General features: G+C 71.3%; 47 protein-coding genes (1 of these 47 running past the window's edge). 31 read left to right on the top strand and 16 right to left on the bottom strand.

Going from position 1 to position 57,671, the window contains the following annotated elements; all coding sequences use genetic code 11:
* Nucleotides 1-582: the beginning of a ricin-type beta-trefoil lectin domain protein gene (locus AC069K_RS32800; RefSeq protein ID WP_478622231.1), read on the bottom strand. 3,030 nt of this gene lie to the left of the window's left edge; only the first 582 of its 3,612 coding nucleotides appear in the window; it begins with the start codon at nucleotides 580-582; the stop codon falls past the left edge of the window.
* A gap of 308 nt (nucleotides 583-890) precedes the next feature.
* On the opposite strand from AC069K_RS32800, the gene AC069K_RS32795 reads away from it, so the two are divergent.
* Both AC069K_RS32795 and AC069K_RS32790 read left to right on the top strand, forming a co-directional pair.
* Nucleotides 891-7,406 carry an RHS repeat domain-containing protein gene (locus AC069K_RS32795; protein WP_478622229.1) on the top strand — a complete coding sequence of 2,172 codons (6,516 nt, stop codon included), beginning with the start codon at nucleotides 891-893 and terminating at the stop codon, nucleotides 7,404-7,406.
* The gene (locus AC069K_RS32790; protein ID WP_358832705.1) at nucleotides 7,403-7,765 is read left to right on the top strand and encodes a hypothetical protein; all 363 of its coding nucleotides are present in this window, start codon (nucleotides 7,403-7,405) and stop codon (nucleotides 7,763-7,765) included. The genes AC069K_RS32795 and AC069K_RS32790 overlap by 4 nt, the downstream gene beginning before the upstream one ends.
* Nucleotides 7,766-7,842: 77 nt before the next feature.
* Here AC069K_RS32790 and AC069K_RS32785 read toward each other — a convergent pair whose 3' ends face one another.
* Nucleotides 7,843-8,070, bottom strand: a complete 228-nt coding sequence (locus AC069K_RS32785; RefSeq protein ID WP_478622227.1) for a DUF397 domain-containing protein — start codon at nucleotides 8,068-8,070, stop codon at nucleotides 7,843-7,845.
* Nucleotides 8,067-8,900 (bottom strand): helix-turn-helix domain-containing protein, encoded by an 834-nt coding sequence (locus AC069K_RS32780; protein WP_478622225.1) that lies wholly within the window; start codon nucleotides 8,898-8,900, stop codon nucleotides 8,067-8,069. The genes AC069K_RS32785 and AC069K_RS32780 overlap by 4 nt, the downstream gene beginning before the upstream one ends.
* A gap of 123 nt (nucleotides 8,901-9,023) precedes the next feature.
* Here AC069K_RS32780 and AC069K_RS32775 point away from each other — a divergent pair, with 123 nt between their 5' ends.
* On the top strand, nucleotides 9,024-9,434 hold the full coding sequence (locus tag AC069K_RS32775) for an ATP-binding protein (RefSeq protein ID WP_365107429.1): 411 nt from the start codon (nucleotides 9,024-9,026) through the stop codon (nucleotides 9,432-9,434).
* On the opposite strand, the gene AC069K_RS32770 is transcribed toward AC069K_RS32775, so the two are convergent.
* The 3 genes from AC069K_RS32770 to AC069K_RS32760 form a co-directional block, all read right to left on the bottom strand.
* A complete protein-coding gene (locus AC069K_RS32770; RefSeq protein WP_478622222.1) occupies nucleotides 9,431-10,594 on the bottom strand; it encodes a lipase family protein in 1,164 nt (387 codons plus the stop codon). The two genes, AC069K_RS32775 and AC069K_RS32770, sit on opposite strands and share 4 nt — an antisense overlap.
* 85 nt (nucleotides 10,595-10,679) lie before the next feature.
* On the bottom strand, nucleotides 10,680-11,693 hold the full coding sequence (locus AC069K_RS32765) for an AraC family transcriptional regulator (protein ID WP_478622221.1): 1,014 nt from the start codon (nucleotides 11,691-11,693) through the stop codon (nucleotides 10,680-10,682).
* 136 nt (nucleotides 11,694-11,829) lie between these two features.
* Entirely contained in the window at nucleotides 11,830-12,033 is a 204-nt protein-coding gene (locus tag AC069K_RS32760; protein WP_003967102.1) for a cold-shock protein, read from the bottom strand.
* A gap of 259 nt (nucleotides 12,034-12,292) precedes the next feature.
* Here AC069K_RS32760 and AC069K_RS32755 point away from each other — a divergent pair, with 259 nt between their 5' ends.
* A complete protein-coding gene (locus tag AC069K_RS32755; protein ID WP_365107438.1) occupies nucleotides 12,293-13,141 on the top strand; it encodes a menaquinone biosynthetic enzyme MqnA/MqnD family protein in 849 nt (282 codons plus the stop codon).
* Between the two features lie 76 nt (nucleotides 13,142-13,217).
* Here the strand turns inward: AC069K_RS32755 and AC069K_RS32750 are convergent, their stop codons facing one another.
* On the bottom strand, nucleotides 13,218-14,267 hold the full coding sequence (locus AC069K_RS32750; RefSeq protein ID WP_478622219.1) for an alpha/beta hydrolase: 1,050 nt from the start codon (nucleotides 14,265-14,267) through the stop codon (nucleotides 13,218-13,220).
* Between the two features lie 202 nt (nucleotides 14,268-14,469).
* On the opposite strand from AC069K_RS32750, the gene AC069K_RS32745 reads away from it, so the two are divergent.
* The 5 genes from AC069K_RS32745 (at nucleotide 14,470) to AC069K_RS32725 (ending at nucleotide 20,184) form a co-directional block, all read left to right on the top strand.
* Nucleotides 14,470-16,347, top strand: a complete 1,878-nt coding sequence (locus AC069K_RS32745) for a serine/threonine-protein kinase (RefSeq protein WP_478622217.1) — start codon at nucleotides 14,470-14,472, stop codon at nucleotides 16,345-16,347.
* Between the two features lie 154 nt (nucleotides 16,348-16,501).
* Nucleotides 16,502-17,701 carry a cyclic dehypoxanthinyl futalosine synthase gene (gene mqnC, locus AC069K_RS32740; protein ID WP_358832696.1) on the top strand — a complete coding sequence of 400 codons (1,200 nt, stop codon included), beginning with the start codon at nucleotides 16,502-16,504 and terminating at the stop codon, nucleotides 17,699-17,701.
* Nucleotides 17,702-17,708: 7 nt separating this feature from the next.
* Nucleotides 17,709-18,212, top strand: coding sequence for an imidazolonepropionase-like domain-containing protein (locus AC069K_RS32735; protein ID WP_478622214.1), 504 nt, complete (start codon nucleotides 17,709-17,711; stop codon nucleotides 18,210-18,212).
* A 331-nt stretch (nucleotides 18,213-18,543) separates the two neighbouring features.
* Complete coding sequence (locus AC069K_RS32730) at nucleotides 18,544-19,239, top strand: demethylmenaquinone methyltransferase (RefSeq protein ID WP_358832689.1); 696 nt, start codon at nucleotides 18,544-18,546, stop codon at nucleotides 19,237-19,239.
* A gap of 24 nt (nucleotides 19,240-19,263) precedes the next feature.
* A complete protein-coding gene (locus AC069K_RS32725) occupies nucleotides 19,264-20,184 on the top strand; it encodes a glutaminase (RefSeq protein WP_365107453.1) in 921 nt (306 codons plus the stop codon).
* Between the two features lie 307 nt (nucleotides 20,185-20,491).
* Here AC069K_RS32725 and AC069K_RS32720 read toward each other — a convergent pair whose 3' ends face one another.
* Nucleotides 20,492-21,019, bottom strand: a complete 528-nt coding sequence (locus AC069K_RS32720; protein WP_365112944.1) for a GNAT family N-acetyltransferase — start codon at nucleotides 21,017-21,019, stop codon at nucleotides 20,492-20,494.
* 101 nt (nucleotides 21,020-21,120) lie between these two features.
* On the opposite strand from AC069K_RS32720, the gene AC069K_RS32715 reads away from it, so the two are divergent.
* Nucleotides 21,121-22,407, top strand: coding sequence for a geranylgeranyl reductase family protein (locus AC069K_RS32715; protein ID WP_478622211.1), 1,287 nt, complete (start codon nucleotides 21,121-21,123; stop codon nucleotides 22,405-22,407).
* A gap of 91 nt (nucleotides 22,408-22,498) precedes the next feature.
* Here the strand turns inward: AC069K_RS32715 and AC069K_RS32710 are convergent, their stop codons facing one another.
* Nucleotides 22,499-23,323: a C40 family peptidase gene (locus AC069K_RS32710; RefSeq protein ID WP_478622209.1), complete on the bottom strand. Its 825-nt coding sequence runs from the start codon at nucleotides 23,321-23,323 to the stop codon at nucleotides 22,499-22,501.
* 806 nt (nucleotides 23,324-24,129) lie between these two features.
* On the opposite strand from AC069K_RS32710, the gene AC069K_RS32705 reads away from it, so the two are divergent.
* The 15 genes from AC069K_RS32705 (at nucleotide 24,130) to recQ (ending at nucleotide 42,415) form a co-directional block, all read left to right on the top strand.
* On the top strand, nucleotides 24,130-24,489 hold the full coding sequence (locus AC069K_RS32705) for an NADH-quinone oxidoreductase subunit A (RefSeq protein ID WP_007383963.1): 360 nt from the start codon (nucleotides 24,130-24,132) through the stop codon (nucleotides 24,487-24,489).
* Nucleotides 24,490-24,506: 17 nt separating this feature from the next.
* The gene (locus AC069K_RS32700; protein ID WP_067163033.1) at nucleotides 24,507-25,061 is read left to right on the top strand and encodes a NuoB/complex I 20 kDa subunit family protein; all 555 of its coding nucleotides are present in this window, start codon (nucleotides 24,507-24,509) and stop codon (nucleotides 25,059-25,061) included.
* 71 nt (nucleotides 25,062-25,132) lie between these two features.
* Nucleotides 25,133-25,816, top strand: a complete 684-nt coding sequence (locus tag AC069K_RS32695) for an NADH-quinone oxidoreductase subunit C (protein ID WP_358832694.1) — start codon at nucleotides 25,133-25,135, stop codon at nucleotides 25,814-25,816.
* A complete protein-coding gene (locus AC069K_RS32690; RefSeq protein ID WP_365112954.1) occupies nucleotides 25,816-27,150 on the top strand; it encodes an NADH-quinone oxidoreductase subunit D in 1,335 nt (444 codons plus the stop codon). Before AC069K_RS32695 ends, AC069K_RS32690 begins: the two co-directional genes overlap by 1 nt.
* A 26-nt stretch (nucleotides 27,151-27,176) precedes the next feature.
* A complete protein-coding gene (nuoE, locus tag AC069K_RS32685) occupies nucleotides 27,177-28,034 on the top strand; it encodes an NADH-quinone oxidoreductase subunit NuoE (protein WP_478622278.1) in 858 nt (285 codons plus the stop codon).
* Nucleotides 28,034-29,404, top strand: a complete 1,371-nt coding sequence (gene nuoF, locus AC069K_RS32680) for an NADH-quinone oxidoreductase subunit NuoF (RefSeq protein WP_478622206.1) — start codon at nucleotides 28,034-28,036, stop codon at nucleotides 29,402-29,404. The genes nuoE and nuoF overlap by 1 nt, the downstream gene beginning before the upstream one ends.
* Nucleotides 29,401-31,902 carry an NADH-quinone oxidoreductase subunit G gene (locus tag AC069K_RS32675; RefSeq protein ID WP_478622205.1) on the top strand — a complete coding sequence of 834 codons (2,502 nt, stop codon included), beginning with the start codon at nucleotides 29,401-29,403 and terminating at the stop codon, nucleotides 31,900-31,902. The genes nuoF and AC069K_RS32675 overlap by 4 nt, the downstream gene beginning before the upstream one ends.
* A gap of 61 nt (nucleotides 31,903-31,963) precedes the next feature.
* Complete coding sequence (nuoH, locus tag AC069K_RS32670; RefSeq protein WP_365112962.1) at nucleotides 31,964-33,322, top strand: NADH-quinone oxidoreductase subunit NuoH; 1,359 nt, start codon at nucleotides 31,964-31,966, stop codon at nucleotides 33,320-33,322.
* Between the two features lie 67 nt (nucleotides 33,323-33,389).
* Nucleotides 33,390-33,977, top strand: a complete 588-nt coding sequence (gene nuoI, locus AC069K_RS32665) for an NADH-quinone oxidoreductase subunit NuoI (protein ID WP_358832692.1) — start codon at nucleotides 33,390-33,392, stop codon at nucleotides 33,975-33,977.
* Nucleotides 33,977-34,789, top strand: a complete 813-nt coding sequence (locus AC069K_RS32660; RefSeq protein WP_365112986.1) for an NADH-quinone oxidoreductase subunit J — start codon at nucleotides 33,977-33,979, stop codon at nucleotides 34,787-34,789. The genes nuoI and AC069K_RS32660 overlap by 1 nt, the downstream gene beginning before the upstream one ends.
* Entirely contained in the window at nucleotides 34,786-35,085 is a 300-nt protein-coding gene (nuoK, locus tag AC069K_RS32655; RefSeq protein ID WP_067163047.1) for an NADH-quinone oxidoreductase subunit NuoK, read from the top strand. The genes AC069K_RS32660 and nuoK overlap by 4 nt, the downstream gene beginning before the upstream one ends.
* 15 nt (nucleotides 35,086-35,100) lie before the next feature.
* Nucleotides 35,101-37,056, top strand: a complete 1,956-nt coding sequence (gene nuoL / locus AC069K_RS32650) for an NADH-quinone oxidoreductase subunit L (RefSeq protein ID WP_478622202.1) — start codon at nucleotides 35,101-35,103, stop codon at nucleotides 37,054-37,056.
* 3 nt (nucleotides 37,057-37,059) lie between these two features.
* A complete protein-coding gene (locus tag AC069K_RS32645) occupies nucleotides 37,060-38,658 on the top strand; it encodes an NADH-quinone oxidoreductase subunit M (RefSeq protein WP_478622200.1) in 1,599 nt (532 codons plus the stop codon).
* A complete protein-coding gene (gene nuoN, locus AC069K_RS32640; protein ID WP_478622199.1) occupies nucleotides 38,655-40,310 on the top strand; it encodes an NADH-quinone oxidoreductase subunit NuoN in 1,656 nt (551 codons plus the stop codon). Before AC069K_RS32645 ends, nuoN begins: the two co-directional genes overlap by 4 nt.
* A 206-nt stretch (nucleotides 40,311-40,516) precedes the next feature.
* Nucleotides 40,517-42,415, top strand: a complete 1,899-nt coding sequence (gene recQ / locus AC069K_RS32635) for a DNA helicase RecQ (protein WP_478622198.1) — start codon at nucleotides 40,517-40,519, stop codon at nucleotides 42,413-42,415.
* Between the two features lie 81 nt (nucleotides 42,416-42,496).
* Here recQ and fahA read toward each other — a convergent pair whose 3' ends face one another.
* Together fahA and AC069K_RS32625 are read right to left on the bottom strand one after the other, a co-directional pair.
* Complete coding sequence (gene fahA, locus AC069K_RS32630) at nucleotides 42,497-43,720, bottom strand: fumarylacetoacetase (protein ID WP_478622196.1); 1,224 nt, start codon at nucleotides 43,718-43,720, stop codon at nucleotides 42,497-42,499.
* Between the two features lie 158 nt (nucleotides 43,721-43,878).
* Nucleotides 43,879-45,873, bottom strand: coding sequence for a CocE/NonD family hydrolase (locus AC069K_RS32625; protein WP_478622275.1), 1,995 nt, complete (start codon nucleotides 45,871-45,873; stop codon nucleotides 43,879-43,881).
* Between the two features lie 234 nt (nucleotides 45,874-46,107).
* Between AC069K_RS32625 and AC069K_RS32620 the strand changes: the two genes are divergently transcribed.
* On the top strand, nucleotides 46,108-47,118 hold the full coding sequence (locus AC069K_RS32620) for a polyprenyl synthetase family protein (RefSeq protein WP_358832674.1): 1,011 nt from the start codon (nucleotides 46,108-46,110) through the stop codon (nucleotides 47,116-47,118).
* Nucleotides 47,119-47,148: 30 nt separating this feature from the next.
* On the opposite strand, the gene AC069K_RS32615 is transcribed toward AC069K_RS32620, so the two are convergent.
* The gene (locus tag AC069K_RS32615; protein ID WP_478622194.1) at nucleotides 47,149-47,703 is read right to left on the bottom strand and encodes a hypothetical protein; all 555 of its coding nucleotides are present in this window, start codon (nucleotides 47,701-47,703) and stop codon (nucleotides 47,149-47,151) included.
* Nucleotides 47,704-48,293: 590 nt separating this feature from the next.
* Between AC069K_RS32615 and AC069K_RS32610 the strand changes: the two genes are divergently transcribed.
* From AC069K_RS32610 to AC069K_RS32595, 4 genes are all read left to right on the top strand, one after another.
* Entirely contained in the window at nucleotides 48,294-49,550 is a 1,257-nt protein-coding gene (locus AC069K_RS32610) for a LolA family protein (protein ID WP_478622192.1), read from the top strand.
* 155 nt (nucleotides 49,551-49,705) lie between these two features.
* Nucleotides 49,706-50,677: an ABC transporter ATP-binding protein gene (locus tag AC069K_RS32605; protein WP_478622190.1), complete on the top strand. Its 972-nt coding sequence runs from the start codon at nucleotides 49,706-49,708 to the stop codon at nucleotides 50,675-50,677.
* Nucleotides 50,664-51,689, top strand: coding sequence for an ABC transporter permease (locus tag AC069K_RS32600; RefSeq protein ID WP_478622188.1), 1,026 nt, complete (start codon nucleotides 50,664-50,666; stop codon nucleotides 51,687-51,689). Before AC069K_RS32605 ends, AC069K_RS32600 begins: the two co-directional genes overlap by 14 nt.
* A gap of 167 nt (nucleotides 51,690-51,856) precedes the next feature.
* Nucleotides 51,857-52,462 carry a TetR/AcrR family transcriptional regulator gene (locus AC069K_RS32595; protein ID WP_365114585.1) on the top strand — a complete coding sequence of 202 codons (606 nt, stop codon included), beginning with the start codon at nucleotides 51,857-51,859 and terminating at the stop codon, nucleotides 52,460-52,462.
* Here the strand turns inward: AC069K_RS32595 and AC069K_RS32590 are convergent.
* The 4 genes from AC069K_RS32590 to AC069K_RS32575 form a co-directional block, all read right to left on the bottom strand.
* Nucleotides 52,428-53,003, bottom strand: a complete 576-nt coding sequence (locus tag AC069K_RS32590; protein WP_478622273.1) for a flavodoxin family protein — start codon at nucleotides 53,001-53,003, stop codon at nucleotides 52,428-52,430. The genes AC069K_RS32595 and AC069K_RS32590 overlap by 35 nt on opposite strands.
* A gap of 137 nt (nucleotides 53,004-53,140) precedes the next feature.
* Nucleotides 53,141-54,469 (bottom strand): M28 family metallopeptidase, encoded by a 1,329-nt coding sequence (locus AC069K_RS32585; protein ID WP_478622186.1) that lies wholly within the window; start codon nucleotides 54,467-54,469, stop codon nucleotides 53,141-53,143.
* Nucleotides 54,470-54,941: 472 nt separating this feature from the next.
* A complete protein-coding gene (rarD, locus tag AC069K_RS32580) occupies nucleotides 54,942-55,955 on the bottom strand; it encodes an EamA family transporter RarD (protein WP_478622184.1) in 1,014 nt (337 codons plus the stop codon).
* Nucleotides 55,956-56,047: 92 nt separating this feature from the next.
* Nucleotides 56,048-56,917: an NAD(P)H-binding protein gene (locus tag AC069K_RS32575; protein ID WP_478622182.1), complete on the bottom strand. Its 870-nt coding sequence runs from the start codon at nucleotides 56,915-56,917 to the stop codon at nucleotides 56,048-56,050.
* A 106-nt stretch (nucleotides 56,918-57,023) separates the two neighbouring features.
* Between AC069K_RS32575 and AC069K_RS32570 the strand changes: the two genes are divergently transcribed.
* Nucleotides 57,024-57,425: a winged helix-turn-helix transcriptional regulator gene (locus tag AC069K_RS32570; protein WP_478622180.1), complete on the top strand. Its 402-nt coding sequence runs from the start codon at nucleotides 57,024-57,026 to the stop codon at nucleotides 57,423-57,425.
* The last annotated feature ends 246 nt before the right edge of the window (nucleotides 57,426-57,671 follow it).

Here is a 57,671-nt window from a genome sequence, read left to right as displayed (position 1 = left end):
CGTGTCGCCCTCGACGCGGGGCTGCGGCAGCGCGTCCGGCCAGGAGACCGAGAGGGCCCTGCCGTCCTTGGTCATCGTGGCGAGCGGGCCGGTGCCGCCGCCGGAGAAGGAGATGCCGAAGGTGGCGGCGGCCGGGGCGTACCGGCCGTCGGCGCCCTGCTTCAGCGTGGCGTCGGCCGCGCGCCAGGCGCCGCCGACCCGGGCGAAGGCGGGGCGGACGTACTGGCGCATGGTGAGCGACCCGTCCGGGTTGGCCAGCACCTGTGACATCTCGTCGCGGCGGTCCAGGATCTCGACCTGGCGGCCGGTCCGCTTCGCCTGGGCGCGGGCCTCGGCCTCGGCGGCGGACGCCCGGTTGCCGGAATTACCGGCTCCGGAAGTGGAGCTTCCGGAGCCGGTAATTCCGGAAGTGTTGATTTCAGCCGCGGAATCATTGATTCCATGTGCACTTGTCCGGCTCTGCGTACCGCTGCCGGTGATCTCGTCCGCAAATGCCGCGTGTGCCGCGGCCAGTTGAGCAAGGCCCCCCGCGCCGAGCGCGGCTGCCATCAGCGCGGCCGGCAGCCGTCTGCCGCGGCGCATGTGATGTCCCCTCACCAAACCCCACCCTCGTATCAGTTAATGCTGCTTGCAGAGCGGGAGCGTAACGCCGGAATAACGTCCGAACTGGCCTGTTCGCACCCTTGGCAGGGCCTTTGCGTGCGTATGTTTCGGGGATCGTTCTCCTCTCGTTACCTCCCCCCTCAACTGCGGTGTTCACCGTGCGAATTGTTCTTCCGCCCGGAAATTCCATGGTGTTAAGTTCCCCGAGGCGCCCCTGACTTGGGGCGCCTTTTGAGCTGAATACGGAGAGTTGGAGACTTCCAGTGAGTCGTTCACGGGCGGGGACTTTGAGATACGACGAGGACTCGGGAGGAGCCAGACGCCGGCGCGCCACGGCGGCGCTCGGCGCGCTCACGGCGAGCGCGGTGCTGGTCACGCTGCTGCCGAGCGTCGCGGCGGCGGCGGGAAAGGTCGACTTCTCCCTGCGTTCGGTGCAGAAGACGGCCTCCGTTCCCGGCTCCGAGCTGGGCAAGGGCGGTTCGGCCGCCACGAGCGAGACCGCGAAGCGGCCCTGGCGGGCGCCGAAGGTGACCTGGCCCGCGGCCGGGGACAGCGAGGTCGACCTGAGCCGGGTCGCACCCGATGCGTTGGCAAAGAGCGCGGCGGGCCGCAGCGTGGCCGGATCGCGTCACGCGGCCGCGCCGGGCAGCCCGGTCGGGATCGCGCCGCTCGCGCCGAAGACGGCCAAGGGCGCCGCCTCCGCCGCGGGTCCGGCCGCGGCCGGGGCGCCCGCCAAGGTGCGGGTACGGATGGGGGACCGCAAGGCGGCGGACCGTCTGGGCCTGGACGGGGTCGTGCTCGGCGTCGCCCGTGACGACCGCGGGACCACGGCGGGCCGCGCCTCCGTACAGCTCGACTACACCGCCTTCCGGGGGGCCTACGGGGCGGACTGGGCGACCCGGCTGCGGCTCGTGCGGCTGCCCGCGTGTGCGCTGACGACGCCCGAGAGGGCCGAGTGCCGGGGGGTGACGCCGCTGGCTTCGCACAACGACGCGATGACGGGCAAGCTGACGGCCGAGATCGATGTGGCGCCGGACGCCGCTGTGGCTGGTGCGGGTGGAGCGGCTGCACGCCGTGGGTCCGCTGTGCCCACCCGTTCCGCCCTTGCGGAACGTATGCCCACAGCGGGGGCCGCCTTCACCGTCCTGGCCGCCACCGCCACCCCCGACGGGGCCAACGGCGACTTCAAGGCGACCTCGCTCGCCCCGTCCGGGAGCTGGAGCGCGGGCGGCAACGAGGGCGGCTTCTCCTGGGAGTACCCGCTCCAGATGCCGCCCGTTCCCGGGGACCTGAGCCCCAAGCTCGCCCTCGGCTACTCCTCCTCGGGCATCGACGGCCGCACCGCCTCCAGCAACAATCAGCCCTCCGCGCTCGGCGAGGGCTGGCGGATGGAGATGGGCTTCATCGAGCGGCAGTACATGGCCTGCAAGGACGACAACGGCACGGGCACCAACGCCCCGGCCAAGTCCGGTGACCTGTGCTGGCGCTCGGACAACGCCATGATGTCCCTGAACGGCTCCTCGACCGCGCTGGTCAGGACGGGCACCGGGGACGTGTGGCGGCCGGCCGAGGACGACGGCTCGCGCATCCAGCGGATCAAGGGCACCGCCACCGACACCAACAACGGTGACGACGACAACGAGTACTGGAAGGTGACCACGCTCGACGGCACCCAGTACTGGTTCGGCAAGAACCGCCTCCCCGGCTGGGCCTCCGGCAAGACCGAGACCGGCTCCGCCTACACCGTCCCGGTCTACGGCAACCACACCAACGAGCCGGGCCACGCCACCGCCTTCACGGACTCGGTCCGCAACCAGGGCTGGCGCTGGAACCTCGACTACGTGGTCGACCCGCACGGCAACGCGATGGCACTCTTCTACACCCAGGAGAAGAACGCCTACGCCAAGAACTCCGGCGGCTCCACGACCACCAAGCCCAAGGCGGACGCGTCCTACACGCGCGGCGGTTACCTGGACCACATCGAGTACGGCCACCGCGCCGGATCGGTGTACACGGCCCAGCCCTCGGCCAAGGTGAACTTCGCCATGGGCGACCGCTGCCTGGGCACCGCCACCGACTGCGCCTTCGACAAGGCGCACGCCTCCAACTGGCCGGACACCCCGGTCGACGAGGTCTGCGTGTTCGGCGCGGACTGCCTCAACGGCTCGCCGTCGTTCTGGTCGAAGAAGCGGCTGACCTCGGTCACCACCCAGGTGCTCAAGGGCACCACCTACGCCGACATCGACACCTGGGCGTTCGGGCAGAGCTTCCCCGGCACCGGTGACACCGGCGGCAACGGGCTGTGGCTCGACTCGATCACCCACACCGGCAAGGCGGGCGGCACCCCGCTGTCCAAGCCGTCGGTGACCTTCGGCGGCACCCTGATGCCCAACCGCGTGGACGCCTCCGAGGGCCGTCCGCCGCTGAACAAGTACCGCATCACGCGCATCAGCTCGGAGTACGGCGGCGACACCCTCGTCTCGTACTCGCCGACCGAGTGCGCCTACGCGAGCCCGCCGGACGAGGCGACCAACACCAAGCGCTGCTACCCGAACTGGTGGACGCCCGAGGGCGGCAGCACGCCGGTGAAGGACTGGTTCCACAAGTACGTGGTGACCAAGGTGACCGAGGACGACAAGGTCGCGGGAACCGACTCGGAGGTGACCGAGTACGAGTACCTGGGCGGGATCGCCTGGGCCAAGGACACCAGCGAGTTCACCCTCGACAAGCACCGCACGTACAGCGACTACCGCGGCTACGGCAAGGTGCGCACCCGGACCGGGACGACCAACAAGACGCTGTCGGAGGCGACGTACCTGCGGGGCATCGACGGCGCCCAGGTGGCCGACTCCTTCGGCACCCTGTACACCGACGCCGAGCAGTACAGCGGCCAGGAGCTGGAGAGCGTCGGCTACGACAAGGACGGCGGCAGAATCGTCGAGTCGTCGGTGGAGAAGCCGTGGTCGAAGCTGACCGCGACCCAGACCCGTCCGGGCACCACCGACCTGCACGCCTACCAGACGGACACCGAGACCACCACCGGCCGGTCCCTGATGGACGACGGGAGCTGGCAGACCACGCGTTCGACGGACACCTTCGACGCCTACGGCCAGACCCTGACCTCCTCGGACGAGGGCGACATCGCTGTCAGCGGTGACGAGCAGTGCACCCGCACCACCTACGTCACCCCCGACACCACCAACTATCTGATCTCCTACATCGCCTCCGAGCAGAAGAGCTCCACCGGCTGCGGCACGGCCCCCTCGGCGGCCACGGTCACCGGCGAGACCCGCACCACGTACGACACCAGCGCGTACGGCGCCGCCCCCGTCGCGGGCAAGGCGATGGCGTCCAGGATCGAGGAGCTGGACCACTACAGCGCCGGTCTGCCGGTGTACGTCACCACCTCCACCGCGCTCTACGACGCGTACGGGCGGATGACGCAGACCACCGACGCGGCCGGGGCCAAGACCCTGACCGCGTACACCCCGGCCACCGGTGTCCAGCCCACCCAGGTGGTGACCACCGACAACAAGGGGTACACCACCAGCGTCGAGCTCGACGGGCTGCGCGGCCTCACGCTGAAGGCGACCGACGCCAACGGCCGGGTCACCAGCCAGGAGTACGACGCGCTCGGGCAGCTCTCCGCCGCCTGGAAGCCGGGACGGACCAAGCCCGCCGCGGCCGACGTCACCTTCTCCTACCAGGTGCGGGGCGAGAGCGGTCCGAGCACCGTCACCTCCAACACGCTGCTCGAGAGCGGCAAGTACCGCAAGGCGGTGACGCTCTACGACGGTCTGCTGCGCAAGCGCCAGACGCAGACCGACGCGTACGGCGGCACGGGCCGGCTGATCACGGACAGCTTCTACGACAGCCAGGGCCGCACCTACAAGGACAACGCCGAGTACTACAACGACCAGCCGGTCGCGACGGCCGTCTTCGCGGTCCCCGACAGCCAGGTCCCGGCGCAGACCGTGACCGAGTTCGACGGCATGGGCCGCGCCACCGCCGCCATCGCGCTCACCAAGGGCACCGAGCGGTGGCGCACGACCACCACCTACGGCGGCAACTGGACGGCGACCCTCCCGCCGAGCGGCGCGGCCGCCACGCTGGTGGTCAGCAACGCCCACGACAAGCCGGTCGAGCTGCGCCAGTACAAGGACCGCAACCCGGTCATCGGCGCGAGCGATGACAAGTACGAGGCGCTGAAGTACACCTACGACACCGCCGACCGGCTCACGAAGCTGGTCGACGCGGCGGGCAACACCTGGTCGGCCACCTTCGACCTGCGCGGCCGCCAGGTCACCTCCTCCGACCCGGACAAGGGCGCCGTCTCCACGACGTTCACGCCCGACGGCAAGACGGAGACGACCAAGGACGCCCGGGGCACGGTTCTCGCGTACACCTACGACGAGCTCGGCCGCCCCACCAGCCTGCGCAAGGACAGCGTCACCGGCCCCAAGCTCGCCGAGTGGACGTACGACACGCTGGCCGGCGGCAAGAAGATGCTCAGCTCCTCGACCCGCTGGGACAACGGCAACGCCTACACCACGGCCGTCAAGGGCTATGACGCCTCGGGCCGGGCCACCGGCTCGGTGATCACGGTTCCGGCCGCCGAGGGCAAGCTCCAGGGCACCTACGAGTTCGGCTCGACCTACACGCCGACCACGGGCCTGGCCAACACCACCACCTTCCCGGCCGGCGGCGGGCTCCCCGCGGAGACCGTCCGCCAGGGGTACACCGACTACGGCCTGCCGACCACGGTCGGCAACGGCACGGACGTGTACTCGCTGGGCACCCAGTACGCGCCCTCCGGGGAGCTCCTGCAGACCGTGCTCGGCGCGGTCGGCGGACGCACGGTCCAGACGTACACCTACGAGGAGGACACGCACCGGCTCAGCAGCGTGGTCAACGACCGCGAGTCGCAGGCCCCGCAGACCATCGACAGCAAGGTCTACAGCTACGACCCGGCCGGCAACATCACCCGTATCCGCGACGACCGCGACGACAAGTCCGTCACCGACACGCAGTGCTTCACGTACGACTTCGCGGCGCGGCTCTCGCACGCGTGGACCGGCACCGACGACTGCGCGCTGAAGCCGTCGACGGACGTGCGCCCCAAGGTGGGCGGCGTCGACCCGTACTGGTACTCGTACACCTACGACACGGTCGGCAACCGGGCCGCCGAGGTCCAGCACGACGTCACCGGCGACACCGCCAAGGACGTCCGGCGCGGCTACTCCTACCCGCAGCCGGGCGAGACCCGTCCGCACGGCATGGACAAGGTCGACATCACCGGACCCGGGGCGCGCACCGACGCGTTCGAGTACGACGCCTCCGGCAACACCACCCGCCGGGTCACCTCGGCCGGTGACCAGCAGCTGATCTGGGACGCCGAGGGCAACCTCGCCTCCTCCACGATCGACGGCCGGACCTCCACGTTCCTCTACGACGCGGACGGCTCCCGCCTGCTGCGCCGGGAACCGGGCTCGGTGACCCTGTACCTGGGCGCCGAGGAGCTGACGCTGAACAAGGCCGACAACACGGTCAGCGGTGTCCGCTACTACTCGGCGGGCAACACGACCGTGGCACGGGGTTCGGACGGCTCGGTCACCTACCTGCTCAGCGACGCCCAGGGCACCGACGAGGTGGCGGTCGACTCGGTGACCCTGTCGGTCACCCGGCGCGCCTCCGGCCCGTTCGGCACCCCGCGCGGCACCCAGCCGCAGAAGGGCTGGCCGGGCGACCACGGCTTCGTGGGCGGCGTCACCGACAAGTCCACGGGCCTCACGCACATGGGCGCCCGTGAGTACGACGCGGCCAACGGCCGGTTCGCCTCGGTGGACCCGGTCATGGACCTCACCGACCCGCAGCAGATCAACGGGTACGCCTACGCCAACAACTCGCCGGTCACCGACAGCGACCCGAGCGGCGAGTTCCACATCGGCCACATCATCAAGAAGATCAAGCACGCGGTGAAGCGGGTCATCCACCGGATCAAGAAGGTCATCCGCCGCATCGTGCACAAGGTCGCGCACCGGGCCAAGGCATCCGCCTACGCACGGGTCCTGCGGGCGATGTGGTCGCACGGAGAGAAGGGCACCCAGTTCGGCCACTTCAACGTCGGCAAGGGTCCCGACCGGGGCATCATCATGATGCGGTTCTTCATCCACACCAAGGACGCGATGAAGATCCCGGGCCTGGGCTACCAGCTGCTCGGCGACAACCGCGAGTACTCGACCGACCCGGACGCGGCCTACCGCATGGTCCTGTTCTGGGACACGGCCACGGGTGACGTGACCTTCAAGATCTCGCCGTCCCACACCAAGCCGTCGACCAAGCACGTCTCGTCGTACCTGCTCGGCCAGGCGGGCCAGAGCGGTCCCGGCTACGACATCGAGTCCCCGTCGAGGATGATCCCGGCGTTCCCCATGTCGTTCAACGACTATCCCTCGGAGAGCGTGACCGGCCGGAACATCGTGAACTACAACTTCCTCGGCAAGTACCACTCGAACTCGTCCAAGCTCGACCTAGGCATAGCGGGGGTGAACAGTCTGATGTCGCTGTTCTCCGTCGACACGCATGTGACGATCGCCGCCAACAAGGGCTCGGTGACCGTGACCAGGAAGGGAGACCATTACCCGGACATGGAGGTCGTCCAGTACCGTCGGGCGCAGAAGCCGCTGGTCGTGGCCCACGACCGGATGGACAACGTGTCCGGTCTGGACTCGATGCCCTGGTACGGCAACAAGGACATGCGGTACTGGAACTCCGCCCAATGCCTGAAGGATCCGCCGAAGTGACCCACGCACCCTGGTTCCCGCGCTGCGCGGCGAGGTACGTACCGGTCTGCGCGATCGGCTGGTTCCTGGCCATGGCGCTGACCCCGCGCGGCACGCTCTCCTTCCCGGAGCAGCTGGCCGACGGCATCGGTCTGATGCTGTTCGTCGCGGCGGTCTCGCTGTTCCTGCTGCTCCTCCTGGGCCTGCTCAAGAGGTACGGAACGCCGGGCGGCTTCCGCACGGCGGCCGTGTTCCTGCTGCTCATGCCGGTGCTGCCACTGGCACTGGGCGGCGGGGGAGCGCTGTTCGGGATCATGCTCCTCACCCAGGTGGTCTTCGCGACGGCACTGATGCCGAAGCCGGAGCTGCTGGCGGTGTGAGGCAGTACGTGTGAGGCAGTACGTGTGAGGGGGGCCCGGCACCGGTCACGGTGCCGGGCCCTTCGCCGTGCCGGTGGTTACCGCGCGGCGTACGAGACGAACGCGGCCCAGGCGTGGGGCACGACGGTGATCTCCGGGCCCGGGGTGACCTTGGAGTCCCGGATGTGGACGGCGGAGGGGTGTGCGGCGACCTCGACGCATTCGCCGCCTTCGGCGCCGCTGTGACTCGACTTGCGCCAGTCGTAGGCGACTTCTATGCAGTCCCCGCCCTCGGCGCCGCTGTAGCTGCTCTTGAACCAGTTCATGCGTCTCCCAGCATCTTCTCGATCAGGGCCAGCGACTCCCGGGGCGTGAGAGCCTGCGCCCGGATGATCCCATAGCGGGTGATGATGACGCGGACCTCTTCCGGATCCGTGATCAACCGAGGGTGCCCCTGGATCTCGGTGTACGCAACCGGCTGCCCCTTCTTGGTGGTGAGCAGCGTGAACGGGCCGTCGATGCCGGGGCAGTCCTCGCGATCGGTGGGCATGATCTGAAGCTCGACAGTTCGCATCTGGGCGATGCGCAGGAGCTGCTGAAGCTGCTCCCTCCATACGGTGCGTCCACCGATGGGGTGTTGCAGGACAACCTCCTGGAACACGAAGCTGAACGTCGGTGACGGCCAGGCGTGGAGCACTTCCTGGCGGGCGAGGCGGTCGGCGACGCGCTTCTCGATGGTCTCGTCGCTCAGCAGGGGGCGTCGCTGCGTGAACAGTGCCCGCGCGTAGGCCTCGGTCTGAAGCAGGCCGTGCACCGCCTGGGTGCCGTAGTGGTGCAGCTCGATGGCCTCGGCCTCCACCATGGCGTAGTTCCGGTACCAACCCGGATGGCGCACCCGGCCGCGCGCCTGAACGCTCTCGATCGCCTTCCGCGCAGCCCGCAGCACACCCCCCGCGTTCAGGACGTCGTCCGCCTTGTCGAGGAAGTCCGGCTGGGTGATCCGTACGCCCCGCTCCATCGCGGAGATCTGGCTCTCCGTGTAGCCGACGATCCGGCCGAACTCCTTCTGGGTCAGCCCGGCCCGGACCCGCAGCACCTTCAGTTGCTCACCCACGGCGATGAACAGCTCCGAGGTGAGGCCGTCGTCGTCCTCCATGCACGCCTCCAGAGGGTCACGGGCGACGACTCGTACAGGGCTCTCGCCGTACCCGTACAGAAAGGCCGGGGTCGGGGCGACACCCCTTGTTCAGCGTACGCACATCTCGTCACGCTCGGTGACATGAATCCCCAAATCACCACCCCCACGGTCGAGTTCGCGCGGAGCTTCAGCAGTACGCGGCGGGGCGCCAGCAGTGCGCGGAAACTGGCGCTCGGGCAGTTGGACGCGTGGGGCATCCCGCACGGGAGCGAGCGCTCCGACCGGGCCGCCCTGATCGTCGCCGAGCTGGCCGCGAACGCGGTGCTGCACGGGCACGTACCGGGGCACGCGTGCGAACTCCGGCTCGTACTCGGCACGGTACTCCGCATCGAGGTGACCGACACCAGGGCCGTGCGCCGGCCACTGCGCCCGGAACCGGCCGGTGAGGCCGAGTCCGGGCGCGGGCTGCTGCTGGTCGAGGCGCTGGCGAGGGCGTGGGGCGTGGAGGAGCGCCCGCCGGGCAAGACGGTGTGGGCGGAGGTGGGGTGCTAGCAGTTGCCCACCGGCGCGCGCCCGGCGAAGCGGTCGGCCAGCCAGTCGGCGGCGGGCAGCGCGCCGACCGTCACTCCGCCGATGTGGCCGAGGAGCGGGAGCGTGTGCCAGGAGACGTTCGCGCCCCGCTCGCACCAGTCGGCCCGCAGCCCCTTCCCCACCTCGTACGGGATGAGCTCGTCCACCGAGCCGTGGTAGAGGTACACCGGCGCGTCCGGGGCGTGGGTTCCGAGGCGGGACTCGCCCAGGCGGGCCTGCCAGTCCGGCTGTTCCAGCGGGTTCCTGACCGTCAGGTCGGTGATCTTCTTGAAGGAGCCGACGACGGTGTCGACGGCGACGCAGTTCGTCCGGAAGTAGTCGACGAGCTTCTGCCCGGCGGGGTTCAGGTACGCGTCGAGCCCCAGCTCGGGGAAGGCCGCGTCCTGGCCCGCCGCCGCCATGAAGATCAGGCCGGAGCCGAGGCCGCCGTCGTTGGAGCGGGCGACCTTCATGAGGTCGGCCGGGACCCCGCCGGTGGCGGTGCCCTTGACCTTGAGGTCGGGGGCGTAGGAGTCGTGCAGCTCGGCCGCCCAGCTGCTCGCCTGGCCGCCCTGGGAGTAGCCCATGATCCCGACGGGGGAGTCGGCGGAGACGCCGGGGATGCCCAGGCGCTGGGCGGCGCGGGCCGCGTCGAGCATGGCCGTGCCCTCGGCCCGGCCGACCGTGTACGTGTGGTCCCCCGGCGTGCCCAGGCCCTCGTAGTCGGTCACCGCGACCGCCCAGCCGCGCTGCACGATCTGGTTGATCAGCGTGGCCTCGACGGCCGTCCCGTACGGGAAGTTCGCGCTGGGGGCGCACGAGTCGCCCAGGCCGACCGTGCCGACGGCGTACGTGACGAGCGGGCGCTGCCCGGTGCGGCCGTCGTTGGGCACGATCACCGTGCCGGACACGACGTTGGGGCCGCCGGTGGCGGTGGTGGAGCGGTAGGTGATGTGCCACGCCCTGGTGTTGGTCCACTGGCCCGGCAGCGGGTGGAACGCGGTGGGCGCGGAGCTGACGACATCGCCCGGACGGGCGGCGGGGGCGGCCGTGTCGTCGGCCGCCGCGAACGCGGTCGGGGCGGCTGCGGAGAGGAGGAGTCCGGCGGCGAGCGCACCGGCGACTCTCGTGCGGAGGGACATTGCGGCACTCCCAACGGTCGTGGGGGGCGGTGCGGTTGGGGAGACCGTAGTGACTGACCGGTAGGTACGGGGCTGACCGTACCGCTCAGCTTCCCTGGCCCAGCCGATACGCACCCGGCGTCGTCCCCGTCCAGCGGCGGAACGCCCGGTGGAAGGCGGTGTCCTCGGAGAACCCGAGCCGGGCCGCGAGCTCCGCGATGGGCTCGCGCCCCCCGGCGAGACCCGCGATCGCCGCGTCCCGCCGCACCGCGTCCTTGAGCCGCTGGAAGGAGGTGCCCTCCCGCTGGAGGCGGCGCCGCAGGGTGGCGGGGGAGAGGGCGAGCCGGGCCGCCGTCTCGTCCAGCGTCGGCAGCCGGGGCGAGGTGTGCAGCGCGCGGGCGAGGTCGCGGTGGACCTGCTCGGCCACCGTCGTCCCGTACGCCCGGCGGCTCAGCAGCTCGAAGGGGGAGCGCCGCAGCATCCGCTCAAGGGCCGCCTCGTCCCGGACGAGCGGCGCGGTCAGCCAGCGCGCGTCGAACACCGCCTCCGTCCGCGCCCGGCCGAACCGGACGGGGCAGCCGAAGAGCGACGGGTACTCGTCCCGGTGCGGGGGTGGCGGATAGGCGAACACCGCCCGCAGGAGCGGGATGCGGCGGCCGATCAGCCAGCTGCACAGCCGGTGCGTGATGATCAGCAGGCACTCGGTGAGGAAGTGGTCGTCGTCCCGCCCGCCGAGGTCGCCGTGGACGGCCAGGACGGCGTCTTCGGCGTCCGTGGTGAGGGCGAGCCGGGGCCCGCCGGGGAACAGCCCGTAGAACGTGATCCCGCGCCGCATCGCCCCGCCCAGATCGCGGCAGCCCAGCGCCGCGCAGCACATCATGGCGAACGTGCCGGGGCGGCTCGGGGCCGTGCCGAGCCCCAGGAACTCGTCCTCGGTCGCCCGGTACAGCGCCCGGAACAGCAGCGCGAACTGGTCGGGCGTGACCCGCGCCCGGTCGTCGCCGAGCAGCAGCGGCGGGATGCCGGCGGCCTGGAGCAGCGGCACGGTGTCGATGCCCCGCCGCTCGGCGCCGCGCAGCACGGCGCGCACATGGTGCACGGTGACCGTCCCCTTGCCCATGGCCGAGACCGTAGCGGGATCGGGCGGCGCGGTCAGCGGGCCGTACGGGAAAGGCAGGAGCCCTTCCCCGTACGTCGCCGTACGGGGAAGGGCTCCTTGGGTACTGCTGCTAGTCAGCGATCGCCGACCCGGGCAACTAGGCCGGGGTGACGTTCTCCGCCTGCGGGCCCTTCGGGCCCTGCGTGACGTCGAAGTTCACGACCTGGTTCTCCTCGAGGGAGCGGAAGCCAGACGCGTTGATCGCGGAGTAGTGGACGAAGACATCCGGGCCGCCGCCGTCCTGGGCGATGAAGCCGAAGCCCTTTTCAGCGTTGAACCACTTGACGGTTCCGGTAGCCATAAGCCCTCCTTGGGCCAAAGGGTTGCCCTGCTCCAGAACCTGCAAAGAAGTCTGAAAACTACAAAAGCCTGCGGGTTACATGCTCCGCAGGCTCTGTACTGCAAGGGAAACCAAACTGCAACTTGCGCTGAGCGTAGCACGCAGGATCGGGGCTGCGGTAGAGGGAAAGATCACGTCACCCGGACGTTTGACGTGCCCGTGACGCGCTGACGAACGACCCGCCGTAGCTGGACAAACAGGACAGGTCTAGTCTCGCGATGTGGACCAAACAACCACCCGGCCACGGGTCGGGCACATCCAGTTCCTCAACTGTCTGCCGCTCTACTGGGGCCTCGCCCGCACGGGCACCCTGCTCGATCTGGAGCTGACCAAGGACAGCCCCGAGAAGCTGAGCGAGCAGCTCGTCCGGGGAGACCTCGACATAGCGCCGGTGACCCTCGTGGAGTTCCTGCGCAACGCGGACGACCTGGTGGCCTTCCCCGACCTCGCGGTCGGCTGCGACGGGCCGGTCATGTCCTGCGTGATCGTCTCGCAGCGCCCGCTGGAGGAGCTCGACGGCGCCCGGGTGGCGCTCGGTTCCACCTCGCGCACCTCCGTACGCCTGGCCCAGCTGCTGCTCGCCGAGCGCTTCGGCGTCACGCCCGACTACTACACGTGCCCGCCCGACCTCGGCCTGATGATGCAGGAGGCGGACGCGGCGGTCCTGATCGGGGACGCCGCCCTGCGCGCCTCGCTCCACGACGCCCCGCGCCTGGGGCTCCAGGTCCACGACCTGGGCGCCATGTGGAAGGAGTGGACGGGCCTGCCGTTCGTCTTCGCCGTGTGGGCGACCCGCAAGGACTACCTGGCCCGTGAGCCCGGGGTCGTGCGCGAGGTCCACCAGGCGTTCCTGGCGTCGCGCGACCTCTCCCTGGAGGAGGTCACCAAGGTCGCCGAGCAGGCCGCCCGCTGGGAGGTCTTCGACGCGGAGCTGCTGGAGCGCTACTTCACGACGCTGGACTTCCGCTTCGGCGCCGACCAGCTCGCGGGCGTACGGGAGTTCGCCCGCCGCACCGGGCCGACCACCGGGTTCCCGGCGGACGTGGCGGTCGAGCTGCTCGGGGCGTAGGGGGAGCCTTCCGGGGCCTCCCCGGGCCCGCTGTCCCGGGCTTCCCCGGGCTTGCTTCCCCCGGCCTACCGGTCGGTCAGGGCGACGGGATCGGCGCCTGGAGCTTGCTGCTGATCCACTGCATGGTCCCGTCGGCCATCCCCTTGATGTAGGTGTGGGCGTTGTGCCTGCCGCCCTGGATCACCTGGAGACGGGTCTTGACCGGGCCCTTGCCGTACTTGGCGATGAAGCCGTTCAGGTTCGCCATGCCGCCCTCCTTGGTGCCAATCTGGAAGGCGAGGTCGACCTCGGGGCCGTTGCCGTCGATCAGGGCCTGGGCGAGCTTCTCGGGGTTGTTCGCCTGCTTCTCGGCCTCGTGGCCCGCCCACAGCGGGGAGTCCGGCACGGTGTCCGGGCCGGAGGCGATCACGGCCTTGAACCGGTCGGGCCGCTTGAGCACCGACTTCAGGCCGACGAAGCCGCCGGAGGAGGAGCCCATGAACGCCCAGCCGTCGCGGGACTTGAAGGTGCGGAAGTTCGCCTTCACGAAGTCCGGCACGTCCTCGGTCATCCAGGTGCCCATCCGGGGCTGCCCCGGTATGTCACTGCCGTCGTAGTAGTACTTCGCGTCCGGGTTGAGGACCGGCATCACCACCACGAAGGGGACGCTCCTGCCCTCCTCGGACCACCGGGTGATGCTGCTCTGGAGCTTGAGGTCGGTGCCCATCCAGTAGTTCTTCGGGTAGCCGTTGCCGCCCGGCAGGGCTATGAGCACCGGGAAACCGCTCTGCGCGTACTTGGGGTCGAAGTACTGCTTCGGCGCCCAGACCCACACCTTGCCCGTGAACCCCGACTTCTTGCCGTGCAGCGTGGTCACCCCGATCCTGGTGCCGTCCTCCAGCGTGTTCTCCGTGGTGAACCGCGCCTTCGGGCCGGTCGGCAGCAGGGTCTTCGCCACCGCCTCGGAGACCGCGCCCCCACCCGCCCTGTTCTGCCCGCCGGTCCCGCCGGCCTTGGGCGCGGGCGCCTTCGTGGAGGCCGCCGGGCTGTCGAAGCTCACCGGCTCGCCCTCGTCGGAGCAGCCCGAGACCAGCGCGGCCGAGCCGAGGACGGCGGCGGCTATGAGTGCGGTGGTACGGCGATGCATACGAGACTCCGAGACGGTTTGATGCGTTTCATGGCGGGTCGTGAGGTTTTCGGGCGTGAACTCCGCAGAGAGAGACGACCGGGCGTTCGTATCGGTTCGTCGCCGTACGGTCCCGATCGGGCCCGGCCCGGTGATCCGGCACACGCCACGCTCTACCCTGCTGTGCGACCGTACGTGACGGCATGGGGGAAGGCAGATCGCGATGCAGCCGCTCGAAGCCGGCGAACCGCGCACCATCGGCGCCTACCGACTGCTCGGCAGACTCGGCGCGGGCGGCATGGGCCGGGTCTACCTGGGCCGCAGCGCGGGCGGGCGCACGGTCGCCGTGAAGGTGGTCCACCCGCACTTCGCCCTCGACGAACAGTTCCGCGCCCGGTTCCGCCAGGAGGTGGAGGCGGCCCGCCGGGTGGGCGGCGCCTGGACCGCGCCGGTCCTGGACGCCGACCCCGAGGCGGCGGTGCCCTGGGTCGCCACCGGCTATGTGGCGGGCCCCTCGCTGGCCCAGGCGGTCGCCGCGCACGGCCCGCTGCCCGAGCGCTCGGTGCGGGCCCTGGGCGCGGGGCTCGCGGAGGCGCTGGCGGCGGTGCACGCGCTCGGACTCGTCCACCGCGATGTGAAGCCGTCCAACGTGCTGCTCACCCTCGACGGCCCCCGCCTGATCGACTTCGGCATCGCCCGCGCCGTGGACGGCACGGCCTCGCTCACCGCAACCGGGGTCTCGATCGGCTCGCCGGGCTACATGTCGCCCGAGCAGATCCTCGGCAAGGGCGTCACCGGCGCCGCCGACGTCTTCTCCCTCGGCGCGGTCCTGGCGTACGCGGCGACGGGCGCGCCCCCCTTCCCGGGCGACTCCTCGGCCGCCCTGCTCTACAAGGTGGTGCACGAGGAGCCCGAGCTGGGCGGACCGCTCGCCGGGGAGGTGCGGGCGGCGGTGGAGACGTGCCTGGCCAAGACCGCCGGGACCCGCCCCGCCCCCGCCGAACTCGCCCGCCGGCTCGCCCCACGGGGTGCCTCGGCCCTGGTCGCGGAGGGCTGGCTGCCGGGGGCGCTGGTGGAGGAGGTCAGCCGGTCGGCGGTACGGCTGCTGGACCTGGAACCGGAGGCGGCGGACGAGCGGGTGCCGGACGAGCGGGGGTCGGGGCCGGTGGCGTTCACCAGCCCGGCGGTGGGGGTGTTCGGACCCCCGGACGCGTCCTATGGGTCGGGAGGGGCGGAGGGGGCGTACGGGTCGGTCGGGACGGATGGGGCATACGGGTCCACCGGGACCGATGGGGCGTACGGGTCCGGGGCGCCGGGGTCGTACGCGCACAGCCGCACCGACGCGGACACGGGCAGCGGCGGTGGCGGCAGCGGTGACGGCCGCGGTGGCGGCTTCGGGGACGGCTTCGGTGGCGGATCCGTGGCGGACGCCGTTCCGGGACAGCGCACCCCCGAACCGCCCACCACCCCGCCCTCGCGCTTCTCGCTCTCCGTGGGCACCGCCGTCGAGCCCGGCGAGCGGGGCCGGGGGCGGCGGATGAGCTGCACGGTCGCGCTGGCGGTCGCGGGGGCGGTGGCCGCCGCGTCCGTCGGTGCCGCGTTCCTCTTCGACCTGATGCCGGGCGACCGCGACCGCAGCCACGACGCGGCGTCGAGCGGCCCGAGCAGCACGGCCACCGCGCCGCCGGGCGCGACCCCCGGCGGGACGGACGGCCCGGCCGTGGCGCGGGTGCCGGGGGAGTTCGTCGGGACCTGGAAGGGCCCGATGACGGAGTCCACGACCGGGCAGCCGCACGGCGACCTGACGGCCGTGTTCACGGCGGGCGTCACCGGGAAGGACGTCGTCACCACGTCCTCCAGGATCAGCGTGCTGGGCACGACCGTGGAGTGCTTCGGGGTGGGCAGGCTCGTCTCCGGCACCGACCGGAGCCTGACGATCGAGGAGCGCACCGACCCGGCGCGCCGGGGCACGGCGGGCCTGTGCACCGGCGGCCGGGCGATCCTGGTCTTCACCCGCGACGCGGACGGCACGCTCAAGTACGAGTCCCAGGAGGCGGGCGCGGGCAAGCCGTACGCGACGCTGGTCAAGCAGACGGGCTGAGCGGCACACACCCGTACGGGCGGCGGCGCCGGCATCCCGGGCGGAAGCGCCACACACCCGTACGGGCGGCCCCGGCACCCGGGCCGAAGCGGGCCGGGCCCGCTGGCGTAGGCTGGCTCGGTCCGTCCGCAACCCTGCCGAAAGGGACACTCCGGTGACTGAGAAGGCCGACCTCCAGTCCGTCCTCGACCGTGCCGCCGCGGGTGGACGCATCACCCCCGAAGAGGCGCTCGACCTCTACCGCTCGGCGCCGCTGCACGCGCTGGGCGCCGCCGCCGACGCGGCGCGCCGCCGCCGGTACGCCGGGACCGAGCACATCGCCACGTACATCATCGAGCGCAACATCAACTACACGAACGTGTGTGTCACGGCGTGCAAGTTCTGCGCTTTCTACGCGGCCCCCAAGGACACCAAGAAGGGCTGGACCCGCGACCTCGACGACATCCTGCGCCGCTGCGCGGAGACCGTCGAGCTGGGCGGCACCCAGATCATGTTCCAGGGCGGCCACCACCCGGACTACGGCGTCGAGTACTACGAGAAGCACTTCAGCGCCATCAAGCAGAACTTCCCGCAGCTGGTCATCCACTCCCTCGGCGCCTCCGAGGTCGACCACATGGCCCGGATCTCCGGCGTCTCGGTGGAGGAGGCGATCGAGCGCATCCACGCCGCCGGTCTCGACTCCTTCGCGGGCGCCGGCGCGGAGCTGCTGCCGGAGCGGCCGCGCAAGGCGATCGCCCCGCTCAAGGAGAGCGGCGAGCGCTGGCTGGAGATCATGGAGACGGCGCACCGGCTGGGCGTGGAGTCCACCTCCACGATGCTGATGGGCACCGGCGAGACCAACGCCGAGCGCATCGAGCACATCCGGATGATCCGGGACGTACAGGACCGCACGGGCGGCTTCCGCGCGTTCATCCCGTACACCTACCAGCCCGAGAACAACCATCTGAAGGGCCGGACGCAGGCGAGCGTCTTCGAGTACCTGCGGATGCTGGCGGTCGCGCGCCTCTTCCTCGACAACGTCGCGCACATCCAGGGCTCCTGGCTCACCGTCGGCAAGGAGGCGGGCCAGCTGTCGCTGCACTACGGCGCGGACGACCTGGGCTCGGTGATGCTGGAGGAGAACGTCGTGTCCTCGGCCGGCGCCAGGCACCGCTCCAACCGCATGGAGCTCATCGACCTGATCCGCAAGGCCGGGCGGGTGCCGGCGCAGCGCGCCACGACGTACGAGCACCTGCTCGTCCACGACGACCCGGCGAACGACCCGGTCGACGAGCGGGTCATGTCGCACATCTCCTCGACGGCGATCGAGGGCGGCACGGCGCACCCCGAGCTGAAGCTGCTGGCGTCCAACTGACGTCCTGGTGCTGACCATCCACGCCCCCTCGCGGGGCGACGCGGTCCTGGTCGAGGGCGACCGGCTGGCGGCGATCGGGCCGTACGAGTCGCTGGCCGCGGCGTATCCCGCGGCGCGGGTGCGGCGGTGGCCGGGCCGGCTGTCGCCGGGCCTGGTGGACCCCGGCGGGGCCGAGTTGCTGGAGCGGGCCTACCACCCGGACCCGCGCGAGGCGGACACGCTCGGCACGGAGCCTCTCGACCCGCCGCCGTTCGCCCTGGACGACGTGCGTCGGGGCGGGTCCGCTCGGCGGGGGGTGCAGCGGATGCTGGCGCGGGGGGTGGTGGCGGTGGTGGGTTCGCCGCGGTCGCGCGTGGTGGGGGAGGCGGTACGGCGCTCGGGCCTGGCCGTGGTGCCCTCGCCCGTCCTGCCCCCGCTGGCCGTGGGCGGCCCGGCCCGTTTCGCGGTCTTCGACGGGGAGGTATGCGTGGCAACGGTGCTGGCGGGCCGCCTGGTATACCGCGCGAAATAGCCCCCACCCCACCCCTTCCCGAAAGCCTCCGGCGGATCCCGTCCGTCTGCGGGCCGGTGGCCGGCTGAGCGCGCAGTTCCCCGCGCCCCTAGGCAGTTAGGGGCGCGGGGAACGGCGCGAGCAACCGAGCACGGCCCGCAGACGAACGAGCCTTCAGGGGCGCGGGGAACTGCGCGACCAGCCACCCACCGGCCCGCAGACGCGACGCGCACCCTCGGAGAGTTTCGGGAAGGGGCGGGGTGGGGGAGAACCGCGCGAAGCGCGAAGGGGGCCCGGGCGCGCCCGAGGGGGGCGCGGGCGGCGGGGGCGAAGCCCCAGGCACAATGAAGGCGTGACCCGCGCATCCCTGGACAAGCAGCCACACGACGTCGCCTCGATGTTCGACGACGTCGCCGCGAAGTACGACCTCACCAACGACGTGCTCTCCCTCGGCCAGTCCCGCCTCTGGCGCAAGGAGGTCGCCAAGGCGGTCGACGCCCGCCCCGCCCAGAAGGTCCTGGACCTCGCCGCCGGCACCGCCACCTCCTCCCTCCCGTTCGCCGCCACCGGCGCGTACGTCGTCCCGTGCGACTTCTCCCTCGGGATGCTGAAGGTCGGCAAGGGCCGCCACCCCCACCTGCCGTTCACCGCGGGCGACGCCACGAAGCTCCCGTTCAAGGACGACACCTTCGACGCCGTCACCATCTCCTTCGGCCTGCGCAACGTCCAGGACACCGACACCGCCCTGCGCGAGCTGCTGCGCGTGACCCGCCCCGGTGGCCGCGTGGTCATCTGCGAGTTCTCGCAGCCGACCTGGAAGCCGTTCCGTACGGTCTACAGCGAGTACCTGATGCGCGCCCTGCCCCCGGTCGCCACCGCCGTGTCGTCCAACCCCGACGCGTACGTCTACCTCGCCGAGTCCATCCGCGCCTGGCCCGACCAGCCCGCGCTGGCGGCCCGGCTCCAGCGGGCCGGCTGGTCCAAGGTGGCCTGGCGCAACCTCACCGGCGGTGTGGTCGCGCTGCACCGCGGCTACAAGCCCCAGTAACCCGGCACCCGGCACCGGCACCCCGTGGACCAGCAGGACTACCAGGCCGTTCTCCAGCAGATCGCGGACGACGTCGCGCCCCTCGTGGGCGGCGGCACCCCCGCCGCGTACATCCCCGCCCTCGCCGGCGTGGACCCGTCCCGTTTCGGCATGGCCGTCGCGGACCTCGACGGCAAGGTCTACGGGGTCGGGGACTGGCAGCGCCCCTTCTCCGCGCAGTCGATCACCAAGGTGTTCACGCTCGCCCTGGCCCTCGCGCGCGGCGGCGACAGCCTGTGGGAGCACGTCGGCCGCGAGCCCTCGGGCAACCCGTTCAACTCCCTCGTCCAGCTGGAGTACGAGAACGGCATCCCGCGCAATCCGTTCATCAACGCGGGCGCGCTGGTCGTGACGGACCGGCTCCAGACCCTCACCGGGGACGCCAGCAGCGAACTCCTGGAGTTCCTGCGGGAGGAGACCGGCAACCCCGCGCTCGCCTTCGACGCGGTGGTGGCCGAGTCCGAGGCGGCCCACGGCGACCGGAACGCGGCCCTGGCCCACTTCATGGCCTCGTACGGCAACATCGCCAACGACGTACCGACGCTGCTCGACCACTACTTCTGGCAGTGCGCCATCGAGATGAGCTGCGCGGACCTGGCCCTGGCGGCCCGCTTCCTGGCCCGTCACGGCCTGCGCGCGGACGGCTCGCGGCTGCTGTCGCGCAGCGAGGCGAAGCAGGTCAACGCGGTGATGCTGACGTGCGGGACGTACGACGCGGCGGGCGACTTCGCGTACCGCGTCGGACTGCCCGGCAAGAGCGGTGTGGGCGGCGGGATCATGGCGGTCGTCCCCGGCCGGTGCACGCTGTGCGTGTGGAGCCCGGGGCTGGACGCCCGGGGCAACTCGGTGGCGGGGGTGGCGGCGCTGGACCGCTTCACGACACTCACGGGCCTGTCGGTGTTCTAGCCCCCACCCCGCCCCTTCCCGAAAGCCCTGGGCGGGCGGCCGGGTGAGGGTTGGGCGGGCTGCCGGGGCGGTGCCCCCGGACCCCCTGTTTTCGTCCGCGGACCGTGCTGGGTCGCCCGCGCAGTTCCCCGCGCCCCCAGCCACCTGGGGCGCGGGGAACTGCGCGGGAGGCGGCCACGGTCCGCAGACGAACGAGCCTTTAGGGGCGCCGGGAACTGCGCGACCAGCCACCCACCGTGCCGCAGCCGAACCGCACCACGACTTGGCCGAAAGTCGCCCGCTCGTCGGCGTTTAGGGGCGCGGGCCCTCACAGCGCGAGCCGAAAGCAGTACCCCTCCCGTTCGGACAACGGCGTCCGGAACGTCTCGGCGAGCCGCATCCCCAGCCGCCGGGTCACGGCGACGGACCGCTCGTTGCGGGCATCGACCATGGCCACCACCCCGTCGACCCCCGCGGCCCGCACCCGGTCGACGGCGACCCGGGCCGCCGCCGTGGCGTACCCCCGCCCCCACGCCCGCCGGGCGAGCCGCCAGCCGATCTCCACCTCGCCGACCGGGCCCCACCCGTGGGGCCACGGCTGCGCGCCCGTGAAGCCGATCACCGCGTCGTCCTCGTCCAGGAGCGTCCAGAGACAGAACCCCCGCTCCGCGTCGTGCCGGCGCTGGCGCGCGGTCAGCTCCTCGTACACCGACAGCTCCGCCGCCCTGCCCCCGTGGAACTCCATGACCTCCGGATCGGCGAACACCTCGTGCCAGGCGTACGCGTCCTCCTCGGTCGGCACACGCAGCCGTACGACCGGTACGGCGGGCAGGGACTTCTCCTCGGTGGAGCTCATGGCGTGGGCAACCCTTCGCGATAACGATCAACACCCACCCATAGACTGCACATGTCCCGTGCGTTCCGGCACACGAAAACGAGTCTTCGGGAGAACCCGCTGTGACCGAGCCCCTCTCCGAACACACCGCGGACGTGATCGTCGTCGGGGCCGGCCCCGCCGGGTCGACCACCGCGTACTACCTGGCCAAGGCCGGACTCGACGTACTGCTGCTGGAGAAGACCGCCTTCCCCCGCGAGAAGGTCTGCGGCGACGGGCTGACCCCGCGCGCCACCAAGCAGCTGGTCGCCATGGGCATCGACGTCTCCGAAGAGGCCGGCTGGCTGCGGAACAAGGGCCTGCGCATCATCGGCGGCGGCGTCCGCCTCCAGCTCGACTGGCCGGACCTCGCCAGCTACCCCGACTACGGACTCGTCCGCAAGCGCGACGACTTCGACGAGCAGCTGGCCCGCCAGGCCCAGAAGGCCGGCGCCCGCCTCCACGAGCGCTGCAACGTGGGCGCGCCGGTCATCGACGACCGTACGGGCCGGATCACCGGCGTGCACGCCAAGCTCGGCGAGGACAAGCGCGAGGTCACCTTCCACGCGCCGCTCGTCGTCGCCGCCGACGGCAACTCCACCCGCCTCTCCCTCGCCATGGGCCTGCACCGCCGCGAGGACCGCCCGATGGGCGTGGCCGTCCGGACGTACTTCCACTCGCCCCGCCACGACGACGACTACCTGGAGTCCTGGCTGGAGCTGTGGGACCGGCGCGGCCCGGGCGAGGACCGCCTCCTGCCCGGCTACGGCTGGATCTTCGGCATGGGGGACGGCACCTCCAACGTCGGCCTCGGCGTCCTCAACACCTCCGCCTCCTTCAAGGAACTCGACTGGCGCGAGGTCCTGAAGGCCTGGTGCGCCTCCATGCCCGCCGACTGGGGCTACACGGAGGAGAACATGACGGGCCCCATCCGCGGCGCGGCCCTGCCCATGGCCTTCAACCGCCAGCCGCACTACACCAAGGGCCTGCTCCTGGTGGGCGACGCGGGCGGCCTGGTCAACCCGTTCAACGGCGAGGGCATCGCGTACGCCATGGAGTCCGGCCAGATCGCGGCCGACGTCATCGTCCAGGCGCACGCCCGCGCGACCCCCGCCCAGCGCGAACTGGCCCTGCACAACTACCCGAAGGTCCTCAAGGACACCTACGGCGGCTACTACACGCTGGGCCGCGCCTTCGTGAAGCTCATCGGCAACCCGAAGGTCATGAAGATCGCCACCCAGCGCGGCCTGACGCACCCGGTGCTGATGAAGTTCACCCTGAAGATGCTGGCGAACCTGACCGACCCCACGGGCGGCGACGCGATGGACCGCATCATCAACGGCCTGTCGAAGGTGGCCCCCAAGGCCTGAGCGGCCTCCTCGCGCCCGCGCGCACGCGAAAGGGCCGGTGCTCCCCCCGAGAGGAGCACCGGCCCTTCGCCGTATCCCTGAAGCGCCGCGACTAGAGGACGCGGACCGCGCCGGTCGGCCGGTCCCAGTCCATGCTGCGCTCGACCACACCGGTCGAGGAGTTCTGCGCGCCGACGAACTTGCCGCCGCCGACGTAGATGGCCACGTGGTACGCGGAGCCCGCACCGCCCCAGTACAGGATGTCGCCCGCCTGGAGGTTCGAGAGCGAGACCTGGCGGCCCGCCGTCGACTGGTCCTGCGAGACGCGCGGCAGGTCGATGCCCACCTGGCGGTAGGCGGCCTGCACCAGGCCCGAGCAGTCGTACGCGCTGGAGCCGGTGGCCCCGGACACGTACGCCTTGCCGACCTGGGCCAGCGCGAAGTTCACGATGGTGGCGGCGGAACCCGTGGCCGTGGAGGACGGCGTGGTGACGGAGCTGCTGCCGCCACCGGTCGAGGCCAGGGTGGTGCGCGCGGAGGAGCGGGAGGCGCGCGCGGCGGCCTCCTCCTTCGCCTTGGCCTCGGCCTCCGCCTTGGCCTTCTTCTCCGCCTCTGCCTTGGCGTCCGCGTCGGCCTTCGCCTTCTTGGCGAGCTTGGCGGCGCTGGAGGCGGCGGCGTTCTGCTGGGCCTTCAGCTGGAGGTCGGCGGCGACCTGCTGGGTGGCCTCGGAGGCGGCGGCGGCGGTGCTCGCGAGACCGGTCGTGAGCGTGGGCATCTCGATGGTCTCGGTCACCGGCTCGGCGGCGATGGCCGGGGCGGCGGCGCCTGCCACCGCGATGGTGCTGAGGACGCCACCGGCAACTCCGGCACGGAGCGCGAGCTTGGAGGCGCTGCGGCGGGGCTTCCGGTGGCTGGGTATGTGAGCGGTGTGGGACATGAGGACAACCGCTATCAGGGGTTCAGGGTTCCCTTCAAGAAACGTGTGCTGCGCCACAGTTGTGCTCGGAACGGGCGAATCCGCTTCCCGCGCGCCCTTATTGACGCCGTAACGGGCAATACGGGCAGGGGCAATCACGGCTGTGATCATGTGGTTTTTATAAATAGTCCGAATTGCCCGTCGCCTACCATCCGTTCACACCGTTGGCCAAGCCCGGTTTAATCCGTGACGGTTCCGTGTGACGCAGGTCACTTCGTATCCCGGCGTCATCCGTCCCGTGACCGGCTCGTGATCATGAGAGCGCGGAGGGCGGCGGCGAGGTGTCGCTTCTAGATCATTTAAGGCCGGTCCGGATCGGTCTGCGTCGTTCGGTGCGACGGTGCGGAGTTCGTGAACGCGTGCACAGGTCCACCGGCGGGCCACGCCCTCACCCGCACGAGTGAGCCGCGCTCCTTTATCACTCGGACGAGTCCATCGCCAATTTGCTTGTAGGGCCCATGTCTTGATAGAGCCGCACCCCCTGCGACCAGCGGTAACAGGAGCAGATGCTACGCCTTGTGATCACTCGGCCGCTTCGGGTGTGAAGATCACCGCTCATCCGACTTCATGATCCTTCGTCAGGTGGTGGAGATCACAAAGCCGTTGGCGCACCCCGTGTCGCAGATCACAGACCACCGGGCATAGGATGCGGTGCAGTCGGGCTTGTGAACTGCCTCACATGTGCGCGATCTTCGCGCGGCGGGAGGGGCGGCAGCGGCGCCCGTGTGCGGTCCAACGGTCAAGGACGACTGGAAGGAGCGAGGAGCGTGAATGCCTACGCGCCCATCCTCGTGCTCGGCGCCCTCGGGGCTGGGTTTGCGATCTTCTCCGTGGTCATGGCCACGCTTATCGGCCCAAAAAGGTACAACCGGGCGAAACTTGAGGCGTACGAGTGCGGGATCGAACCGACTCCCACGCCGGCCGGCGGCGGCCGCTTCCCCATCAAGTACTACCTGACGGCGATGCTCTTCATCGTCTTCGACATCGAGATCGTCTTCCTCTACCCCTGGGCCGTCACCTTCGACGCCCTGGGGGTCTTCGGGCTCGTGGAGATGCTGCTCTTCGTGCTCACCGTGTTCGTCGCCTACGCGTACGTATGGCGGCGCGGCGGCCTGGAATGGGACTGAGGGGCTGAGGGGCACCTATGGGACTCGAAGAGAAACTGCCGAGCGGCTTTCTGCTGACCACCGTCGAACAGGCCGCGGGCTGGGTGCGCAAGGCGTCCGTCTTCCCCGCCACCTTCGGTCTGGCCTGCTGCGCCATCGAGATGATGACGACCGGCGCCGGCCGCTACGACCTGGCCCGCTTCGGTATGGAGGTCTTCCGCGGCTCGCCGCGCCAGGCGGACCTGATGATCGTGGCGGGCCGCGTCAGCCAGAAGATGGCGCCGGTCCTGCGGCAGGTCTACGACCAGATGCCCAACCCCAAGTGGGTCATCTCCATGGGGGTGTGCGCATCCTCGGGCGGAATGTTCAACAATTACGCGATTGTGCAGGGTGTTGACCACATTGTCCCGGTCGACATCTATCTGCCCGGCTGCCCGCCCCGGCCCGAGATGCTCATCGACGCGATCCTCAAGCTCCACCAGAAGATCCAGGGCTCCAAGCTCGGCGTGAACGCGGAGGAGGCCGCCCGCGAGGCGGAGGAGGCCGCCCTCAAGGCGCTGCCCACCATCGAGATGAAGGGGCTGCTGCGGTGAGCGACGACCGTACTCCCAAGGGGCCGGGCGACGGCGCCCCCGGGACGCCCGAGGCGCCCGAGAGCGGCGGCCTGCCCGCCCAGCGCGACGACACCGGCGACGTCATCGGCGTCCGCCGGGGCATGTTCGGCGCCGAGAAGGGCGGCGACACCAGCGGCTACGGCGGCCTGGTGCGCACCGTCACCCTGCCCGGCGCCTCCTCCCGCCCCTACGGCGGCTGGTTCGACGAGGTGGCCGACGAACTCGAAGGCGCCCTGGAGGAGCAGGACCTGCTCCCCGAGAACGCCATCGAGAAGACGGTCGTGGACCGCGGCGAGCTCACCTTCCACATCGCGCGCGAGCACCTCGTCCGGGTGGCCCGGACCCTGCGCGACGACCCGGCCCTGCGCTTCGAGCTCTGCACGGGCGTCAGCGGCGTCCACTTCCCCGGCGACAAGGGCCGCGAGCTCCACGCCGTCTACCACTTGCGCTCGCTCACCCACGGCCGGCTGATCCGCCTGGAGGTCACCGCCCCGGACAGCGATCCGCACCTGCCGTCCCTGGTCGCCGTCTACCCGACCAACGACTGGCACGAGCGCGAGGCCTACGACTTCTTCGGCCTGGTCTTCGACGGCCACCCCGCCCTCACCCGGATCATGATGCCGGACGACTGGCAGGGCTTCCCGCAGCGCAAGGACTACCCCCTCGGCGGCATTCCCGTCGAGTACAAGGGCGCCCAGATCCCGGCTCCGGACCAGCGGAGGTCGTACACCTGATGAGCACTTCCAGTGACGCTTCCCGCGCCTTCGCGCGGGAGACGACCGAGGGGACCGTCTACACGGTCACCGGCGGCGACTGGGACGAGGTCGCCCGCACCGCCGCCCGCGCCGACGACGAGCGCATCGTCGTCAACATGGGCCCCCAGCACCCCTCCACGCACGGTGTGCTCCGGCTGATCCTGGAGATCGACGGCGAGACCGTCACCGAGGCCCGCTGCGGCATCGGCTATCTGCACACCGGCATCGAGAAGAACCTCGAATTCCGCACCTGGACGCAGGGCACCACCTTCGTCACGCGCATGGACTACCTGACGCCGTTCTTCAACGAGACGGCGTACTGCCTGGGCGTGGAGAAGCTGCTCGGCATCACCGACCGGATCCCCGACCGCGCCTCGGTGATCCGGGTGCTCCTGATGGAGCTGAACCGGCTCTCCTCGCACCTGGTCTGCATCGCCACCGGCGGCATGGAGCTCGGCGCCACCACGATCATGATCTACGGCTTCCGGGACCGCGAACTCATCCTCGACATCTTCGAGCTGATCACCGGTCTGCGGATGAACCACGCGTTCGTCCGCCCCGGCGGCCTCGCCCAGGACCTCCCGCCGGGCGCGGTGGACCAGCTCCGCGAGTTCGTGAAGACGATGAAGAAGAACCTGCCGGAGTACGACAAGCTCGCCACCGGCAACCCGATCTTCAAGGCCCGGATGCAGGACGTCGGCTACCTCGACCTGACCGGCTGCATGGCGCTCGGGGCCACCGGCCCCATCCTGCGCTCCGCGGGCCTGCCGCACGACCTGCGCAAGACCGACCCGTACTGCGGCTACGAGACCTACGACTTCGAGGTCCCCACCGCCGACAGCTGCGACGCCTACGGCCGCTTCCTGGTGCGGCTGGAGGAGATGCGCCAGTCGCTGAGGGTCGTCGAGCAGTGCCTGGACCGGCTGGAGCCCGGCCCGGTCATGGTCGCCGACAAGAAGATCGCCTGGCCCGCCCAGCTCGCGCTCGGCCCGGACGGACTCGGCAACTCCCTCGATCACATCAAGAAGATCATGGGCACCTCCATGGAGTCCCTGATCCACCACTTCAAGCTGGTGACCGAGGGCTTCCGGGTGCCCGTCGGACAGGCGTACGCGGCCGTCGAGTCGCCCAAGGGCGAGCTCGGGGTGCACGTCGTGAGCGACGGAGGCACCCGCCCCTACCGGGTCCACTTCCGCGATCCGTCCTTCACCAATCTCCAGGCCATGGCGGCGATGTGCGAGGGCGGCCAGGTCGCCGACGTCATCGTGGCCGTGGCGTCCATCGACCCCGTGATGGGAGGCGTCGACCGGTGACCGAGACCACGCCGACGAGCCTGGGCATGCCCCAGTTGCCCGCGCCCGACTACCCGGCCGACGTCCGCGCCCGGCTGGAGGCGGACGCCAAGGAGGTCATCGCCCGCTATCCGGGCAGCCGCTCCGCGCTGCTGCCGCTGCTGCACCTCGTGCAGTCGGAGGAGGGCCACGTCTCCCGCACCGGCATGCGCTTCTGCGCGGAGATGCTGGACCTCACGACCGCCGAGGTGACCGCGGTGGCCACCTTCTACACCATGTACCGGCGCAAGCCCTCGGGCGACTACCAGGTGGGTGTCTGCACCAACACCCTCTGCGCGGTGATGGGCGGGGACGCCATCTTCGACGAGCTCAAGCGCCACCTCGGGGTGGGCAACGACGAGACCACCCCCGACGGCAAGGTGACGCTCGAACACATCGAGTGCAACGCCGCCTGCGACTTCGCGCCCGTGGTGATGGTCAACTGGGAGTTCTTCGACAACCAGACCCCCGAGTCGGCCAAGCGCCTCGTCGACGACCTGCGCGCGGGCCGGCCGGTGGAGCCCACCCGCGGGGCCCCGCTCTGCACTTACAAGGAGACCGCCCGCATCCTGGCCGGCTTCCCCGACGAGCGCCCCGGCGCCGTCGCGGCGAGCGGGGGCGCGGGCCCGGCCTCCCTGGTCGGCCTGCGCCTGGCCAAGGGCGAGGCACCGCAGCCGCGCGTGGTCCACCCGCGCGGCGAGGGCCCGGGCGACGACGGTCCGCGCGACCAGGGTCCGCGCGGCGCGGGCCCCCACGACGAGGCCCAGCCCGGCTCCGGGCACCTCAGCTCGCACGACGCACCGCAGCAGACCTCTGCGTCCGACCCCGCGCACCCGGCGGGCCCGGTCGACGAGGAGGGGGAGTGATGACCTTGGCAGCCGAAATCGGCGGCAACGGGAACGGAAGCAGCCCGGAGAAACTGCTGGCGCCCGTTCTCTCCGCCTTCTGGGACCAGCCCGACTCCTGGACCCTGGAGACCTACCGCCGGCACAACGGCTACGAAGGGCTGCGCAAGGCCCTGGCCATGTCCCCGGACGACCTCATCGCGTACGTGAAGGACTCCGGGCTGCGCGGCCGGGGCGGCGCGGGCTTCCCCACGGGCATGAAGTGGCAGTTCATCCCGCAAGGTGATGGCAAACCGCACTATCTAGTTGTCAACGCCGACGAGTCGGAGCCCGGGACCTGCAAGGACATCCCGCTCCTCTTCGCCAACCCGCACAGCCTCATCGAGGGCATCGTGATCGCCTGTTACGCGATCAGGTCGTCGCACGCGTTCATCTATCTGCGCGGGGAGGTCGTCCCCGTACTGCGGCGGCTGCACGAGGCCGTACGGGAGGCCTACGCGGCGGGCTTCCTCGGCAAGGACATCCTCGGCAGCGGCCTCGACCTCGAACTCACCGTCCACGCGGGCGCCGGCGCCTACATCTGCGGTGAGGAGACCGCCCTGCTGGACTCCCTGGAAGGCCGTCGCGGCCAGCCCCGGCTTCGTCCCCCCTTTCCCGCGGTCGCCGGTCTCTACGCGTGCCCCACTGTTGTCAATAACGTCGAGTCCATCGCCAGCGTTCCCGCGATCCTCACTCGCGGAAAAGACTGGTTCAAGTCGATGGGGAGCGAGAAGTCCCCGGGCTTCACGCTCTACTCGCTCAGCGGGCACGTCGCCAGCCCCGGCCAGTTCGAGGCGCCCCTGGGCATCACGCTGCGCCAGCTGCTCGACATGAGCGGCGGGATGCGGCCGGGCCACCGGCTCAAGTTCTGGACGCCCGGCGGCTCCTCGACCCCGATGTTCACCGACGAGCACCTCGACGTCCCCCTGGACTACGAGGGTGTCGGCGCCGCGGGCTCCATGCTCGGCACCAAGGCGCTCCAGTGCTTCGACGAGACCACCTGCGTGGTGCGGGCGGTCACCCGCTGGACCGAGTTCTACGCCCACGAGTCCTGCGGCAAGTGCACCCCCTGCCGCGAAGGGACGTACTGGCTGGTCCAGTTGCTCCGCGACATCGAGGCGGGCAAGGGCGCCATGGACGACCTCGACAAGCTCTCCGACATCGCCGACAACATCAACGGCAAGTCGTTCTGCGCGCTCGGCGACGGCGCCGCCGCGCCCATCTTCTCCTCGCTCAAGTACTTCCGCGCGGAGTACGAGCAGCACATCACGGGCCGGGGCTGTCCCTTCGACCCGGCCAAGTCGACCCTGTGGGCCGACAGCCCGCACCGCACCACGGAGGTGAACGCATGACGGTGACGACTGGCGCTCCCTCCGGCGGCGGAGAGGCGGCGGTGCCGCCCGAGGACCTGGTCTCGCTGACCATCGACGGCGTGGAGATCAGCGTCCCCAAGGGCACGCTGGTGATCCGGGCCGCCGAGCAGATCGGCATCGAGATCCCCCGGTTCTGCGACCACCCGCTGCTCGACCCGGTCGGCGCCTGCCGCCAGTGCATCGTGGAGGTGGAGGGCCAGCGCAAGCCGATGGCGTCCTGCACCATCACCTGCACCGACGGCATGGTGGTCAAGTCGCAGCTGACGTCGCCCGTGGCCGAGAAGTCCCAGCGCGGGGTGATGGAGCTGCTGCTCATCAACCACCCGCTGGACTGCCCGGTCTGCGACAAGGGCGGCGAGTGCCCGCTCCAGAACCAGGCCATGCTGGTGGGCGACCCCGACACCCGCTTCGAGGGCAGCAAGCGCACCTACGAGAAGCCGGTGCCGATCTCGGCGCAGGTACTGCTGGACCGGGAGCGGTGCGTGCTGTGCGCGCGCTGCACCCGCTTCTCCGAGCAGATCGCCGGCGACCCGATGATCGAGCTCCTGGAACGCGGCGCCCTCCAGCAGGTCGGCACCGGCGAGGGCGACCCGTTCGAGTCGTACTTCTCCGGCAACACCATCCAGATCTGCCCGGTCGGCGCGCTGACCTCGGCGGCGTACCGGTTCCGCTCCCGCCCCTTCGACCTGGTCTCCTCGCCGTCGGTGTGCGAGCACTGCGCGGGCGGCTGCGCCACCCGCACCGACCACCGGCGCGGCAAGGTCATGCGGCGCCTCGCCGCCAACGACCCCGAGGTCAACGAGGAGTGGCTGTGCGACAAGGGCCGGTTCGGCTTCCGGTACGCCCAGAAGCCCGACCGGCTGACCCATCCGCTGGTGCGCAACGCGGCCGGTGAGCTGGAGCCCGCCTCCTGGCCCGAGGCGCTGGAGGCGGCCGCGGCCGGACTCCACGCGGCCCGCGGCCGGGCCGGGGTGCTCACCGGCGGCCGGCTGACCGTCGAGGACGCCTACGCGTACGCCAAGTTCGCCCGGATCGCCCTCGACACCAACGACGTCGACTTCCGCGCGCGCGTGCACTCGGCCGAGGAGGCCGACTTCCTGGCGGCGCGCGTCGCCGGGCGCGGCCACCTCACCGGGGAGGGCGTCACGTACTCCTCCCTGGAGAAGGCGCCCGCGGTGCTGCTCGCCGGGTTCGAGGCGGAGGAGGAGGCCCCCGGCGTCTTCCTGCGGCTGCGCAAGGCCTGGCGCAAGCACGGCCAGCGCACCTTCTCACTGGCCACCCATATGACCCCGGGCCTGGAGAAGGCGGGCGGCACGCTGCTGCCCGCCGCCCCCGGGACCGAGACCGAGTGGCTGGACGCGCTGGCGGGCGGGGTGGGCCTCGACTCGGACGGCTCGGCCGCCGCCGAGGCGCTGCGCGCCCCCGGCTCCGTCATCGTGGTCGGCGAGCGCCTCGCGGCGGTCCCGGGCGCGCTGACCGCGGCCGTACGGGCCGCCGCCGCGACCGGGGCCGAACTGGTGTGGATCCCGCGCCGGGCCGGCGAGCGGGGCGCGATCGAGGCGGGCGCCCTGGCGGCGCTGCTGCCCGGCGGCCGCCCGGCCACCGATCCACGCGCGCGTGAGGAGGTCGCCGCCGTCTGGGGGGTGCGCCAACTGCCGCACCGCTTCGGACGGGACACCGGCCAGATCGTCGAGGCCGCGGCCACCGGCGAGCTGGGCGCGCTGCTGGTCGCGGGCGTCGACCCGGCCGACCTGCCGGATCCGGCACGCGCGCGTGAGGCGCTGGCGGGGGCCTTCGTGGTCTCCCTGGAGCTGCGGCCGAGCGAGGTCACCGAGCGGGCGGACGTGGTCTTCCCGGTCGCGGCCGTCGCCGAGAAGTCCGGCTTCTTCCTCAACTGGGAGGGCCGCGCCCGGATGTTCGAGGCCGCCCTGAAGCCCGAGCAGATGACCCGGCGCCTGGCGCCCGCCGACGCGCGCGTGCTGCACATGCTCGCGGACGCCATGGACGTCCACCTGGCGCTCCCCGACAACCGCGCCGCGCGCGCGGAGCTCCAGCGCCTGGGCCACTGGGACGGCCCGCGCGCCACCGAGCCCCTGGAGACCTCCCAGGCGCTGCCCCGGCCCGCTGAGGGCGAGGCGGTCCTCGCCGGCCACCGGCTGCTGCTCGACCTCGGCACCCTCCAGGAGGGCGACGAGGCGCTGGCCGCGACCCGGCACGCGGCCCTGGCCCGGCTCTCGGCGGCCACCGCGGCCGAGAGCGGCGTCAAGGACGGCGACCTGCTCCAGGTGAGCGGCCCCGCGGGCGCGGTCCGGCTGCCGCTGAAGGTCACCGAGATGCCCGACCGGGTGGTGTGGCTGCCGCTCGACTCGGTTGGTGACGGCGTGTACGCGGACACCGGAGCGGTCCCGGGCCGGATCGTCCGCATCGGCCCGGCGGCGCGTGCCGATGCCACCGTCGCACCGGAGGTGCGGCCGTGACCGACTTCCCCTCCCGCCCCGCGGCACCGGGCGCCGCCGTCCACGTACCGGAGGTGCGCGCGTGACCCCGACCTTCCTCGCGGCCGAGGACCTCTCCCTGTTCGGCCGCGACCCCTGGTGGCTCATCGCCCTCAAAGCGGTGTTCTGCTTCGCCTTCCTGATGGTGACCGTGCTGTTCTCGATCGTCTGGGAACGCAAGGTCGTCGCCTGGATGCAGCTGCGCATCGGCCCCAACCGGCACGGCCCCTGGGGGATGCTCCAGTCCCTCGCCGACGGCATCAAACTGATGCTGAAGGAGGACGTGGTCGTCAAGCGGGCCGACAAGGTGGTCTACGTCCTGGCCCCGATCGTCGCCGCGATCCCCGCCTTCATGGCGATCGCCGTGATCCCCTTCGGGCCGTCCGGCAACGAGGTCTCGATCTTCGGCCACCGCACCACGATGCAGCTCACCGACCTGCCGATCGCGATGCTCTACGTCCTCGCGTGCGCCTCGGTCGGCATCTACGGCATCGTGCTCGCGGGCTGGTCCTCCGGATCGACGTACCCGCTGCTCGGCGGGCTCCGCTCGTGCGCGCAGATGATCTCGTACGAGATCGCGATGGGCGCGGCCTTCGCCTCGGTCTTCCTCTACTCGGGGTCGATGTCGACCTCGGAGATCGTCGCCCAGCAGCACGACCGCTGGTACATCGTGCTGCTGCCGGTCTCCTTCATCATCTACGTGGTCACCATGGTGGGCGAGACCAACCGCGCCCCCTTCGACATGCCCGAGTCCGAGGGCGACCTCGTCGGCGGCTTCAACACCGAGTACTCGTCGATCAAGTTCGCGCTGTTCATGCTGGCCGAGTACGTCAACATGGTCACCGTCTCGGCGGTGTCGACCACCCTCTTCCTGGGCGGCTGGCGGGCCCCGTGGCCCGTGTCCACCTTCTGGGAGGGCGCCAACCACGGCTGGTGGCCGATGCTCTGGTTCGTCATCAAGGTCCAACTGCTGCTGTTCTTCTTCATCTGGCTGCGCGGCACGCTGCCCCGCGTCCGCTACGACCAGCTGATGAAGCTCGGCTGGAAGGTCCTCATCCCGGTCTCGGTCGTCTGGCTGATGCTGGTGGCGACCGTGCGCGCGCTGCGCAACGACGGCCACGACTTCTCCAAGATCGTGCTGTACGTGGGCGGCGCGGTCGTCGCCGTCCTGCTGATCTCGCTGGTCGCGGACGTCTTCCGGGGCCGCAAGGAGGAGTCGGCGGCCGAGGCCGCGCCACCCGCGTTCGACCCGATGGCGGGCGGATACCCGGTGCCACCGCTGCCCGGACAGACCCTTCCGCCGGTGCCGCGCCGACGCCCCAGGCACGAGCGGGAGTTGGTTGTCAGTGGTGGGTTGGATACTGAGAGTGACCGTGACGGAAGGGAGGACGAGGGTGTCTAAGTCATCGGAACCGGCGGGGACTCCGGGGGAGCCCGGGGCTTCGTCCGAGGACAAGTTCCTCAACCCCGTGGCCGGCTTCGGCGTGACCTTCAAGGCCATGTTCAAGAAGCGGCTGACCGAGCAGTATCCGGAGCAGCCGAAGACCACGGCTCCCCGCTTCCACGGGCGCCACCAGCTCAACCGACATCCGGACGGCCTGGAGAAGTGCGTCGGCTGCGAGCTGTGCGCCTGGGCCTGCCCGGCCGACGCGATCTACGTGGAGGGCGCCGACAACACGGACGAGGAGCGCTACTCGCCGGGTGAGCGGTACGGAATCGTCTACCAGATCAACTACGCCCGCTGCATCCTGTGCGGCCTGTGCATCGAGGCGTGCCCCACGCGCGCGCTGACGATGACCAACGAGTTCGAACTGGCCGACAGCAGCCGCGCGAACCTGATCTACACCAAGGAGCAGCTGCTCGCCGGGCTCGACGAGGGCATGGTCGACTCGCCGCACGCGATCCACCCCGGCATGACCGAGGGCGACTACTACCGGGGCCTGGTCACCGAGGCCGCCCCCGGCACGGTCCGCCAGGTCGCCGTCTCCAAGGGCGAGCGGCCCCCCGCCGCCGGACAGCCCGCCACCGGGGAGCAGCCCGAGGAGGTGGACGCGTGATGCAGCTCGCCGTCTCCGCCACGACGACCTCCACCGGGGAGGCGTTCCAGTTCTGGGTGCTGGGCACTGTCGCCGTCATCGGCGCGCTGTGCACGGTCCTGATGAAGAAGGCCGTGCACAGCGCGCTGTGCCTGGCCGGGACGATGATCATCCTGGCGGTCTTCTACCTCGCCAACGGGGCGTACTTCCTGGGCATCGTCCAGGTCGTCGTCTACACCGGCGCGATCATGATGCTCTTCCTCTTCGTGGTGATGCTGGTCGGTGTCACGGCGGCCGACTCGCTCCAGGAGACCATCAAGGGCCAGCGCGTCTGGGCCGCGGTCTGCGGGATCGGCTTCGGGGTGCTCCTCGTCGCGGGCATCGCCAACGCCTCCCTGAAGCACTTCGACGGCCTGAAGCAGGCCAACGCCGGGGGCAACGTGGAGGGCCTGGCCGCCCTCATCTTCACCAAGTACGTGTTCGCCTTCGAGATCACCGGCGCCCTGCTCATCACCTCGGCGATCGGCGCGATGGTGCTCACCCACCGCGAGCGCACCGAGCGCGCCAAGACCCAGCGCGAGCTCTCCGAGCAGCGCGTGCGCGAGGGCAAGCACCTGCCGCCCCTGCCGGCCCCGGGTGTCTACGCCCGGCACAACGCGGTGGACATCGCGGGCCTGCTGCCCGACGGCACGCCGTCCGAGCTCACCGTCAACCAGACGCTGCGCGGCCGCGGTCAGATCCGTGACGTGTCCAGCGAGGCGCTGTCCGACCTGAAGGCGCTGGAGCAGCGCTCCGCGGAGCGGCTCGGCCGGGAAGAGGAGGCCGCGAAGTGAATCCCGTCAACTATCTCTACCTGTCAGCCCTGTTGTTCACCATCGGCGCGGCCGGCGTGCTCATCAGGCGGAACGCGATCGTGGTCTTCATGTGCGTCGAGCTGATGCTCAACGCCTGCAACCTCGCGTTCGTGGTCTTCTCCCGGATGCACGGCAACCTCGACGGCCAGATCATCGCGTTCTTCACGATGGTCGTCGCCGCCGCGGAGGTCGTCGTCGGGCTCGCGATCATCGTGTCGCTCTTCCGTTCCCGCCACTCGGCCTCGGTCGACGACGCCAGCCTGATGAAGCTCTGAGGGGTCGCTAGAACCGTGGGAAACACAGAGAACCTGATTGCGCTGCTGATCGCGGCGCCTCTGCTCGGAGCGGCCGTCCTGCTGTGCGGCGGGCGGCGGCTCGACGCCGTCGGACACTGGGTGGGCACCCTGCTCGCGGCCGTCTCCTTCGGCCTCGGCGTGGCGCTCTTCGCCGACATGCTGGGCCGCTCGGCCGACGAACGGGCGGTGCACAAGCACCTGTTCAGCTGGGTCCCCGTGGAGGGCTTCCAGGCCGACGTCGGCTTCCAGCTCGACCAGCTGTCCATGACCTTCGTCCTGCTGATCACCGGTGTGGGCACCCTGATCCACATCTACTCGATCGGCTACATGGAGCACGACGAGAACCGCCGGCGCTTCTTCGGCTACCTCAACCTGTTCCTCGCGGCGATGCTCCTGCTGGTCCTCGCCGACAACTACCTGCTGCTGTACGTGGGCTGGGAGGGCGTCGGTCTGGCGTCCTACCTGCTCATCGGCTTCTGGCAGCACAAGCCGAGCGCGGCGACGGCGGCCAAGAAGGCCTTCCTGGTCAACCGGGTCGGCGACATGGGCCTGTCCATCGCCATCATGGTCATGTTCACCACCTGGGGCTCGTTCGCCTTCGCGACCGTCTTCGACCAGGTCGGCGAGACCAGTGACGGCCGCAACACCGCCATCGGCCTGATGCTGCTGCTCGCCGCCTGCGGCAAGTCCGCCCAGGTGCCCCTGCAGTCCTGGCTCGGGGACGCGATGGAGGGCCCGACCCCGGTCTCGGCCCTGATCCACGCGGCGACGATGGTGACCGCCGGCGTCTACCTGATCACCCGCTCCGGCGTGATCTTCAACGCGGTGCCGGACGTGCAGACGGTCGTGGTGGTCGTCGGCGCGGTCACGCTCCTGTTCGGTGCGATCGTCGGTTGCGCCAAGGACGACATCAAGAAGGCCCTGGCGGGCTCGACCATGTCGCAGATCGGCTACATGGTCCTCGCCACCGGCCTCGGCCCCATCGGCTACCCCTTCGCGATCATGCACCTGGTGACCCACGGCTTCTTCAAGGCCGGGCTCTTCCTCGGCGCGGGCTCCGTGATGCACGGGATGAACGACGAGGTCGACATGCGCAAGTACGGCGGCCTGCGCAAGTACATGCCGGTCACCTTCATCACCTTCGGCCTCGGCTACCTCGCCATCATCGGTTTCCCGGGCCTGTCCGGCTTCTGGTCCAAGGACAAGATCATCGAGGCGGCCTTCGCCAAGGGCGGCACCGAGGGCTGGATCCTCGGCGCGGTCACCCTGCTGGGCGCCGCCATCACCGCGTACTACATGACGCGCGTGATGCTGATGACGTTCTTCGGCGAGGAGCGCTGGCGCGACGCCCCGACCCCCTCGCCGGCCGAGCCCAGTGTGGAGCCGGCCGCCGAGCACCGCGGCGAGCACACCGAGCCGCACCCGCACGAGTCGCCCGGCACCATGACGATCCCGATGATCGTGCTGGCCTTCGGCTCGGTCCTCGCGGGCGGGCTCTTCAGCATCAACGAGTCGTTCGTGAAGTGGCTGGAACCGGTCACGAGCCTCTCGCACGGCGACTCGCCGGTGAGCGAGGTGGCGGTCACCGCGGCCACCGTCACGGTGCTGCTGATCGGCGTCGGCCTCGCGTACCTCCAGTACGGACGCAAGCCCGTCCCGGTCACCGCCCCGCGCGGCTCGCTGCTCACCCGGGCCGCCCGCCGCGACCTGCTCCAGGACGACTTCAACCACGTGGTCCTGGTCCGCGGCGGCGAGCACCTCACCCGCTCGCTGGTGTACGTCGACCACACCCTGGTCGACGGCGTGGTCAACGGCACCGCGGCCGGGTTCGGCGGGCTCTCCGGCCGGCTGCGCAAGCTGCAGAACGGCTTCGCGCGCAGTTACGCGGTGTCGATGTTCGGAGGCGCGGCGGTGCTCATCGCCGCGACCCTGCTGATGAGGGCGGTGTAAGGCATGTCGTTCCCCCTCCTTACCGCGACGGCGGCGCTCCCGGCGGTCGGCGCGATCGCCACCGCCGCCGTCCCGGCCGAGCGGCGGACGGCCGCCAAGTGGCTGGCGCTGCTGGTCTCGCTCGGCACGCTGGTCCTCGGCGCCGTCCAGCTCGTCCGCTTCGAGCCGGGCGGCGACCGGTACCAACTGACCGAGTCGCACGCCTGGATCAAGGACTTCGGCGTCCGCTACGAACTGGGCGTGGACGGCATCGGAGTGGCGCTGATCGGGCTCACGGTCCTGCTGATCCCGTTCATCATCGCCGCGGGCTGGCACGACGCCGATCCCCTGGAAACGCACACCAGCCGCTGGCGCCCGACCCAGGGCTTCTTCGCCCTGATCCTCGCCGTCGAGGCGATGGTGATCCTCTCCTTCGAGGCCACCGACGTCTTCCTCTTCTACATCCTGTTCGAAGCCATGCTGATCCCGATGTACTTCCTCATCGGCGGCTTCGGCGACCGGGCCCACGGCTCGTATCGATCTGCCGCCGACGCGGCCCGGGGGGACGAGGCGGCGGCCACCCAGCGGTCGTACGCGGCGGTCAAGTTCCTGCTCTACAACCTGGTCGGCGGTCTGATCATGCTGGCCGCGGTGATCGGCCTCTACGACGTCGCCGGGACCTTCTCGCTCGACGAGATCGCGGCGGCGCGCGCGAACGGCTCGCTGGACATGGCGACCAACACCGAACGGCTGCTGTTCCTCGGCTTCTTCTTCGCCTTCGCGGTGAAGGCCCCGCTGTGGCCGCTGCACACCTGGCTGCCGAACGCGATGGGCGAGGCCACGGCCCCGGTCGCGGTGCTGATCACGGCGGTGGTCGACAAGGTCGGCACCTTCGCGATGCTCCGCTTCTGCCTCCAGCTCTTCCCCGAGGCCTCCAAGTGGGCCACACCGGTGATCCTGGTCCTCGCCGTGATCAGCATCATCTACGGGGCGCTGCTGGCGGTCGGCCAGCGCGACATCAAGCGCCTGGTGGCGTACGCGTCGATCTCCCACTTCGGGTTCATCGTCATGGGCATCTTCGCGATGACCACGCAGGGCCAGTCCGGCGCCACGCTCTACATGGTCAACCACGGGATCTCCACGGCCGCGCTGATGCTGGTGGCCGGCTTCCTGATCTCCCGCCGCGGCTCGCGACTGATCGCGGACTACGGAGGGGTGCAGAAGGTGGCCCCGCTGCTCGCGGGCACGTTCCTGGTGGGCGGTCTGGCGACGCTCTCGCTGCCGGGCCTCGCGCCCTTCGTGAGCGAGTTCCTGGTCCTGGTGGGCACGTTCAGCCGCTATCCGGCGATCGGCGTGATCGCCACGCTGGGCATCGTGCTGGCCGCGCTGTACGTGCTGGTGCTCTACCAGCGGACGATGACCGGCCCGGTCAAGGACGAGGTGCGGGGCATGCCCGATCTGAAGGTCCGTGAGCTGGTGGTGGTCGCCCCGCTGATCGCGCTCCTGGTCTTCCTCGGGGTCTACCCCAAGCCGCTGACCGACATCGTCGACCCGGCGGTCCAGCACACCATGTCCGACGTACACAAGAAGGACCCCGAGCCCGTGGTGGAGGCGGCCCAGTGAGCACAGCAGCAGCTGTCCACAGCCTGTGGACGACGGCGGCCGACGGGAAGGTCGACAAGATCCCGGCGCCGCACATCGAGTACGCCCAGCTGGCCCCCACCCTGATCGTGCTCGGCGCGGCGGTGGTGGGCGTGCTGGTCGAGGCGTTCGTCCCGCGCAGAAGCCGGTACTACGCCCAGGTGTTCCTCTCCGTCGTCGCGCTCGCCGCCGCCTTCGCCGCGGTCGTCGCGCTCGCCGCGGACGGGTACGGCACGACGAAGGCGCACATCGCGGCGATGGGCGCGGTGGCCGTCGACGGCCCGGCCCTCTTCCTCCAGGGGACCATTCTCCTCGCCTCGGTCGTCGCCGTCTTCACCTTCGCCGAGCGCCGCCTCGACCCCGACGCCCACGGCAACCGGGTCGACTCCTTCGCCGCGCAGGCCGCGTCCGTGCCCGGCAGCGACAGCGAGAAGGAGGCGGTCAAGGCCGGTTTCACCACCACCGAGGTCTTCCCGCTGGCCCTCTTCGCCGTCTCCGGCATGCTGGTGTTCCCGGCGGCCAACGACCTGCTGACGCTCTTCGTGGCGCTGGAGGTCTTCTCCCTGCCGCTCTACCTGCTCTGCGCGCTGGCCCGCCGCAAGCGGCTGATGTCGCAGGAAGCGGCCGTGAAGTACTTCCTGCTCGGCGCCTTCTCGTCGGCGTTCCTGCTGTTCGGCATCGCGCTTCTGTACGGATACGCGGGCTCCGTCCAGTACGCGACGATCGCGGACGTCGTCGACGGCACGGTCCAGACCGTGGACCCGGCGCTCGCGGGCACCATGGGCAACGACGCGCTGCTGCTGATCGGCGGCGCGATGCTCCTGATGGGGCTGCTGTTCAAGGTCGGCGCGGTGCCGTTCCACATGTGGACGCCGGACGTCTACCAGGGCGCGCCCACCCCGGTCACCGGCTTCATGGCCGCCGCCACCAAGGTTGCCGCCTTCGGCGCGCTGCTGCGGCTGCTGTACGTGGTGCTGCCCGGGATGCGCTGGGACTGGCGGCCGGTCATGTGGGGCGTCGCCATCGTCACGATGGTCGGCGGCGCGATCGTGGCGATCACGCAGACCGACATCAAGCGGCTCCTCGCGTACTCGTCGATCGCGCACGCGGGTTTCATCCTGGCCGGTGTGATCGCGACCAACGCGGACGGCATCTCGTCGGTGCTGTTCTACCTCGGCGCGTACTCGTTCGTGACGATCGGGGCGTTCGCGGTCGTCACGCTGGTGCGCGACGCGGGCGGCGAGGCGACGCACCTGTCCAAGTGGGCCGGGCTCGGCCGCCGTTCGCCCCTGGTGGCGGCGGTGTTCGCGGTCTTCCTGCTCGCCTTCGCCGGCATCCCGCTGACCTCCGGCTTCACGGGGAAGTTCGCGGTCTTCAAGGCGGCGGCGGAGGGAGGCGCGGGGGCGCTGGTCGTGGTCGGTGTGATCTCCTCGGCGATCGCCGCGTTCTTCTACATCCGGGTGATCGTCCTGATGTTCTTCAGCGAGCCCAAGGCGGACGGGCCGACCGTGGCCGTTCCCTCGCCGCTGACGATGACGGCGATCGGCGTCGGCGTCGCGGTGACGCTGGTGCTGGGTGTGGCGCCGCAGTACTTCCTGGATCTGGCCGGGCAGGCGGGGGTCTTCGTGCGGTAAGCGCCCCAGGGAGGTCCAGGAGCCCCGGTACGTCCTATCGTGCCGGGGCTCCGCGCTACCCCCGTCAGGGCCCTGTGGATAACTTTTCAGCCCGCCGACCTGCGGTTATGGCGCGATCCGGTCCGACCGCGGCAGGGCGTGTCCGCCCGGACCCCTATCGTGGCAGGGGTGGCGGAGTTACGAGGACGACGGTGGGGGACGGTGGGATGAACGGGACAGAAGGGGCGGTCGAGGTGGTGGACCAGCCGGTGGCCGGGACGACGGACGGGCCGGCGGCCGGGAGCGAGGCGCTGCGGACGCTGAACCGGGTCTTCGGCTACGAGAGCTTCCGCGGCGACCAGGGCGCGGTCATCGAGCACGTGGTGAGCGGCGGCGACGCCGTGGTGCTCATGCCCACGGGTGCCGGAAAGTCGCTCTGCTACCAGATCCCCGCCCTGGTCAGACCCGGTACGGGAGTGGTGGTCTCGCCCCTCATCGCCCTGATGCAGGACCAGGTCGACGCACTGCGGGCGCTCGGCGTGCGGGCCGGCTTCATCAACTCCACGCAGGACTTCGACGAGCGCCGCACGGTGGAGGCGGAGCTCCTCGCGGGCGAGCTCGACCTGCTCTACCTGGCCCCGGAGCGGCTGCGCGTGGAAGCCACGCTCGACCTGCTCTCCCGGGCGAAGATCTCCGTCTTCGCGATCGACGAGGCGCACTGCGTGGCGCAGTGGGGCCACGACTTCCGCCCGGACTACCTGGCGCTGTCGATGCTGGGGGAGCGCTGGCCGGACGTGCCGCGCATCGCCCTGACGGCGACGGCGACGCGGGTCACCCACCGCGAGATCACCGACCGGCTCGTGATGCCGAAGGCCCGCCACTTCGAGGCGAGCTTCGACCGGCCCAACATCCAGTACCGGATCGTGCCGAAGAACGACCCCAAGAAGCAGCTCCTGACCTTCCTCAAGGAGGAGCACGAGGGGGACGCGGGCATCGTCTACTGCCTCTCGCGCGCCTCGGTGGAGAAGACCGCCCAGTATCTGAGTGACAACGGCGTGGCGGCCGTGCCGTACCACGCGGGCCTGGACGCGGCCACGCGCGCGCTGCACCAGTCCCGCTTCCTGCGCGAGGACGGGCTGGTCGTGGTGGCGACCATCGCGTTCGGCATGGGCATCGACAAGCCCGACGTGCGGTTCGTGGCCCACCTGGACCTGCCCAAGTCGGTCGAGGGGTACTATCAGGAGACGGGCCGCGCGGGCCGCGACGGCCTGCCGTCCACCGCGTGGATGGCGTACGGCCTGCAGGACGTGGTCCAGCAGCGCAAGCTCATCCAGGGCGGCGAGGGCGACGAGGCGTTCCGGCGCCGGGCGGGCGCCCATCTGGACTCGATGCTGGCGCTCTGCGAGACCGCCGAGTGCCGCCGCGCCCAGCTCCTCCAGTACTTCGGCCAGGAGGCCCCGGCCGCCCACTGCGGCAACTGCGACACCTGTCTGAACCCGCCGGAGACCTGGGACGGCACGGTGGCCGCGCAGAAGGTGCTCTCGACGGTCGTACGGCTGGAGCGGGAGCGGCGCCAGAAGTTCGGGGCGGGCCAGATCATCGACATCCTGCTCGGCCGCAAGACCGCCAAGGTCATCCAGTTCGACCACGACGCGCTGTCGGTGTTCGGCATCGGCGAGGACCTCTCCGAGGCGCAGTGGCGGGGCGTGGTGCGGCAGTTGCTCGCCCAGGGCCTGCTGGCCGTGGAGGGCGAGTACGGGACGCTGGTCCTGACCGGGACGAGCGGGGAGGTCCTGGGCGGCGGGCGCGAGGTCAGGCTCCGCTCGGAGCCGGCGAAGCCCGAGCGCGCGCCCCGGGCACGCGGTGCGGGCAAGGCCAAGGCCGCCCCGGCCGACTTCCCGGAGGAGGCTGCTCCGCTCTTCGAGGCCCTGCGCGCCTGGCGGGCCGCGCAGGCTCGCGAGCAGGGCGTCCCCGCGTATGTGATCTTCCATGACGCCACCCTGCGGGAGATCGCCGTGGCCCGCCCCGGTTCGGTGGAGGAGCTGGGCACGATCGCCGGGGTGGGCGAGAAGAAGCTGGTGACGTACGGCGAGGGCGTGCTGGCGGTGCTGGGGGAGCAGGAGTAGGCGGAGGGGCGCGCCCGGTGCCCCTCCACCTGTCCCGCCAGGACTCGACGCCTGCCCCGCCAGGTTCCGGCGCCCGTTCCGCTAGGACTCGACGATCCGGCCCGTGACCTCGCCGAGCCCGACCCGGACGCCGTCCGGGCCCGGGGCCCACGCGGTCATGGTGACGACGTCGCCGTCCTCCAGGAAGGTGCGCTTGCCGGTGGTGAGGTCCATCGGCTCCGTACCGTTCCAGGTGAGCTCCAGGAAGGAGCCGCGCTGGTCGCGCTCGGGGCCGCTCACGGTCCCCGAGCCGTACACGTCGCCGGTGCGCAGCGAGGCGCCGTTCACCGTCATGTGGGCGAGCTGCTGGGCGGCGGTCCAGTACATGCCGGCGAACGGCGGCTCGGCCACCACCTGCCCGTTGAGGGCGACCGAGATGCGGATGTCGAAGCCGCCCGGCACCTCCGCCGACGCGTCGTCGAGATAGGGCAGCAGCGGGAAGTCCCGCGCGGGCGGGGCCACCCGGGCGGCCGTCAGCGCCTCCAGCGGCGTCACCCACGCCGAGACGGAGGTGGCGAAGGACTTGCCGAGGAAGGGGCCCAGCGGCACGTACTCCCATGCCTGGATGTCCCGCGCCGACCAGTCGTTCAGCAGGAACAGGCCGAAGACGTGGTCCTCGAAGGAGGCCAGCTCCACCGGCCTGCCCAGCTCGGAGGGGGTGCCCACCACGAAGCCGACCTCGGCCTCGATGTCCAGCTTCACCGAGGGGCCGAACACCGGCGCCGGGTCCGAGGGCGCCTTGCGCTGCCCGTGCGGGCGGGCCACGTCCGTCCCCGACACCACGATCGTGCCGGACCGGCCGTGGTAACCGATGGGCAGGTGCTTCCAGTTGGGGGTGAGCGCGTCCCCGTCCGGCCGGAAGATCCGGCCGACGTTGGTGGCGTGGTGCTCGCTCGCGTAGAAGTCGACGTAGTCCGCGACCTCGTACGGCAGGTGCAGGGTGACCGTGTCCAGCGGGTGCAGCAGGGGCTCTATGTCGGGCCGGTGCGCGGGCACCGTCACCCACGCGGTGAGCGCGCGCCGCACATCGCGCCAGGCCGTGCGCCCGGCCGCGAGCAGCGGGTTGAGCGTGGGCCTGGCGAGCAGCGCCGCGTACGGGGAGCCGAGCGCGTGCGCGGCGGCCCCCGCGTCGAGGACGTGGTTGCCGATGCGGACGCCGACGCGGCGGTGGTCGGGCGCGTCGGGCGTGGAGAAGACGCCGTACGGAAGGTTGTGCGGGCCGAAGGGGTCGCCCTCGGCCAGGTCGAGCGGGCTCTGCTCGGACATCTGTGCCTGCCTCGCTTTCCACGGGTGTTCAGGACACGTTACGTCGGCGGTGGTCGCGCGGGCAGGGCCCAAAGAGTGTGCGATGTCCGGAAACTCCCCGTCGGGGAGGGACGGTTGCCCCCTTCCTCCGGCCGCTCCTCGCGCGGCGCCGGGCCCCCTCAGCCCGCCGTCCGGGGGATGCGTTTCTCCCAGGTCCGGTGGAAGACGACCTCGTCGCCGTCCCGGCACACCACCTCGTCCGAGGTGAGGAAGTCCGCCGCGTCGCAAGCGATCTCGGAGCGGGTGGTGATGGTCACGTTCCAGGCGAGCTCCGGCCGGTGCAGCCGGAGGGTCCAGTCGGAGCGGGTGCGGGCGGACCGCGGGTCCGCCTCCTCGATGGTGTACGTCTCCACCACCTCCTCGGTGACCTCAAGACCGTCGGGGTGGACCTTCGTACCGCCGGAGCGCGGCGTCACTTCCAGGCGCCACTCGCCCTTGACGACATCGCGGACGACCAGGCGCTCGGGCCGGGGCTCGTCCAGCGGCTCGGGGCAGACCACGCCGAGCGGCGCCGCCTGCTCGGGCTCGTCGAAGACGACGGTGTCGGCCGTGTGCTCACGGACGGGCAGGCTCAGGGCGCTGTCCTGCGGGTCGAGCGTGAAGCCCGCCGAGTCCGCCTGCGGCCAGAGCCACGGCCAGTACGCCGAGGAGACGGCCAGGCGGACGCGGTGGCCGGGCGGGAAGCTGTGGCCGATGGCGGCGAGGGGAAACGTCACGTCCTGGGTGGCGCCCAGCGGCCAGGCGTCCGCGCGGTCCGGTCCCTCGCGCGCGGACAGGTTGAGCGCGCCCCGGGTGACCAGCGTGGACGAGCCGTCCGGCGCCACATCGCACAGCCGTGCGACGGCCTGCCCGAACGGCACGTCCACCCGCAGCCGCAGCGTCACCCGCGGGCACCCCAGGATCTCCAGCGGCGGCCCGTCCGGCACCGGGTAGTCGAACACCGCCGAGTGCGCGTCCTCGGCGCGCTGGTCCGGTGGCAGGTCGCCGTCGCCGCCGGACGGGAGGAAGCGGCCCGCGTCCAGACCGGTGTGCTGCGGGGAGTCGACCCGGACCGGGGCGCCCCCGAGCGTGTACACGACGGGGGTGACGTGCGGCGAGGGCCAGGCCGGGTCGCCGACCCAGCGGCCTGGCAGCTCCCCGTAGACCGTGGCGGGCCGGTGCGAGCCGCTGATCCAGGAGCGCAGCAGCGGCTCGTCCATGATCCCGCTGTCCAGGCCCCGGAGCCACTGGTCCCACCAGCGCAGGCTCTCCTGGAGGAAGCCGATGGCGGGCCCCGGCGGAAGGCCCCGGTCCGGGTACTGGTGCGACCACGGCCCGATCAGCCCGCGCACCCGGTCCGCGGGCAGGTGCTCCACCAGGCGCAGCACGCTGTCCCGGTACGGGTCGTGCCAGCCGCCCACCGCGAGCACGGCGGCTTGGATCGCCCCGTACTCCTCGCGGACGCTGCCGTGCCTCCAGTAGTCGTCGCGCCGCTGGTGGGCCAGCCAGGTGTGCAGCGGCGGCTCCAGGGCCTCCAGCCGCTCCGCCCACAGCCGGCTCCACCGCTCGCCGACGTGGGCCGGGTCCGGCGGGCGTGCCGTGAACGCCAGCGTCCTCGCCGCCCGCGCGTGCATGGCTCCGGCGAGGACGGAACCTCCCAGGTAGTGCCCGTCGTTGTCATAGCGGTCGTCCGGCGCGCAGACGGTGACGACCGCCTTGAGCGGCCCGGGCGCGAGGGCCGCGATCTTGAGGGAGTTGAAGCCGCCCCAGGAGATCCCGATCATGCCGACCTTGCCGTCGCACCAGGGTTGCGCGGCGAGCCACTCGACGACCGCGACCCCGTCCGCGAGCTCGGTCGCGTCGCACCGGTCGCCCGGCAGCCCCTCGCTGTTGCCGTGCCCGCGCACGTCGACGCGTACGCAGGCGTAGCCGTGACCCGCGTACCAGGGATGGCGCTGCCGGTCGCGCGGCGCGGTGGCGTCGGTGAGCCGGTGGGGCACGTATTCGAGCAGCGCCGGGACCGGCTCCTCGGTCACCGGACGCCAGATCCGCGCGTACAGCCGGGTCCCGTCCGGGAGCGGGACGAGCACGTCCGCGTGCGTGGTCTCGTACGGGAAGTCGGTGCGGATCCGCATGGTCAGCCACCCCTCGGCGCCGGGCCGGGCACGGCCTCGGCGGGTGTTCCGGACAATCGGCATCTTTCCTAAGATATTGGCTGATCACGAACATACCGGGGTCCATCGGGCTGTGCGCGGGGGGTGACGGGAAGGCGCCAACGGTGATCGAACAACGACCGGATACGCTGACTTGAGTGAAGGCAGCGACACATCGACAATCCGTGTGATCGTCAGCAGACAGGAGTACCCCTCGTGACCGTCGTCGGGCCGTTCGGGCTGAGCGTGCGGGACCAGGCTCTTGAGGCCGATGTCCAGACCGGATTGGCGGCAGTCGAGGCGGGCCTGCTCGACGCCACCAAGAGCGAGGTCCCCTTCATCACGGAGGCCGCGCAGCACCTCGTGCGCGCGGGCGGCAAACGCTTCCGGCCGCTGCTCGTGATGCTCGCCGCCCAGTTCGGCGACCCGTACGCGCCGGGTGTCGTGCCCTCGGCGGTGGTCGTGGAGCTCACGCATCTGGCGACGCTCTACCACGACGACGTCATGGACGAGGCCGAGGTGCGGCGCGGGGTGGCCAGCGCCAACGTCCGCTGGGACAACTCGGTCGCGGTCCTCACCGGCGACTTCCTGTTCGCCCGGGCCTCGCACATACTGGCCGACCTGGGCCCGGAGGCCGTGCGCATCCAGGCCGAGGCCTTCGAACGGCTGGTCACCGGCCAGATCCTGGAGACCGCGGGCCCGCGCGACGGCCGCGACCCCGTGGACCACTACCTCGACGTGCTCGCCGGCAAGACCGGCTCGCTGGTGGCCGTCTCCGGCCGCTTCGGCGCGATGATGTCCGGCGCCGACGAGTCGGTCGTGGACATCCTCACCCAGTACGGCGAGCGGCTCGGCACCGCCTTCCAGCTGGCCGACGACGTCCTGGACATCGCCAGCGACTCGCACGAGTCCGGCAAGACCCCCGGCACCGACCTGCGCGAGGGCATCCCCACGCTGCCGGTCCTGCACCTGCGGGCGCACGCCGCCCAGCACGGCCGCCCGGAGGACCTGGAGCTCGTCGCGCTGCTCGACGGCGACCTGACGGACGACGCCCGGCACGCCGAGGCGCTGCGCCGGCTGCGGGTCCACCCGGCCCTCGAACAGGCCCGCAGGGACACCGTGCGGTACGCGGAGGAGGCCCGCGCCACGCTGGCGCCGCTGCCCGAGTGCTACGCGAAGGCGGCTCTGGAGGAGCTGTGCGACGCGGTGGTGCACCGCGCGGGCTAGGCCCGGTCCCCGCCCGTCCGGACAGCTTCCTCAGTACCCGGAGCCGCTCGGCGGTGTGCTGACACCGCCGGAGGTCGTGCCGCCGCCCGTGTCGGCGGTGGCCTTTCCCCCGGCCGGGGTGATCGCGAACCAGGTGCCGGCGGCGCCCTGCCCGTACGCCTGGTGGGGCGCGTCGTCCTTGGCGTACCGGTAGAGCGGCCAGCCCCCGAGGGTGAGCTGGACGGTGCCGTCGGGGCGGGCGACCTTGCCGACCAGCGCCTTGTCGACGCCCTTGACGGTCAGCGCTGCGGTGGCGGGGACCGGCGGCCAGATCGCCGCGCAGGCGGCCAGGCAGGCGGAGCGGGACGGCTTCGCGCTGTCCTTGTCGAAGCGGTAGAGGACGTATCCGTCGCCGTCCGTGACCACCGTGCCGACCTTGTCGACCTGGGTCGCGCTGAGGGTGGAGGCGGCCCGGTCCGGGGTCGCGGGTGCCGTCGTGGACGGCCTGTCGGGCGTACTGGTGCCGCTTCCGCACCCGGTGGCGGCCAGCGCCAGGACGGCTGTCCCGGCCGCCGTGCCGAAGGCGATGCGGTGGACGCTGAGCATGGCGCTCCCCTTTGGTGGGCACGGTCGGTGCCGGTTGCTCCTGTTCAGGTGTACGGATTCCGGCCCAAAGCGACTCGAACACCCGATCAGCCAAGAGTGTGACCCAGGTCACACCATCGGGGGCTCGGTGGCGCTGTCCGGACAGCCGCCTACCCGGTGAAACACCAGTCAACCGGCCCCTGCGCGCCTCCGCGCGGCACCGCCGCCGAGAGGGACGGGCGACGGCGGCGCCGCCGGGCGCACGCACCGGCGCGCGAGCGGGCGCCCGGTCCGTGGCCGAAGAGCGTCCAAGTGCGAGGCGAATCCGGGCGGGTTGGCGACGGCCGGGAACAACCGGTCCTGGCCTCGGCGGAGTTGACGCGAATGACAGGTACGCGACGTACAACCCCTACTGGTCGGCCCGGCTGACGGGCGGTGGTGTCATCCCAGAGAGGTACACGAGGTTGCTCCCGAGGGGTGACGCCTGGCGGCGGCCGATTTGGTCAGATGGAGAACACCACTCCTGACCAATTCGGGTGAGAATGGCGGCGCGGGGTGGACAGAGCGCAGCACTACGGACGGACGCCGCCGACCACGGAGGTAAGGCACACATGGCACCGAACGACAGCGCACACACCACCGAGGAGGCCGGGGACCTCGTCGCGGGCCGCCGCAAGGCCGCGCGCTACCTGGTCCCGGTCGGGGTGGCGGGGGTGGCGGCCGCGACCATCGGGCTGGTCCCGGCGCTCGCGGCCTCGGGTGACCCGGATCTGCCGAAGATCAGCGCACAGCAGCTCATCGAGAAGATCGCCGCGTCGGACGCCCAGCAGCTCTCCGGCACGGTGAAGATCACCACGGATCTGGGTCTGCCGTCTTTCGGCGGCCTCGGCTCCTTCGCGCCCAAGGGCGGCGCCGGCGAGGGCGGCTCGTCCGCCTCGCCCGACAGCAAGCTGATGGAGCTCGCCTCCGGCTCGCACACCCTGCGGGTGGCGGCCGACGGCCCCGACAAGCAGAAGCTGTCGGTGCTGGACAAGGCGTCGGAGTACAGCGTCGTCCACAGCGGGGACGACGTATGGGCGTACGACAGCGCCTCCAACGAGGTCTACCACTCCCAGCGGGCCGCCGACGGCAAGAAGGGCCCCGCGGGCGGCGCGGCCAAGGGGCACGGCCGTCCGGGCCAGGCCCCCGAGTCCCTGCCGGCCACGCCCGAGGCGCTGGCCGAGCAGGCCCTGAAGGGCATCGACCCGACCACCTCGGTGACCGTGGACGGCACCTCCCACGTGGCGGGCCGGGACGCGTACCAGCTGGTGATCAAGCCGAAGCAGTCCGGCTCGACCATCGGCGCGATACGGATCGCGGTGGACGCCAGGAACGGGGTGCCGCTGAAGTTCACCCTCGCGCCGGCCGGTGGCGGCAAGGCGGTGATCGACGCGGGCTTCACGAAGGTCGACTTCGGCAAGCCGTCCGCCTCGACGTTCGACTTCACGCCGCCCAAGGGCGCGAAGGTCACCCAGGACGACGGCAAGGGGCACGCGGGCCGGGGCGAGCGGGGCTTCAAGGGCGCCCCGGGCGGCGAGTTCAAGGGCCTCGACGTCATCGGCAAGGGCTGGAACTCCATCGCCCGCCTCGACGTTCCAGGAGGTAAGGGCATCCCGTCCGCGCACTCCGGCAAGGGCGGCAGGGGCGATGTCCCGCCGGAGGCCCAGAAGTTCCTCAGCTCGCTGGGCGACAAGGTCACGGGCCCGTTCGGTTCGGGCACGGTCTTCAAGACCCGGCTGATCAACGCGCTGGTGACGGACGACGGCAAGGTGTTCGTGGGCGCGGTGACCAAGGACGCGCTGGTGAACGCGGCCAACGCGGCGAAGTAGGCGCGGCGGTCGGCGGAGGGGGACCGGGCACCCGGGGGTGTGGCCCCGGGTGCCCGGTCCCCCTTCCGCCCCCGCACGCCACGCCCTGCGGGGCACGATCCGCAGACGACGGTCCGCAGACGACGGTCCGCAGACGAACGGGGGCCCGGGGCGAAGTGCCGGGCAAGGGAAGGGGCGGGGTGGAGAACTCTCCATCGGTGATCGAGACCCGCGGTCTCACCAAGAGGTACCGCGGCGGCCAACTGGCCGTGGACGGGCTGGACCTCACCGTCCCCGGCGGCAGCATCTTCGGCTTCCTCGGCCCCAACGGCTCCGGCAAGACGACCACCATCCGCATGCTGATGGGCCTGATCGAGCCGACCTCCGGCACGGCCCGGGTCCTCGGCAGCCCCATGCCCCGCGCGGGCCGCACGGTCCTTCCGCAGGTGGGCGCCCTGATCGAGGGCCCCGCGCTGTACGGGTTCCTCTCCGGCCGCGACAACCTCGTACGGTACGACTCGGCCGACCCGACCGCCGACCCCCGCACCCGCGCGAGCCGCGTCGCGCACGCGCTGGACCGGGTCGGTCTCGCCGCCGCGTCCGGGAAGAAGGCGCGGGCGTACTCACTGGGCATGAAGCAGCGGCTCGGGCTCGCGGCCGCCCTGCTCCAGCCCCGCAAGCTGCTGGTCCTGGACGAGCCGACCAACGGCCTCGACCCGCAGGGCATGCGGGAGATCCGCGCCCTGGTGCGCGAGCTCGCGGCCGACGGCACCACCGTCTTCCTCTCCTCGCACCTCCTGGACGAGATCGAGCAGGTCTGTACGCACGCGGCGGTGATGACCCAGGGCCGGCTCGTCGTCCAGGGCGAGGTGGCCGAGCTGGCGGGGGGCAACCGCGGCCGGCTCGCGGTCACCACCCCCGACCCGGCGGACGCGGCCCGGCTGCTCAAGGAGCGCGGGGTGGCGGACGTGACCGTGGACGGCGACCGCGTGACCGGCGAGCTCCCGCCGGACGAGGGGGAACTGGCCGAGCTCAACGCCGCGCTGGTGCACGGCGGCGTACGGGTGAGGGGCTTCGGGGTCGAACGGGCCTCGCTGGAGGACGCGTTCGTGGCGCTGACGGGGGAGGGGTTCGATGTCGCGGGCTGAGGTGAACGCGGCGCGGGACGCGCCCGGGGCGAAGCCCCCGGCCGCCCCGGCTGCGAGCGGGCCGGAGCGGGCGCAGGCGGCCCGTGCTGTGCGGGAGCCGGAGCAGGCGGCCCGTGGTGTGACGGGGGCGCCGGCGGCCCCCGGCGCGCCCGGGGCCGGGTCGCGGCGGCCCAGCCCCCTGTGGACGCTCGGGCTCTTCCGGTCCGAGCTGGTCACCGTCGTCCGGCGGTGGCGCACCCTCGCGCTGCTCGGGGTGCTCGCGGCCGTCCCGGTCCTGATCGGTATCGCCGTGAAGATCGAGACGCGCGGCGGCGGCACGGCCGGTCCCAGCGGCGGTGGTGGCCCGGCCTTCATCTCGCAGATCACCAACAACGGGCTGTTCCTCGTCTTCGCCGGGCTCGCCGCGACCCTTCCCGTCTTCCTGCCGATGGCGATCGGCGTGGTCGCGGGCGACGCGATAGCGGGCGAGGCCAACAGCGGCACCCTGCGCTATCTGCTGGTCGCCCCGGCCGGGCGGACCAGGCTGCTGCTCGCGAAGTACGCCTCGACGCTCGCGTTCTGCCTGCTGGCGACCCTGGTCGTGGCGGCGTCCGCGCTCGCCGTGGGGGCGCTGCTCTTCCCGCTCGGCGACGTCACGACCCTGTCGGGTACGCAGATATCGTTCGCCGAAGGGCTGGTGCGCGCGCTCGCGGTCGCCGGGGCGGTGGCGCTTTCCCTGACCGGCATGGCCGCGCTCGGCCTGTTCATCTCCACCCTCACCGGCAGCGGAGTCGCGGCGATGGCGGCGACGGTCGGCCTGCTGATCACCGTGCAGATCCTGGACCAGATTCCCCAGCTGCACGCGATACAGCCCTACCTCTTCCCGCACTACTGGCTGTCCTTCGCGGACCTGCTGCGGGTGCCGGTCTACTGGGACCAGCTGGTGAAGAACGTCGAGTTGCAGGCGGTGTACGTGGCGGTGTTCGGATCGGCGGCCTGGGCGCGCTTCACGGCCAAGGACATCACGGCCTGAGGACCGCCGGACGCCCGGGAGACGGGGAGGGACGAGGGAAGACGGAACGGTCGTGCGAGCCGACCCCCGTGGCGGCTCGACACGACACGTGCCGTTTCCTTGGCACATTCTTGGAGCAGACCATTCCGCTGTCAATACGCTACGGACCGTCCTCGTAGACTCGCACCGTGACCGAGCCGCCACCGAACGCCCCCAACCCCCGGCGCCGGAGCGAGAGATCGCGCCGCGCGATCCTCTCCGCGGCGCTCGAACTGTGCGCGGAAAACGGCTATGGGCGGGTGACGATCGAGGGCATCGCGGCCCGTGCCGGGGTCAGCAAGAAGACGATCTACCGCTGGTGGGCGACGAAGGGCGCGTTGCTCCTGGAGGCCGTGATCGAGGCCGTGGTCAGCACCTCGCCCCTGCCCGACACGGGCGACGTGGACAGGGACATCGTGACGCATGTCACGAGCGTGATGCGGGTCTTCACCTCGCCGGTGATCGGATCCGCGTACACCGGGATCCTCTCCGAGCTCCTTCATGACGAGGCCCTGGCCAAGGCCGTCAACGAGGCGCTGGTCGTGCCGCGCGTGGCGCTGGTCTACGAGCGGCTGCGCGCCGGCCAGCGGGCGGGGCAGCTGCCACCGGACGCCGACCTGGAGCTGGCGGTGGAGATGCTGTACGGGCCGCTGTACTACCGGCACGCGCTGAAGCGGCCGTTCCACGACCCGGACAGGATCGCCGTGCTGGTCGCGCACGTCATGCGTGCGTTGCGAGCTCCGGCCGCGAGCTGAAGAAGGTCTTGGCGCGGACGGTCGCGCCGGTGTCCTGCCCGATGGTGCCGGGCCGGTTGGCCGAGCCGAGCAGGACGCCGCCCCACCGCATGTCCATGTACGCGGCGGTGTGCCGCAGGGTCCCCACCAGCGGGTCGGCCACGGACTGGTCGGTGCCGGCCAGCGCCGTCACGCCCCACAGGGTGCGCCCGGCCATCCGCGGCCGGAACTCCAGCCCCGGCACCCGCATCCATCCCGCCCAGTGGTCGAGGTAGCGCTTGACCGGGGTCGAGACGCTGTACCAGTACAGCGGCGAGACGATGACGAGGTCGGTGGCCTCCAGGGTGGCCCCGAGGAGGGTCGCCGCGTCCCCGGTCGGGTCGGCGTACAGGCCCTCGCCGTCGTGGCGCCGGTCGCCGAACTCGGGCAGCCGCAGCCGGGAGAGGTCGAGCCAGCGCTGCGGGACGTCGCCCGGCACCTGCTCGGCGGCCAGTCTGGCCAACTGCTCGGAGTTGCCGCCCGGGCGCGTACTGCCGAGCAGGAAGAGGAAGGTGCGGGCCATGGGGTCCCCCCAGAAGAGAGTATGCGCGTGCAGTATATGCACACGCATACTCTTTACGGGTGGGGCCGGACCGGACGCTCAGCGACCGGACCTTCGGGGACCGGGCCTTCGGGGACCGGACCCTCAGGAGGGCACGGTCAGAAGGTCAGCTTCCAGCTGTTGATGTACCCGGTGTCCTGCGGCCCCTTGTCCTGCACCTTCAGCTTCCACGTCCCGTTCGCCGTCTCGGCGGAGGCGTTGACGGTGTACGTGGTGTTGATGTTCGGCGTGGAGTCCGACGAGGAGTTGTGCAGCCGGTACGCCGTGCCGCTCGGGCCGATGAGGTCGACCACCAGGTCACCGCTGTAGGTGTGGACGATGTTCACGCCGACCTTGAGTGCGGAGGGCGCGTTGCCCGTACGCCCGGTCACGGAGACCGACGAGGTCACGGCCGCGCCGGGGGAGTCCGGGATGGTGACGTCGGTGGTGTTCTCGTAGGTGTCACCGGTGGGCGGGGTGGTGGTGCCGGTGGAGAGCTGCCACAGCGCGTAGGCGATGGCGTCGCTGTGGTGGTCGAGCGCGGTGTCGTTGATGTTCGCGCTGGTGTCGCAGGAGGAGTGGTAGCAGGCGTCGAACGCGCGGCCCGCCGTGCCGCCCCACTTCTGGGCCTGGGCCGAGGTCTTGGTGTAGTCGGCGCCGGAGAAGAGGCCGCCGACGCGTATGCCGGCGTTCTTGAACGGGGCGTGGTCGGAGCGGCCGTCGCCCTCCGTCTCGATCTCGGTGGGTATGGAGAGGGTCGCGAAGTAGTCCTTGAAGACCTTCTCCAGGGCCGGGTCGTCGTCGTAGACGAAGTAGCCCGGGTTCGGCGAGCCGATCATGTCGAAGTTCAGATACGCGGAGATCTTGGCGCGGTCGCCGGTCGCGAGACTGTTGACGTAGTACTTCGAGCCGACCATGCCCAGCTCCTCGGCGCCGAACCAGCCGAACCGCAGGTGCTTGTCGGGCTTGAGCTGTGCGCGGGAGACGGCGAGCGCGGTCTCCAGGATGCCGGCCGAGCCGGAGCCGTTGTCGTTGATGCCGGGGCCCGCGGTGACCGAGTCGAGGTGGGCGCCCGCCATCACGGTCTGCGAGGTGTCACCGCCGGGCCAGTCGGCGATCAGGTTGTAGCCGGTGGCGCCGGAGGAGGTGAACTGCTGGATGGAGGTGGTGTACCCGGCGGCGTCCAGCTTGCCCTTCACGTAGTCGAGGGAGGCCTTGTAGCCGGCGCGGCCGTGGGCGCGGTTGCCGCCGTTGGCGGTGGCTATCTGCTGGAACTGGGTGAGGTGCGCCTTGACGTTGGCGATCGGTATGTCGGGGGCGGCGGCGAGCGTGGTGGGGGCGGGGGTGGGGGCTGCGGCTTGTACGGCCGGGGCGGCGAGGCCGATGCCGAGGCCGAGGGCCGCGGCGGTGGCGGTGGCGGCGGCCGCGATGGGGTGTTTGATGCGCATGTGGGGGCTCCGTATTCCGTTCGGGGATGGGACGGAAACGCGAGCCTGATGTTCAGGGAGGGGTTCACTCACCGTCAAGAACGGATTCCGGTCAGGGGTGTTCGGTGAGCGGACTGTGGCCGAAAGGGTTGTTCCCCCACCCCGCCCGTTCCCTCAACCCCTCGGGCGCGGGGCCTCGGGCTTCGCCCGGGAGGGCGGTTGCTTGCCTGCGGCTGGGTGGGGGCTGGCCGCGCAGTTCCCCGCGTCCCTGAAGGGGCACGGGGAACTGCGCGAGTAAGCCCCAGGGGCGGGCAGACAAACACGGTCGGGGGGCCGGGTTTTGAGGGACGCGGGGAACCGCGCGAGCAACCCCCACCGGCCGGCAGACGAAGACGGCTTCGGGCCGTAGGCCCGTTCTTGAGGGGCGCGGGGAACTGCGCGGTCAGCCCCCACCCAGCCGCAGGTGAACGCGGGACCCGGGGCGGGCGTCAGGTCAGCGGGCCCCCGGCGCGGGCAGCGGCTCGACCGGCAGCGGCTCCACATGCCGCTCCGCCGCAGCCGCAGCCAGCGCCACCCTCCCCCGCCGAGCCCCCCGCAACGCATCCCACGTCAGCAGCGTCAACGCCAGCCACACCAGCGAGAACCCCGCCCACCGCTCGGGCGGCATCGCCTCGTGGAAGTACAGGATGCCCAGGCCGAACTGGAACACCGGAGCCAGGTACTGGAGCAGCCCGAGCGTGGACAGCGGCACCCGTATCGCCGCCGCCCCGAAGCACACCAGCGGCGCCGCCGTGACGACCCCGGTCGCCGCGAGCAGCGCCCCGTGCCCCGCGCCCTCGGACCCGAAGGTCGCCTCCCCGCGCGCCCCCAGCCACACCAGATACGCCAGCGCCGGCACGAACTGCACCGCCGTCTCGGCGGCCAGCGACTCCAGCCCGCCGAGGTTCACCTTCTTCTTCACCAGTCCGTACGTGGCGAACGACAGCGCCAGCGTCAGCGAGATCCACGGCGGCCGGCCCGCCCCCACCGCCAGGACCACCACCGCCACCGCGCCGGTGGCCACCGCCACCCACTGCACCGGCCGCAGCCGCTCCTTGAGCAGCAGGACGCCCATCGCGATGGTGACCAGTGGGTTGATGAAGTAGCCGAGGGACGCCTCGACGACATGGCCGGAGTTCACCGACCAGATGTAGACGCCCCAGTTGACGGTGATCACGGCGGCGGCGAGCCCGATGAGCGCCAGCCGGCGCGGCTGGCGGACGAGTTCGCCGATCCACGCCCAGCGGCGCAGCGCGAGCAGCGCGATGCCGACGAAGCCCAGGGACCACACCATCCGGTGGGCCAGGATCTCGACCGGGCCGGCCGGCTTCAGAAGGGGCCAGAAGAGCGGGACCAGCCCCCACATCCCGTAGGCGCCGATCCCGTACAGCAGTCCTGTCCGTTGCTCACCGGCAGCGGTTGTCGGTTCTTCGGCCACTGGCCCTCCCTGCGCGCGCGTCGACGCCATCGACGGTAGCGCCCGGTGGCCACGCCTGTCATGCCCTATATCCGAAAACGGTCCTGACCAGGGAGCGTCGGGTTCAGGCCATGCCGGCCACGTCAGGCCGCGGTCGTCGCGACCGACTCGGCGATCGTGCGGGAGACCGGCGTCGTCGGCCGCCCGATCAGCCGCGCCAGGTCGCCGGACGTGCCCGCGAGCCGCCCGCGCTCGATCGCGAGGTCCACGTCGACCAGGATCTCGGCGAACGGCGCCGGGACGCCCGCGCCCGTGAGGATGCCGAGGTGCGCCTCGGGCGTCACGGCCCGGTACGTGATCTCCTTGCCGGTCGCCTTCGCGACCTCCGCCGCGTACTCGGCGAACGACCACGCCACGTCGCCGCTCAGCTCGTACGCCCGGCCCAGGTGTCCCTCGCCGGTCAGCACCGCCGCCGCGGCCGCCGCGTAGTCGGCGCGGGCGGCCGAGGCCACCCGGCCCTCGCCCGCGTTGGACACGACCGCCCCGTGGGCCAGGACCGGCTCCAGCTGGGCGGTGTAGTTCTCGGTGTACCAGCCGTTGCGCAGGAAGGTGTGCGGCAGCCCCGAGTCGAGGATCAGCTCCTCGGTGGCCCGGTGCTCGTCGGCGAGGCGGAAGTCGGCCTCCGGCCCGCCGAGGATGCCGGTGTACGCGAGCTGCGCCACCCCGGCCTCCTTCGCCGCCGCGATCACGGCCGCGTGCTGCGCCACCCGCTGCCCGACCTCGCTGCCGGAGATCAGCAGGACGCGGTCACCGGCGCGGAACGCCCCGGCCAGCGTCTCGGGCGCGCTGTAGTCCGCCACCCGCAGCTCCACCCCGCGCTCGGCGAGACCGGCGGCCTTCTCCTCGTTCCGTACGACGGCGGCTATCCCGGCCGCGGGCACGCCCACGGCGAGCAGCTCGTCGATGACGAGACGGCCGAGGGCTCCGGTGGCTCCGGTGACGACGATGCTCATGGCTGGTGACTCCTTGGCTCCTGGGCTCCCGTGCGGACCCCGTGCCACTCACCGTACGGCGGGCGCTAACCTTTCGTAAGTACCCACTTTGAAGTAAGGTACTGGTATGGCAGTAAGTGATGCGAGTGGCACCCGGCCCGCCGAGGACCTGCGCGAGGCGATGTGTCCGCACCGGCTCGTCCTGGAGCACGTCACCAGCCGCTGGGGCGTCCTCGTCCTGCTCGCGCTGATGGAGCGCTCGTTCCGCTTCAGCGAGCTGCGCCGGCACGTCGGCAGGGTCAGCGAGAAGATGCTGACCCAGACCCTCCAGACGCTGGAGCGCGACGGCTTCGTGCACCGCGACGCCAAGCCGGTCATCCCGCCCCGCGTCGACTACTCCCTGACCCCGCTCGGCCGCGAGGCCGCCGAACGCGTCCGGGCCCTCGCCGAGTGGACCGGCGTACGGATGGAACAGGTGGAGCAGGCCCGCGTCGCGTACGACGAGGCCCGCACGGCCAGGACGGCGTAGCCCCCCGGGTCCTCACCGCTGCCGCACGGTTGTCGCGCACCCGCGAGGGCCCGGTCCCCGGCGACCCCCCCAACGCGTCAGTGCGGGTGCCCGCCCGGGCACCCGCACTGATGTCGATTCTCCCCGCGTCCTGCCGCTACCCGTGGTCCTGGTTGGTGACGGTCCAGGTGTCGTTGCCGGTGAGGAGGGTGGTGAGGTCGCCTTTGCCGTGTTGTTCGATGGCTTGGTCGAGTTGGTTGGTCATTT

This window comes from Streptomyces sp. NPDC043908 (assembly GCF_056435525.1).
The sequence above is the reverse complement of the archived record's forward strand: the minus strand, read 5'-3'. Positions and strand labels throughout refer to the sequence as shown.

Bases quoted from the DNA above. Each gene is read 5' to 3' on its own strand.
- AC069K_RS32785 (WP_478622227.1), bottom strand. From the start codon at position 8,070: ATGAACTGGTTCAAGAGCAGCTACAGCGGCGCCGAGGGCGGGGACTGC.
- AC069K_RS32780 (WP_478622225.1), bottom strand. From the start codon at position 8,900: ATGGAGGACGACGACGGCCTCACCTCGGAGCTGTTCATCGCCGTGGGT.
- AC069K_RS32775 (WP_365107429.1), top strand. From the start codon at position 9,024: ATGAATCCCCAAATCACCACCCCCACGGTCGAGTTCGCGCGGAGCTTC.
- AC069K_RS32770 (WP_478622222.1), bottom strand. From the start codon at position 10,594: ATGTCCCTCCGCACGAGAGTCGCCGGTGCGCTCGCCGCCGGACTCCTC.
- AC069K_RS32765 (WP_478622221.1), bottom strand. From the start codon at position 11,693: ATGGGCAAGGGGACGGTCACCGTGCACCATGTGCGCGCCGTGCTGCGC.
- AC069K_RS32760 (WP_003967102.1), bottom strand. From the start codon at position 12,033: ATGGCTACCGGAACCGTCAAGTGGTTCAACGCTGAAAAGGGCTTCGGC.
- AC069K_RS32750 (WP_478622219.1), bottom strand. From the start codon at position 14,267: ATGCATCGCCGTACCACCGCACTCATAGCCGCCGCCGTCCTCGGCTCG.
- AC069K_RS32745 (WP_478622217.1), top strand. From the start codon at position 14,470: ATGCAGCCGCTCGAAGCCGGCGAACCGCGCACCATCGGCGCCTACCGA.
- AC069K_RS32720 (WP_365112944.1), bottom strand. From the start codon at position 21,019: ATGAGCTCCACCGAGGAGAAGTCCCTGCCCGCCGTACCGGTCGTACGG.
- AC069K_RS32710 (WP_478622209.1), bottom strand. From the start codon at position 23,323: ATGTCCCACACCGCTCACATACCCAGCCACCGGAAGCCCCGCCGCAGC.
- AC069K_RS32700 (WP_067163033.1), top strand. From the start codon at position 24,507: ATGGGACTCGAAGAGAAACTGCCGAGCGGCTTTCTGCTGACCACCGTC.
- AC069K_RS32690 (WP_365112954.1), top strand. From the start codon at position 25,816: ATGAGCACTTCCAGTGACGCTTCCCGCGCCTTCGCGCGGGAGACGACC.
- nuoE (WP_478622278.1), top strand. From the start codon at position 27,177: ATGCCCCAGTTGCCCGCGCCCGACTACCCGGCCGACGTCCGCGCCCGG.
- nuoF (WP_478622206.1), top strand. From the start codon at position 28,034: ATGACCTTGGCAGCCGAAATCGGCGGCAACGGGAACGGAAGCAGCCCG.
- AC069K_RS32675 (WP_478622205.1), top strand. From the start codon at position 29,401: ATGACGGTGACGACTGGCGCTCCCTCCGGCGGCGGAGAGGCGGCGGTG.
- AC069K_RS32660 (WP_365112986.1), top strand. From the start codon at position 33,977: ATGCAGCTCGCCGTCTCCGCCACGACGACCTCCACCGGGGAGGCGTTC.
- AC069K_RS32645 (WP_478622200.1), top strand. From the start codon at position 37,060: ATGTCGTTCCCCCTCCTTACCGCGACGGCGGCGCTCCCGGCGGTCGGC.
- recQ (WP_478622198.1), top strand. From the start codon at position 40,517: ATGAACGGGACAGAAGGGGCGGTCGAGGTGGTGGACCAGCCGGTGGCC.
- fahA (WP_478622196.1), bottom strand. From the start codon at position 43,720: ATGTCCGAGCAGAGCCCGCTCGACCTGGCCGAGGGCGACCCCTTCGGC.
- AC069K_RS32625 (WP_478622275.1), bottom strand. From the start codon at position 45,873: ATGCGGATCCGCACCGACTTCCCGTACGAGACCACGCACGCGGACGTG.
- AC069K_RS32615 (WP_478622194.1), bottom strand. From the start codon at position 47,703: ATGCTCAGCGTCCACCGCATCGCCTTCGGCACGGCGGCCGGGACAGCC.
- AC069K_RS32610 (WP_478622192.1), top strand. From the start codon at position 48,294: ATGGCACCGAACGACAGCGCACACACCACCGAGGAGGCCGGGGACCTC.
- AC069K_RS32600 (WP_478622188.1), top strand. From the start codon at position 50,664: ATGTCGCGGGCTGAGGTGAACGCGGCGCGGGACGCGCCCGGGGCGAAG.
- AC069K_RS32590 (WP_478622273.1), bottom strand. From the start codon at position 53,003: ATGGCCCGCACCTTCCTCTTCCTGCTCGGCAGTACGCGCCCGGGCGGC.
- AC069K_RS32585 (WP_478622186.1), bottom strand. From the start codon at position 54,469: ATGCGCATCAAACACCCCATCGCGGCCGCCGCCACCGCCACCGCCGCG.
- rarD (WP_478622184.1), bottom strand. From the start codon at position 55,955: ATGGCGTCGACGCGCGCGCAGGGAGGGCCAGTGGCCGAAGAACCGACA.
- AC069K_RS32575 (WP_478622182.1), bottom strand. From the start codon at position 56,917: ATGAGCATCGTCGTCACCGGAGCCACCGGAGCCCTCGGCCGTCTCGTC.
- AC069K_RS32570 (WP_478622180.1), top strand. From the start codon at position 57,024: ATGGCAGTAAGTGATGCGAGTGGCACCCGGCCCGCCGAGGACCTGCGC.